A 57,671-nucleotide genomic window follows, 5' to 3' on the forward strand; every position below is an offset into this window, starting at 1 on the left:
TGGGGCGATTCACCACCCAGGAAGAGGTCGACTTTGCGATCGACCTGCTAGCCAAGCGGGTAGGCAAGCTGCGCGATATGTCGCCTTTGTGGGAAATGGCCCAGGAAGGGATTGATTTGAATACGGTTCAATGGGCCGCACACTAAAGTAAAGGACAGTAGGCACTATGGCTTATAGCGATAAAGTACTCGACCACTACGAGAATCCGCGCAATGTAGGTACGTTTGACAAGTCGGATACGACGGTAGGCACCGGGATGGTCGGGGCACCGGCCTGTGGCGACGTGATGAAGTTGCAGATCAAGGTGAACGAATCGGGTATCATCGAAGATGCACGCTTCAAAACCTATGGATGCGGTTCTGCCATTGCTTCAAGTTCACTCGTCACCGAGTGGGTCAAGGGCAAGACGCTCGACCAGGCAATGGATATCCGCAACACACAGATCGCCGAAGAACTCGCGCTGCCGCCAGTCAAGATCCACTGTTCCATTCTGGCCGAGGATGCCATCAAGGCGGCAGTCCAGAATTACAAGGAAAAGCACCAGGACTAATCATGGGAATTACGCTTACACAACAAGCGGCTGACCATATCAGCCGCTATATCGAGAAACGCGGCAAAGGCCTGGGCTTGCGCCTGGGTGTGCGTACGACAGGTTGCTCGGGCATGGCATACAAGCTCGAGTACGTCGACGAGCCTAATCCTGAAGACCAAATTTTCGAACAGTTGGGAGTCAAAGTTTTCATTGATCCTAAAAGTCTTCCCTATCTCGAAGGCACGCATCTGGATTATGCCCGTGAAGGGCTGAACGAAGGATTCAAATTCTCGAACCCCAACGAAAAGGCTACTTGCGGTTGCGGCGAGTCTTTCACGGTGTAATGTGGCGGGCGAAGATTATTTTGAACTGTTCGGACTGCCCCGGCAGTACTCGCTGGATCACTCATCGCTAGAAAGCACTTGGCGGCTTCTTGCTGCCAAGGTCCATCCCGACCGCTACGTCAATTCCCAGCCTGCCGAGAAACGCGTCGTCATGCAATGGGCTTCTACGATCAACGAAGCCTATCGCGTTCTTAAATCGCCGTTAATCCGCGCGCAATATTTATGCGAACTGGCAGGTTGCGATTTACAAACCGAAAGCAACACTCGCATGGACGCCGGCTTTTTGATGCGGCAAATTCATTGGCGCGAACAGCTGGACGATGCACGTGACGCTAACTCTTTAGTAATGATGGCGCAGATCGAAGCCGATATTGTCGCTGCCCAATCTATGTACACACAGAAAATGGCGGTGCTGATCGACGAGCAGCGCGATTACGAACAGGCTGCAGCACAGGTGCGGGAGTGGATGTTTATCGACAAACTCACTCGCGAAGTCCAAAGCGTGCGCCACGAACTTTCCGACCGTCAAAGTTAAATATGGCTTTACTCCAAATTTCCGAACCGGGCGAGTCACCGGTTCCTCACCAACGTAAGCTCGCTGTCGGTATCGACTTGGGCACGACGCATTCGCTTGTGGCCGCAGTGCGTAACAGCATTCCTCAAGTCCTGTGCGACGAGGCAGGCCGCATTCTGCTGCCGTCGGTGGTTCGCTATCTCGCAGCCGGCGACATAGCGGTCGGACACGACGCCATAACGCATCAGTCCAGCGACTCGGTGAATACTATCGCTTCGGTGAAACGGCTGATGGGCCGATCGCTGGACGAGGCAACGCGTGAAGGCGTGTCGTATGATTTTTCTTCCGAGCCTGGCATGGTCAGGTTGGAAACCGTGCAAGGTGCATTCAGCCCGGTAGAAGTGTCCAGCCAGATTCTAAAAGCACTGCGGTCCCGTGCCGAGCAGGCGCTTGGCGGCGAGCTCGTTGGCGTTGTGCTTACGGTGCCGGCGTATTTCGACGATGCCCAACGCCAGGCGACTCGCGATGCGGCGCGTCTGGCGGGCCTCAATGTACTGCGCTTGCTGAACGAGCCCACCGCAGCCGCAATAGCCTATGGTCTTGATCATGGCGCCGAAGGTATTTACGCCGTATATGATCTTGGCGGAGGGACCTTTGATGTTTCTATATTGCGTTTAAGCCAAGGGGTATTTGAAGTCATCTCAACAGGCGGAGACACCAATCTAGGAGGCGATGATTTTGACGCCATTATCGTGTCACGGATGCTTCAAGTCTCCGGCCTCGCTCCAAAAGGAAAAAGCAGCCAGCGCGCGTTGTTGGTAGCCGCTCGTCAAGCGCGTGAAGCCTTGACGCAACACCAACAAGCTCGTTTCCAGGTGCAGCTGCCAGAACTTGGCAGCATCGACATTGTCGTTACACGGACAGAGTTCGAAGGCTGGGTCGAACCACTGATCAAACGCAGCCTGGAAAGGGCGCGAAGCGCCATGCGCGATGCGGGTCTTGAATTCTCTCAGGTAAACGGCGTCGTCCTGGTGGGTGGAGCCACACGAATGCCCGTCGTTCAAAATGCGGTGGCGGCTTTGTTTGGTTCGGTGCCGCTTATCGATCTGGATCCGGATCAGGTCGTAGCGTTGGGCGCTGCATCGCAGGCCAATTTGCTTGTGGGTAACCGGCAGGCGGGTGACGACTGGCTATTGCTCGACGTCACTCCATTATCCTTAGGCCTGGAAACCATGGGTGGCATCGTTGAGCGCGTAATTCCGCGCAATAGCACCATACCGGTAGCGCGCGCGCAAGAATTTACGACCTTCAAAGATGGCCAATCGGCCATGAGCATACATGTCGTGCAGGGCGAACGAGAGCTTGTGTCCGACTGCCGATCGCTTGCCCGTTTCGAATTGCGCGGCATTCCTCCCATGGTGGCTGGCGCGGCGCGCATAAAAGTTACCTTTCAGGTTGATGCGGATGGGCTGCTCAATGTGTCAGCTCGCGAGGAAAGCACGGGTATCGAGTCGGCGATATCGGTCAAGCCTTCGTACGGGCTAACAGATGACGAAGTCGCGCAGATGCTGACCGACGGCATGAGTAACGCTGATAGCGACGCGAAGGCTCGCGCCATGCGCGAAGAGGAGGTCTCGATGACCCAATTGTCCGATTCGGTTCAGGCTGCGCTGGCGGCGGATGCGGATTTGCTCTCGGAGCATGAGTTGGCTGTCATCACCCAATGCCTGACCGATGCAGCCGAAGCCAGCTCGTGTGGCGATATCGATATCTTGCGCAGGTCAGTCCACAACTTGAGCAAGGCAACCGAGTCCTTTGCCGCCCGTCGTATGGATCGCAGCATACGCGCCGCACTAGCGGGACGGTCGGTAAACGAAATATAGCCATCATTGCTGTATGGCGGACCGGCCATCCAACGTTGCCGGCGCCAAATAGCCTTTTAAGAATTCTGAAACAGATCATGCCAAAAATAATTGTATTGCCGCATCCGGACGTATGTCCGCAGGGTGTGGTTATTGAAGACGCGCCGGTTGGTATATCGATTTGCCGGGTACTGCTTGATAACGATATCGGAATTGAGCACGCTTGCGAGCTATCGTGCGCCTGCACAACTTGCCATGTCATTATTCGCGATGGCTTCGAGGCGCTGGAAGAGGCCAGCGATAACGAAGAAGACTATCTCGATAGGGCTTGGGGCCTGGCGCCCACTTCGCGCCTCTCGTGTCAGGCGATGGTCGCTGAAGCGGATCTGACCATCGAAATTCCAAAATACACCTTAAACCACGCGAAGGAAGGCCACTAAGGCTTTCGCGGATGAAATGCTCGGGTATAGTTAGTGATCCTTGGATTCTTTCTGTAACGAGCATGATTGAACATACTTTACGTTTTGGCTTGGCCGCGAATCGTCTGCATCACGAAACCTACGGAGCGGCGGTATTCAAATGGCTTGAACAATCAGCCGCCGGCATACGCGAACTGGGTGTCGAACTACATACGGTGGGGCGCACTTACGACGCGATCGAGCGCTCCGGATTGCTCGAGGGCCACAATGGACTGGTGCGTTATCCCTATGGCAGGGAAGGCGGTCTCATGAAGCTGGTCGCCCGTGTTACCCAGGGGCGCGACGGCACCGCCCCATTTGATGGCGCCATCTATCTTATCGATCCGGTCGATCCCTCGTCGATTTTTCCTGAAGCGTTGGCGTTGAAACGGCAATGTATTACCCATGGCAGACCCTTTATTTCGACGCTCATGGGCGCTATCGAGTGGATCGAGGTAGAACGTGCCGCTGCGGGATTGCAAGCTGATCGGGCTTTGGATCATATTTTTGATTTTTCAAAGCAGACCCTGGCGCTCATTGCGCACGATGCCCTTAAAGACGAAATGGTGCAGTTTGCCGCGGCGCATTTCGATTTGCTTTCGCGTTTTTCCGAACGGATAGGAACCGGCACAACCAGCGGCCGCTTGAACGAACTGGCCTGGTCACGCGGCTGGCCAAAAGATGAGCCATGGGTGCAGGCGTATTTGAGCGGGCCGCTAGGTGGCGACGCGCAAATTGCGGAACGAGTTCTTGAACAACGCTGCCAACGGGTGATTTTCTTCGAAGATCCCCATGTTGCGCGCCAGCACGAAGCCGATATTCAATTGCTTGAAAGGGCAGTGCGTGTGGTTTCGGATAAGGCGTGTTGCATAGCATCGCCTGCGGTCGCGCATAAGTGGGCGACCGCAGTTGCGGGTTTAGCGTAGGGCTTACTAATCTTCGCGGCGCAGATGAGGAAACAGGATCACATCGCGAATACTGGCGCTGTCGGTCAGGAGCATCACCAAACGGTCGATCCCGATGCCGCAGCCGCCAGTCGGAGGCATGCCATATTCCAGGGCGCGAATATAGTCGGCGTCGTAGAACATGGCTTCTTCGTCGCCCGCATCTTTTGCTTCAACCTGAGCAAGAAAGCGCGCTGCCTGGTCTTCCGGATCGTTCAATTCCGAGAACCCGTTGGCAATTTCGCGGCCTGTCATGAAAAGCTCGAAGCGCTCGGTGACGCCTTCCTGGGTATCGGACGCGCGCGCCAGGGGTGAAACCTCAATCGGATAGTCGACAATATAGGTTGGGTGCCACAGTTTGGCTTCGGCGGTCTCTTCGAACAGCGCCAGTTGTAGGCCTCCGATACCGGCACGAGACAATACCGCGCCGTTGATATCGGCTCCGAGGCGTTTGAGCTCCGAGCGCAGGAAGCTGTCGTCGCATAACTTTTCCTCGGTGTAGCCCGTTGCGTACTTCAAGATCGCCTCGACGATGGTCAGGCGATCAAATGGCTGGCTCAGGTCCAGCGTCTTTTCCTGATAGGTCAATACCGCGCTACCTGTAGAGGCGATTGCTGCTTCGCGGATCAGGGCCTCCGTAAAATCCATGAGCCAGCGGTAATCGGTGTAGGCCGCGTAGAACTCCATCATGGTGAATTCGGGGTTATGACGCGGACTTACCCCTTCATTACGAAAATTGCGGTTCACTTCGAATACACGATCGAATCCGCCCACGACCAAACGCTTGAGGTACAGTTCAGGCGCAATGCGCAGAAACATTTCCATGTCCAGGGCATTGTGGTGAGTGACGAACGGCTTTGCGGCCGCACCCCCCGGTATCGGGTGCAGCATGGGGGTTTCGACTTCCAGGAAGCCGGCGTTCAGCATGAACTGACGAATACTGCCGACGGCCTTGCTGCGAGCCACAAAGGTGCGGCGCGTCTCTTCTGTCATGATGAGATCGACGTACCGCTGGCGGTAGCGCAATTCTTGATCGGCCACGCCGTGAAATTTATCAGGCAATGGACGCAGCGATTTCGTCAGCAAACGCGCGGTAGTCGCATGCACCGAAAGTTCGCCCTTATTGGTTTTAAATACCGTGCCTTCGACCCCAATGATATCGCCGATATCCCAGGTTTTGAACTGCGCGTAGAGGTCTTCGCCTACGTTGTTTTTATCGAGAAAAATTTGAATGCGGCCGGTGCTGTCCTGCATTGTGGCGAAGCTGGCCTTGCCCATGACGCGCTTAAGCATCATGCGTCCTGCAATTTTGACGTGCTTGGCAACTTCTGCCAATGCCTCTTTGTCGAGATCGTCGTAATCGTTATGAAGTTCGGCAGCGGCGCTGTCGGGGCGGAAATCGTTCGGGTAAGCTACGCCGGTGTCGCGCAGTTTGTCCAGTTTGCCTCGGCGTTCGGCAATCAGATGATTCTCGTCGAGGGCAACGATGGAGGGCGTAGGTTCGTTCATGGTATTTCGTTTTAAGCGTAATTTCGAATGTCGTCGAGCACAGTAGCGCCGAAGTCGTCTTGTGAGATGTAGCGCAGTATTTTCGCAGCGACAGCCGTCGGGGAAGACAGTTGACTGTGCTCATGCATGGCTGCGAAGCGTTCTACATCGGGAAAATTGCTGGCGTCGCTGCGGCGGATCAGTTCTTGCATACCTGTGTCGATAACGCCGGGAGCGAGCGATGCAACGCGTACGCCGTGATTCTCGGCGTTCAGCACCTGAGTATAGTGATCCAGCGCCGCTTTCGTGGCACAGTACACGCCCCAACCAGGGGTCGGATTGCGGCCCGCGCCCGAAGATATGTTAAGAATTCGGCGGTCTGTGACGCCGTGAGTAGCACGTAAAAAAGCGGCAGTCAGTGTTATGACGCTGGTGACATTCAGATTGAATGCACGAGCAGTGGCGGCTGCATCAATAAGATCGACCGCCTGGTTGATGGGCTCAACGGTACCTGCATTATTGATCAGCAGATATCGCTTAGCCGAAGGCGGCAGGCTGGCGCTAATTTGGTCGGCGGCCATCTGTGCGGCATCAGGGTCGGAAAGATCAGCCTGTATCTGATGCAGCGGGCAGCCCGATTCCTTGGCTTGTGCAGCCAGCCCAGTATCGTGGCTGCGAGCCACCGTGATCAATTGCGTGTCTTGCCGCAAAAGCTCCAGAGCCAAGGCATGACCCAAGCCGCGGGACGCGCCTGTCACAATAGCAACGTTCGATACTTCCATTTTAAACCCCTTGCTTCAGACTGGCCTGTATGAATGGGTCCAGGTCTCCGTCCAACACTTTCTGAGTGTTCGAGATTTCCACATTAGTACGCAGATCTTTGATGCGGCTTTGATCGAGCACATAGGAGCGGATTTGATGACCCCAGCCCACATCGGTCTTGGAGTCTTCCATTTTTTGCTGCTCTGCCATGCGATTGCGCATTTCGAGTTCGTACAGGCGTGACTTGAGCATCTGCATGGCTTCGGCCCGATTGCGGTGCTGCGAGCGGTCATTTTGACATTGCACCACAATACCGGTTGGAATGTGCGTCAAGCGCACGGCCGAATCGGTTTTGTTGATGTGCTGCCCGCCGGCTCCGCTGGCGCGGTAGGTATCGACACGCAGGTCGGCAGGATTCACGTCGATTTCTATCGAATCGTCGATTTCAGGGTAGACAAAAACACTGGCAAACGACGTGTGGCGGCCATTGGCTGAATCGAAAGGGCTTTTACGTACCAGCCGATGGACCCCAGTTTCGGTGCGCAGAAAGCCGAAGGCATAATCGCCTTGAATCTTGATGGTTGCAGATTTGATCCCCGCAACTTCACCATCGGATTCTTCAAGCACTTCGGCTTTGAAATCTTTGCGTTCGCAATAGCGTAAATACTGACGCAACAAGATGGACGCCCAGTCTTGCGCTTCGGTGCCGCCAGCGCCTGCCTGGATGTCCATGAAGCAATTGAGTGGGTCCGCGGGGTTCGAGAACATGCGCCGAAATTCAAGATCTTCCAGTCGCTTTCCTATGGCTTCGAGGTCGTGTTCGATGGCGAGCAAGGTATCGTCATCGTCGTCATCGGCGGCCAATTCGAAAAGCTCCTGGGCCTCGCTCACACCTTTTGCTATCTCGCTAAGGGTTTGGACAGTGGTTTCAAGGCTTTTTTTCTCGCGGCCCAATTCCTGTGCGTGTTTCGGGTCGTTCCAGACCTCTGCGCTTTCCAGTTCGGCGTTTACGACTTGCAGGCGTTCAAACTTGGCATCGTAGTCAAAGATACCTCCGTAGTGCCAACTGCCGTTCGGCGTAGTCTTCAAGGCACGCGGCGAGCAGGTTTTGACGTTCGGCTTCCATAAATATTCCTGAATAGGTTGGGCACGGATGTGCCGCGATTCTTAATCTAACCGAATATTTTACCCTGTACGAGTCAGGGGAAGCCGTCGAGCTTATTCTTTCACCGCGCCTGTCATTCCGGAGACGTAATATTCCACAAAAAACGAATAGACAATGGCGACCGGAAGCGAACCCACCAGTGCCCCCGCCATCAGCGCGCCCCAGTGGTAGACGTCGCCTTCAATCAGTTCCGTAACGATGCCCACGGGCACGGTTTTGGCTTCGGTAGACGAAATGAAGGTGAGGGCGTAAATAAATTCGTTCCAGGAAAGAGTGAAGGCAAAAATGCCAGCCGAAATAAGCCCTGGCACTGAAAGGGGCAGGATTATCTTTATAAGGATTTCCCAGCGCGTTGCTCCGTCAATCAGGGCGCATTCCTCGAGCTCGTAAGGTATAGACCGAAAGTAGCCCATTAAAAGCCACGTGCTGAAAGGTATTAGAAAAGTGGGGTACGTAAGAATCAGTGCCGTACGTGTGTCGAATAAGCCCAACTGGAATACGATTGCGGCCAGCGGAATGAACAAGATGGACGGGGGTACCAGATAGGCGAAAAATATTCCTAGTCCGACTTGTTTGGACCCCTGAAAGCGCAGCCGTTCAATAGCATAGGCAGCGAAAACACTTGCGGCCAGTGAGATGAAGGTGGCCACCGTAGATATCAGTACAGAGTTCCAGAGCCATCCAGGAAAAGGCGTATCAAAAAACAATTTCTTGAAGTGCTTAAGCGTAGGGCCGAGCACCCAGAACGGATTCCCTGAACTGAGAACCATTTCTTCATCGGGCTTGAATGCCGTAATGGCCATCCAGTAGAACGGGAATAATAATACGAACACGAAGATTGCCAGCGGAATGTAGACCGTCACCCACCGCTGGGGGATGGACTGGAGGTATTCCATCCCGTGTTTTTCATGCTTTTGGTCGTCCTTCATTTGTCGCCTCCTTGTTGCCATGCTCGGCGTTGAAGGCCGAAATACGAAAACATGATGGCGGCCAACAAAAATGGCACCATCATTATGGCCAGTGCGGCGCCCTCGCCCAATGAGCCGCCCGGAATGGCGCGTTGGAACGACAGGGTGGTCATTAGATGGGTGGCGTTAAGCGGACCGCCTCGAGTGAGCACGTAAATAAGTTGGAAATCGGTGAACGTAAACAGGACGGAAAACGTCATGACTACCGCGATGATGGGCGTCAACAAGGGCAGGGTGACATATCGGAACTGTTGCCACGGCGTAACCCCATCGATCGATGCCGCCTCGTACAGCGCAGGAGAAATTGTCTGCAGGCCGGCAAGGAGCGTGATGGCAACAAAGGGTATGCCGCGCCAGATATTGGCGAAAACGGTCGAGAACCTGGCCAACCAAGGATCGCCGAGAAAATCGATATAGGTATCTATCACACCCCACTTGACCAGCACCCAGCTGATAATTGAAAACTGAGCGTCGTATATCCACCAGAAGGCAAGTGCGGACAGGGCGGTGGGCACGATCCAGGGCAACAGGACGACAGAGCGGAAAAACGACTTGAATGGAAGATTCTTGTTCAATAAAAGGGCCAGCCATAGGCCTAGTGCAAATTTAAAAATGCTGGCAACTGCCGTGTAGAAAATGGTGTTGAACAAGGCTAGTCGAGCAACGGAATCGCCGGACAGATATATATAGTTCTCCAATCCGACCCACGCGCCTTCGCGGCCTATCTTGGCATCGGTGAAGCCGAGCCATACCCCCAGCCCCAAGGGGTAGGTTAAGAACACCAGCAGCAAGATGGCGGTGGGCAGCATGAACATCAGCCCCAACCAGTTTCTGTTATTCAATAAACGGGAGAGCATAATCATCCTTGACAAGATTCTTTGTGGCGATGGCCTGAGAAGCGGTCCATCGCCACAGCAAGAAGCCCATGGCATGCTGCAAGAAAGCTTTAGGTCTTGTAATACCGCTTGGCGCGTTCGGCAGCTTGGGCGGCAGCTTCTTTGGGCGTTTTCGAGCCGCTTGCCGCAGCAGCTATCATGTCCAGCACAACATAGTCGGCCATGACTGCCGCCGAAGCGGTTCCCAAAGGTCCTGCATGGCCGTTGTCCAGCATCAGGGATGCCGCATCGCGATACACGGTATGTTTAGGATCTTCCGTCCAGATCGGGTTGGCCTCGTAAGCCTTCAACGACTGACTGACATAGCCAATGGCGGCTTGCATCCAGGGGTTGTACTGGTCGGCCTCCATCATGAATTGCAGATATGCCTTGGCAGCATTCGGGTATTTGGAATGCCGGAACAGCATCATCTGCGTAATCTGCATCAGTTCGGTGGGTTTGCCGATGGGGCCTATCGGCAAATGCGCGTGCTGTATGTCTTTTGCCATGGCCTGCCATTTGGGGTCGGTCGAGTTCTTGGCAGAGTAGTACACCGAAATGCCATTGGCTGTCATGCTGATCTGGCCGTCAAGGAAAGCCTTGTTATTCGAGGGGTCCTGCCATGACAAGGTGCCGGGCACAAAGGTCTTGTATAGTTCCTGGGCGTATTCAAGCGCAGCCCAGGTCTCCGGCGAATTGATGATGACATTCCCCTTTTCATCGGCCATCATTCCGCCATGCGACCAAAGCAGCCAATGAGCCCAGTTGTTGCCGTCGCCGACCGCCTTGCCCAACGCAAATCCCACGGGCGTGCCTTTCGCTTTCAATGCCTGGCATAGCTTCAGGAAACCGGCAGTGTCCTTGGGAACGGAGTCAAAGCCAGCGGCTTTTACCTGGCTCTCCCGATATACCAGGGCATTGCCGACAACTCCCAACGGCAGGGCTATCCATTTGTCGCCGCGCATGCCGTATTTCTTGCAGACGTCGTACCAGCCACCATATTTCTTATCAAGGTAATTGGCGAGTTCGGACAGGTCGACCAGCTTATCGGGGTACTGGTGGGGATCATCGAACCAACCGATGATAATGTCGGGTCCACTGCCAATATTGGCAGCGACGGCTGCTTTGGGTCGAACATCTTCCCAACCCTCCGAGTCGACTCTTACTTCTATACCGGTTTTCTCGGTAAATTTTTTAGTGTTGGCGTTCCATAGATCTTCGTCGCCCTGGACAAACCGTTTCCATCGTAGAACGCGCAGCTTTGCGCCTTCCTCGGGTTTGTAGACCAGGTCCGCTGGGGTAGCCGCTACTGCTTTTCCCCCCATGGCCGATGCAGCGGCAATGCTTGCCGTAGACACCAGGAAATCGCGTCTTGTCAGTTTTGTCATGTCATCCACTCCTTTGGTTATTGGGAGAATGTCCCGTGCAGCTACCTCTACATTGTCCAGCCCCCTTTCTTGGTATTACGCATGGGTCAGCGCCTTGCCGGACTGCGCGTCAAACAAATGGGTGCGGTCCGGATTCGGGACCAAACTTAGTATGTCGCCTGCGGCAAAATCGTGGCGCTCGCGAAAGATCGAGATAATGTCGATGTTGGAGAAACGGGAATGGACCTCGGTATTGGCTCCGGTGGGCTCGACCACCGTGACAACCGATCGCAGTCCGGGTTCTCCCGTGCTGATGGTGAGGTGTTCCGGCCGCACACCATATACGACCTTAAGGCCATCAGCCTGTGCCGCGGTGGCGCTTCTGGGGACTGGCAGGCATGTGCCGTCGGCGAATTCGATCTGGGCGCCGTCAGGATGGTTTCGATATGTTCCCGGAATGAAGTTCATGGCTGGCGATCCGATGAATCCCGCAACAAACAAATTAGCCGGGTGGTCGTAGATGGCCAGCGGTTTGCCATGTTGCTCGACGATACCGTCATGCATCACGACTATCTGGTCAGCCATGGTCATGGCTTCGATCTGATCATGTGTTACGTAAACCGAGGTGGTACGTAGCCGCTGGTGCAGCTCTTTGATTTCCGCACGCATCTGGACTCTGAGCTTTGCGTCAAGATTAGACAGCGGCTCGTCGAAGAGGAAAACCTGCGGATCGCGCACAATGGCGCGTCCCATGGCGACGCGCTGCCGCTGACCACCTGAAAGCTGGCGCGGATATCTTTGGAGCAGGGAACCGAGGCCGAGCACTTCGGACGCCTTGTCGACTCGCTGTTTGATGAGCACTTTGTCGGACTTGGCCAATATCAGAGAAAAGGCCATATTGTCATAGACGGTCATATGGGGATACAGAGCGTAGTTCTGGAATACCATTGCGATATCACGCTCTTTGGGCTGTACATCGTTGACGACCCTGCCGCCGATCAGTACCTGTCCCTCTGTGATTTGCTCCAGGCCGGCGATCATGCGTAGCAAGGTTGATTTGCCACATCCCGATGGGCCAACCAGCACCGCAAATTCGCCATCCTCGATATCGATGTTGACCCCCCGGATGACCTGGGTACTTCCAAAGTATTTCTGTACGTCACGAATCTGCACTGATGCCATGCTTCATCCTTTGATTGCTTTATAGTTATCGGTCTTCGATTTGCTGCCTTCCTTCAACCACGACATAAGTTGGAACACCACGATTGGCCCAGTGGATCAAGTTTTGTGCAGCTTTACGCCTTAGCTCTTTTTGCGCGACGGTCGAATAAAATGCGGCGTGGGGCGATAGCAGTACCTGGGGATGCTGCACCACGCGCGATTGCGCAGAAGGGGGCTCGTCGGGTAGCACGTCGAGGGCCGCAGCATCAAGGTGACCGTCGTTCAGAGTGTCAGGCAAGGCTTCGATGTCGACTACGGGGCCACGTGACGTATTGACTAGCACGCTGCCCGGTTTCTTCAGACTTGGCATTTTTTTGTTGGTAATGCTTGCTCTTTCTGGATGTAGGGAGGAATGCAGCGAGATGGCGTCGGCCTGTTTGAAGAGTTCGTGAAGGTTGACGCGTTCGACATCGGCGGGGAAGACGCTTGCGTACTGCAACAGCAAGGCTTGACAGCCTGCAGAGGTGGCAATACCTTCATTTGAATTGCGGCACTGCACCGTAGCGACTTCGACTTCCGCATCGCGATACAGGGGTTTTTCCTGCTCGCTGTCCTGGAAATCATAATGCGTGATCAGGATTTTCATGACATTACGTTTAGTGGTTGTCTTTTGGGACAGCAGCGCCGCTTTTGCCGACTAGGAAGTCGAGGTCGGCTCCCAAATTCGCCTGCTGGACATGGTCGAAATAGAGCTTCACCCAACCGCGTGTCATGGGGGATTCGGGCGGTTGCCATGCGGACCTTCGTTCGGCGAGTTCTGTTTCGTCAACATGCAGATGGAGTCTGCGCTGTTGGACATCAAGTTCGATGATGTCGCCGTCTTGCACCAAAGCCAACGGGCCGCCCGCCGCGGCTTCGGGGGCTATGTGCAATACCACCGTACCGTAGGCGGTTCCGCTCATGCGCGCATCCGAAATTCGCACCATATCGGTAATTCCTTTACGTAATACCTTGGGCGGCAACGGCATATTGCCGGCTTCGGCCATGCCTGGATAGCCTTTTGGGCCACAGTTTTTCAGCACGAGAATGCAGTTTTCATCGACGTCCAGGGCTTCATCATCAAGTCGTCGATGCATATGTTCGCTGTCTTCGAAAACAACGGCGCGCCCTTTGTGCTTGAGTAGGGCAGGCGTTGCCGCAGACGGCTTTATCACGGCGCCGTCCGGGCACAGATTGCCTCGTAATACCGCGATACCGGCGTTCGCCTTGAAGGGTATGGAGTAGGCGTGTATGACTTCACGGTTCCAGTTCGGAGCGTCTTTATTGTTTTCCCACAGCGTTTTTCCATTGACGGTCAGCGCACTGGGGTCGATCACTGCCTGGAGTTCGCGGATGACAGCGGGCAGCCCGCCCGCGTAGTAAAAATCCTCCATTAAATGTTTGCCCGACGGCTGCAAGTTGAGCAGGCAGGGTAAATCGTGGCCTAGTGCGTCCCAGTCTTCGAGTGAAAGTTTGACGCCGATGCGGCCGGCAACGGCCAGCAGGTGGATTACCGCATTGGTCGATCCCCCAATGGCGGCGTTGACGCGAATGGCGTTTTCGAAAGCGGCCCGTGTCAGTACTTTTGACATGATCAGATCTTCCTTGACCATATCGACGATGCGTCGGCCCGATGCCCGGGCTAGCACATTGCGACGCGCATCGACGGCCGGTATGGCGGCATTACCCGGCAGGCTCATGCCCAGAGCTTCCACCATGCTGGCCATGGTGGAAGCCGTGCCCATTGTCATGCAGTGTCCGTGCGAACGATGCATGCAACTCTCGGCTTCGAAAAAATCTTCTTGCGTCATTTGACCCGCACGCACTTCTTCGGACATTTTCCATACGTCGGTACCAGAGCCAAGTTCGCCTCCGCGGAACTTGCCGCTAAGCATAGGACCGCCCGATACACCTATCGTCGGAAGATCGCATGAGGCGGCCCCCATTAGCAAAGAAGGGGTGGTTTTATCGCAGCCCATAAGCAATACGACGCCATCTATAGGGTTGCCGCGTATCGATTCCTCGACATCCATGCTGGCCAGATTACGAAACAGCATGGCTGTCGGGCGCAAGAGCGTTTCCCCCAACGACATGACGGGGAATTCAAGGGGAAAGCCGCCGGACTCCCACACGCCTATTTTGACTTGTTCGGCCAGGGTTCGGAAGTGCGAATTACAAGGTGTGAGTTCAGAAAAGGTGTTGCAGATGCCGATAACTGGGCGGCCATCGAACTGGTCGTGTGGAATCCCCCTGTTCTTCAACCATGATCGGTAAATGAACCCGTCGCGATCGTGTCGCCCGAACCAGGCCTGACTACGACGGACGGTGTGTTTTTTGTCGCTCATTTCCTCTCCTTTGGGTATTGTCATTCGTATTTTTTTGTTTGTGCTACATCTTTGGTCCTGGAATCCATGAACGAAAAAGATTCAGTGGGCGGATGAATGGGGTGCACATCGGTGCAAAAGGCATAGCCCCGTTCAAAAGCGTCCATCGCAAGGTTATGCAAATGGAGGTGATCCGTGGGGGCATTATCTGGAGTGAAAACCCGATGAACTGGCTATAGAGGCGTGCGGGAGCGCCAGTCGGGATAGCGGGGTTAGCGATTTTATGGCCGGCAGGAATAGCTGCGCACGAGACAATGCATTGAAAGGAAGGGGATGTTCCGGCCCTAATTTCACGCACGTAGATGAGGAGGTCGTCGTAGGGGTTAAGGCGCAGCGCAGCAGCAGAGGGATGGCGCTTGCCAATGGGTTCGATCGCTATCGGAAGTTCTTGCGCCACCTTTCCCCCCTGATCATTGGTCTTGCGGGTTTCGGTCTATGGGCAGTCTAGTTCACGTCTAAAAATAGGTAAAGTGGTATTAGCACTGAAAATTCTAAGGATCTGCCTTAGCGTTAATCAGGGGCGGAAGAACTAGCGACGTACGGGTCGGGATCTGTGGTAGCGGAGGCCGGAATCCGTGTTGACAAGGATTGGCGGCTATGGAAATCTACATGCACGGGTCAGGCCAATTTACCAAAGCTGCCCGGCAAACTGATGGGACGCTATATTCAAAAATCCATCTATCGTTGATCCGGCATTAGCCACGAATTAGCACCCGTAAATCAAAAAGAAGAAACCACTTCGAGGAGAGAGCTGGTGGCGGAACATAATCATTACGACTTTTCGGGACGACATGCCGTGGTAACCGGAGGCGCCGCGGGTATCGGTTTGGCCATTGCGCATCGGTTGACTGAGGGCGGAGCCAAGGTCAGCCTGTGGGACCGCAATGCAGCAATGCTAGAGGAATCCGCAAAATACTTCGACGCGAACATGCTGCAGTCCTTGGTTGTCGATGTGAGTCAAGAGGCTTCGGTTGCCGCGGCGACCGAAGCTACCATACGAACATTCGGCGCCATCGACGTACTGGTAACCAGTGCCGGAATTACGGGACCTAATACTACCGTGTGGGAATATCCCGTTTCCGAATGGGACCAGGTAATGAGCATCAATCTGCGCGGCCCATTCCTGTGTTGCCGGGCAATTGTTCCACAGATGCGGGAAAAAGGTTACGGCCGGATCGTCAATATTGCATCGATTGCCGGTAAAGAAGGCAATCCTAACGCGTCGGCCTATAGCGCTTCGAAAGCCGGGGTTATCGCACTAACCAAATCCTTGGGAAAAGAACTCTCACAAACGGGCATTAATGTAAATTGCGTCACACCCGCTGCGGTGCGCACCGGCATGTTCGCGCAAATGACGCAACAGCATATTGACTTCATGCTGTCAAAAATTCCGATGGGCCGTTTTGGCACACCACAGGAAATTGCTGCGATGGTGGCCTGGCTTTGTTCCGAGGAGTGCTCCTTCTCGACCGGCGCCGTATTCGATATTTCCGGCGGGCGGGCAAGCTACTAAAGACCAACGCCGACAAGGGTGTGGTCCGATGGTCTCTTTACGAGCCAGATGGGGCACGGGGAAGCCGTCGGCGGTAGGCGGGCGCCGCGGGCTTCCGAAGGGAGGGCGGGGGGCTGTCGGTGGGCGCTGTCTGACCGGAGACCTGCGTAGCAGGACGCAGGGAGTTTGCCCACCGCCCGCCTGGACGAGGAAGGCGCGGAAACAAGCCCGCCGTGCCGACTGCTTCCCCGTGCCCCCTCTGGCGCCTTAAATACCGATGGACTTCGGTAAGTGGCACCTTATCCTAATGAAACGCCGGCTGGAAATCATGCAGGCCCGCGTCGTTCCTGGACCGGGCTTCGCCGACTTGCATATGGACCGTTTCATTATTAACAATACGCAGGGTGAAGCGCTCCAGGCTTGCAGTAAGTTCGTCGGCCTGATCTTGCTGCATAAGCGTGGCTTTCGTGGCCTCTTGGACTTGGGCCAGGTTTTGCTGGGTTATGGTGTCCAAATGGCTGACAGCCAAAGTAACCTGCTCGATTCCACTGGCCTGTTGGCGAGAAGCGTCAGCAATTTTATTCATGATCCCTTGAACTTGCTGCACGGACTGTACGATTTCGCTGATCGCACTGCCCGTCATATCAACGAGCTTGGCTCCCGTATCCATTTGCGATACCGAGCGCGTGATCAGCCCCTCAATTTCTTTTGAAGCTTCAGCCGAACGCAAAGCCAGACCGCGTACTTCCGCTGCTACGACCGCAAATCCTTTACCTTCAGCACCGGCACGAGCGGCCTCTACCGCAGCGTTGAGGGCAAGGATATTCGTCTGGAACGCAATGGAATTGATCAGGGCCGTGATGTCCGCGACTTTGCGCGAGCTCTGCCGGATTTCGTTCATGGTATCCATGGCATTCTTAACCGTGGCACTCCCGCGGGTGGCGCATTCGGCGGCGTTTACCACCAGCTGCTTTGCGTGCTCGGCGTTGCCGGCGTTTTCCCTGACGGTGCTGCTTAGTTCTCCCATGGCTGCTGCGGTCTCTTGGAGGTTGGCAGCCTGCTCGTCGCTACGATCCGATAGGTGTAAATTTGCAGCAGATATATGATGGGCTGCTGCTGCGATATGCAAGGCGCGATCGCGGACGTTGCCCACCGTTTTGTGTAAGCCGACGCCGATGCCATTCAACGCCTCTAACAGCTTTCCTAATTCATCACGCCGTATAACGGGTACTGAGGCGCTAAGGTCCCCAGCGGCAAGGCGTTGAGCAAGGTGGACACTTTGATCCAGGGGGCGCTTGATGGTTTTGTACAGCGCCCACAGGGCCAGGGCACTGCATATCAATAGTAGGATGATGGCCGATATTGCTATGCGGTACCCCATTTTACTGGCCACACCCGCTTCGCGGATCGCTTGCGCAAAGCGGTTGGCCTGCATGGTGTTGAATTCGTCTATGCTGCTGGCAATACCATTTGCCGCGGCCGTGTATTGCTGACCGAAAATCATGACTTTGGCCATTAATGCATTGGGCAAAGCGACCTTCACGCCGCCATGCCCATCGTCAAACTGGCCACTCGCCGTGCTGATCGCCTCTATTTCGGTCTTTCCCAATTCGATGCTCTGTGCATGAGCCGACTCCAATTTTGCCATCTCGTCGACTGTGAAACCAAGCCGCCTGAAACGTTCTACCATAGGCTCTTGGATGCCGTGTTCGTCCGTGGCCCGACCGTGCAGGATCGCGGCTCGGTGCAGATACGCTTCCTGGAACTCAGGCTGTTCCGTCGACACGAAAGCCATGACATCTCGCATCATCGCCTGAATAAGGTTTTTGTATTCTGTTGCCAATGCTGTAGCCGCATAGCGCCGCGTTTCGATTTCTTTTAAATTATTCGTGCTGCGGTTAAGGTTGTAGAGGGCAGTAAGAACCAGTATCGAAAGCAGGCTTAGCGTCAGCAGGAAAAAAATGAAGTTTTTTTTCAATGTAAAGAAATTCGTCATGAACTGCCTGTCAAAATCATGTTGTTGCTTATTGTGCCGGGGCGTGGCAAGGAGGTGCCAGGCCGGTCACTATCCTGCGACGCCGATTATTGCATTGCATCATTGCACGTATATGACAGCCATTCGTGCAGAGCTACCTGACATGATCGGGTAAGCTTCACACTGCCAATACGCCGCGAAACTAGCCGGAATCTCGTCACCCTTCGCGACAGATACATAAGGAATACCACGTGAAATTTATCCATACGGCGGATATCCACCTTGATAGCCCGCTTACGGGCCTGAGCGCCTATGCCGACGCTCCGGTGGAAATGCTTCGTACCGCCACTCGCGACGCGTTCAGCAATCTGATCGGCCTGGCTATTGATGAAGAAGTCGACTTTATGGTGATAGCCGGCGATCTCTATGATGGCAACTGGAAAGATCACAACACGGGCCTTTATTTTGCAAAAGAAATGGGGCGCATGAAAAAGGCTGGGATTCCGGTGTATCTGCTGTATGGCAATCACGATGCGCAGAGCGAGATGACTAAGAAGTTGCTCCTGCCCGATAACGTTTACTTGTTCGACAGCCGCTCTCCTACGACGTTTCGCCTGAATCATCTGGGTGTCGCATTGCATGGCCGTAGCTTCAAGGATGCTGCCACCGTCGAAAATCTTGCTGCGGCATATCCTGACCCGGTTCCCGGCATGGTAAACATAGGGGTGTTACATACCGCCCTTGAAGGCAACGCGGCACATGCCAACTATGCGCCCTGCAGTCTTGCTGAATTGCACGCCAAGGGATATCAATACTGGGCCTTAGGTCATGTTCACGAGTATCAGATGTGGCGGGGCGATTCTGTTGTGGTATTTCCAGGTAATCTGCAGGGCCGCCACATACGTGAAACGGGGCCCCGGGGCGCAGTACTGGTCACATACAATGCCGCCGGCGAAATGGAGGTAGAGCGCATCTATGTCGACGTTCTGCGTTGGCACCGTCTCGAGGTGGACGTCTCTGCCTGCCGCAGCTTTGTCGAGGCGGCCAGGACCATCGGCGCTGCGCTGGAACGTTTGCTGGTCACTGAAAAAACCACCATACCGTTGGCGGTCAGGGTGGTTGTCAATGGCAAAACGCCGGCGCATGGCGAACTTTTTGGCATGGAGGCGCAGTTGCGCCTTGAAGTCCTGGCATCGATTGCGGCACTGGGCAACGAAAGACTATGGCTAGAAAAGGTCAGGTTGCACACGACGCCTGTTGAAGATGGACAAGCGCTACGCCTGCGGGCCGACGCGCTGGCTGATTTATACGAGCTACTTCAGGGCGCCGAAAACGACCTGGACTTCACCGAAAGTTTACGCAACGAGCTTGCGGGGCTTGTTGGCAAGGCGCCGCCTGAGCTCAAGTCCCAGGTAGCGTTTTTTGACGATATAAAGGACGGCAATCTTACAGAGTTACTGCGAGCAATCCGGCCGTCCTTGATTGCCCATTTGGCTAAGGCAGAGTAACGGCATGCGATTTAATCGATTGGACCTGGTTCGTTATGGCAAGTTTACTGACCGTCGTATCGAGTTTCCGGACGCCCGCTGCGATTTTCACATGGTCGTCGGCCCAAACGAAGCGGGAAAATCCACCTTGCGGCAGGCTTTTTTTGATTTGCTGTTTGGTTTTCATGCCCGTACACCGCTAGATTTTCTTCACGCAAAAAGCGAGCTCAGGATCGCGGCTGCGATCAAGCATGACGCCGGTACCCTAGAGTTCCAGCGCGTCAAGGGAAACAAGAATACGTTGCGCGCGGCGGACGACACACCCTTACCCGACACCTTGCTTGAGAACATTTTAGGCACTACCAGCAGTGAGTTTTTCGACAAAATGTTTGGCCTGGACCATCCCCGCCTGGTACAAGGCGGGAACGATATGCTCAAGGCACAGGACGATGTCGGCCAGGTGTTATTTCAAGCCGCTGCAGGGGTGGCTGGCTTGGGTAAGGTCTATGAAGCCTTGCAAGCCGAAGCATCGTCTCTCTGGGCCCCAAAAAAATCGCGGGATCGTCTTTGGTATTCAGCCCAAGCGCAGCTCGACGAGGCTAATGCCGCTTTGAAAGCCGCTACTGTCCGTACCCGCGAATGGTCTGAAGCGAATGAACGGGTGCAGGACTTGCAAGACGCAGCCCACGCAGAGCGCGAACGGCACCAGACTCTACTTATTCGGCGAACGCAACTCGAAAGGGTGCGCCGTCTGGCGCCCAGCCTGACCTCGCTCATCGAATACGAGCGGGCGTTGAATGAGCTCGGCGCGGTCATTGAGCTTCCCGCGGACGCGGGTGCCATTCTTGCGTCGGCCGAACTCGAGCTGGCCAAAACAGAGCAAAGGTTGGCGACGCATGGGGTGGAAGCCGCGCGGCTCGACAATGTGCTGGCGGGAATAAGCTTCGATCGAGCGATACTTGATGCACGCTCGGAAATCGAAAACCTTGAAGTGCTGCGGCATCGGTATGGCGCACATGCCCAGAATATCCAACGTTATGAAGGCGAGGTAGAGGCGCTGTGGAAAGATGCGGTTGATGCCGCAACGCAGTTGGGCTGGCCGTCTGATCTGGTCGGCCTGCAGGAGCGCCTTCCGTCGGCGCCTTGTCGCAGGCATGTCGAACAGCTGCTACATGAACACAGCAGTGTGGTGCAGGCTTTGGAATCTTCCCAAAGAGCCGTGCAGGCCAGGCAAGCAGAGATCGACACGCTAAGCGCCCGGCTGGCGAACCTTTCCGTATTGGACATTACGCCAGCATTGCGTGCGGCGCTGCACGACGCCATGACGCTCGGCGAGCCCGAAGCGGCCATTCGAAAGGCGGACGAGAACGTCTCTGCGGCACAAGAGGAGCTGGACCGAGCCATGCAAGCAATGGGTAGCGGGTTTACAGACCTGTCCCATCTCGCTGCTGTGCAAGCCCCGAGTTCCCAGACCGTGGCTGGGCTTGTCAGTCAGCGTCTTGAACTGCTATCGGACTTGAAAACGGCCAATGCCCGGTATGTGGAAATCGAAAATATCGTGCAAGAACGTGAACTGGCGATACGTCAGTATCGCCAAATGCATCATCCGATTACCAAGGAAGATGTATGGCTGGCTCGACAACAACGCAACGACTCCTGGCAGGCTCTACGTAATGGTGATGTGGCGCTGGCGGTGGGCGGCCCACCGTTCCAACAACACATGCAGTACGCTGATGAGGTGGCCGATGCGCGGCTCGATAACGTCCAAGAGGCAGCCGAGCTGCAGAGTCGGCAGCATCAGCTTGAAAGTGAATTGCTCAAGCGCGAGCATGCCGAGAAGCAATGCCAGGCTCTCAATGCCAAATTGCGAAGGTTCGATGAAAACTGGTCTGGAACCTGCCGGGATTTGGGGCTTCCTGAAATGCCGGTGAACCAACTCGCTGACTGGCTGACCCAAAAGGATAGCGCACTGGATGCCGCTTATAGGCTGACGGCGGCAAGTCAAGAACTGGAAACGGTTCTGGCAAGGCAGTCAGAGATTCGGACCTCGCTGCGTGGGGCACTGATGGCCACCGGCTTATCGGTAGGGGAGGCCAGCAGTATCTCTGTCTTGCGCATCCAGGCAAACGATTACGTAGGTGCATCGGAAACCGGTAAGGCGCGCCGCGACGCCTTAACCGATCAATTGGCCGAAGCACGGTCGATGTTGCTTAACCTGCAGCAAACTACGAACGCCGCGCTCTCCAATATGGAACAGTGGCAGCAAGACTGGTCGACGGCACTGCGTAAAGCGGGCCTGCCTGACGATAGTCAGGTAGCCTCGGCGGAAAGTGCGTTGTCGCTAATGGAGCTTATTTCTGTCAAGCTACAGCAAATACGACAGCGACGTGTCGAGCATATCGATGTCATGCGAAATGAGCTAAGTGTCTTCGCCGATTCGGCAGAGAGGCTGGCGTCGTTGCTCGCTGCAACAGAACGGGGCGGTGATCCGGTTCAAATCAGTCGTAATCTGAATGCGCGCCTGACAGCGGCGCGCCAAGCGCAAGAGTATGCGGCAAGTGTCGGGCAGGAGCTGGACCATATCCGTCAACAGATACGTGAGGCACAAGACGCGATTCTGCTTGCCGGGGCAAGCGTAAGACCATTGTTGGAGCAGTCGGGATCGCCCGATAAGGAAAGCTTGCGTAAAGCCATAAGCCGCTCCGACCGCTACCGCAGCCTTGTTGAAATAATATCGGCCACCGTAGCCAGATTGCTCGAGTTGGGTGATGGCTACACACGTGAACAGATCCAGGCTGAAATTGAAGCGACCGATTTAACGCAGCTTGCCGCCGAAATGGAAACGCTGAATGCCGATATTACGCTTGCCGCGAGCGAGCAGACGCGATTAGCCGTTGAACTCGCAGCGGCTGTTCGGGATTTCGACGCAATCAGCGGCACCGACGTGGCAGCAAGAGCCGAGGCCAAGCGCCAGGAAGCATTGGCTCAAATGGCGAATGCGGCCGAACGATATATCAAAGTGTACACAGCGGCGCGTTTGTTACGCTGGTCGATCGATCGCTATCGCGAGCAGAAACAGGGCCCCATGCTGTCCCGCGCCGGTGAGATTTTTTCCCAACTTACCGAGGGATCGTTCGAGCGGCTGGCGGTGGACTTCGACCGCGAACCCATGGTGCTGGAGGGCGTGCGCAGCAATGGTTCTCGCGTCGCAATTGCAGGCCTGAGCGATGGTACGCGAGATCAATTGTATTTGGCGTTACGCCTCGCCGCGCTCGACTTGCACCTACAGAAGGCAAAGCCCTTGCCGTTTATTGCAGACGACTTATTCATTAATTATGACGATGCGAGGGCCAGGGCTGGTCTGCAGGCTTTAGCAACGCTTTCACAACATACGCAGGTGATTTTCTTGAGTCATCATGATCATTTGGTCGACACCGCAAAAAGCGTCTTTGGCAAGGATATGAATATTGTCTTGCTGTGATGTCGCGCATGGATCAAATGGTTATGGCGATCCACAAAGCGTAGCTTACCCCTTGGTCTGGTCCAAACTCGTGTCGCCAATACCGCGCCGTTTGCGCATCGATAAACCTATTTGAGTAATGGCAGCGTCGCCGAGTAGGCGCTGTGCCATAGGAATAAGCTCTTCTTCCTCGATCTTCATGTGACGTTCGTACAGACTGACGAAGGCTTCAAGCGTGTCGGCAGGCAGGCTCGCCGGGTTGCCCCGGGCGAGCTCGACTAAGGTGCCTCGTAGCTGGGTCCACATAGCTTCTAATCGCCGGTGGTCGGCAATCAACCCATTGGTGAGTTCGCGTATGCAGATGGCGTCTGAGCCTGCCATGGATTCGATGAGGGCGGGGAAAAGGTCTTGTTCTTCATCGGCGTGGTGCTGGATAGCGGCGGTGTCAAAATACCGCATTATCTGGGCGGCGGCGAGACTGGCTTGGGCATCCACACCGTGGTCCGATAAATGGCCAGCGAGCCGTCTTAAGGTGCTGCATTGCCGCTCGATCCGAATGTGGCACGCGGCGAGCATCTCGAGGGGAACTTCGGTACTGGCAGCCGGACCGCCAAAGCCGGGAAACGCAGTGCTCATGTTGGGAGCCTTAGGTAGCTGTGTATTTGCGGCGCGAGCCATTATGATCCATTATTGGCCAAAGGCCATTCCGACGCAATTGCGGTTTAGCCATAACCAAAACCTACAGGAAGCCGTTATGCCGCAACCAGATCATATCTCTGCCCTGGGCACATCGCACGTCGCCGAACTGGATGACGACCTTCGCGAAGTATTCCAGAAATGTGTCGAAAAGCTGGGGTTTATTCCTAACGTGCTGGCCGCCTATAGCCTTAGGCCAAATAAGCTGCGTAATTTCATGGCCATGTATAACGAGCTCATGCTTGCGCCATCGGGACTTAGCAAACTAGAACGCGAAATGGTTGCGGTCGTGGTTTCGAGCGCCAATCACTGCTATTACTGTCTGGTCGCCCATGGGCAGGCGGTACGAAAATTGTCCGGTGATCCCGAACTTGGCGAAATGCTGGTTATGAATTATCGGGTTGCACACCTCGATGCACGACAGCGAGGCATGTTGGATTTTGCCTGGAAGCTGACCACCAGCCCCGAGCTTGTCATCGAAGAAGACCGCACATTCCTGCGCGGGCTTGGATTAACGAATGAAGATATCTTCGATCTGGCCGAGACGGTGGCGTTTTTCAATATGTCCAACCGCATGGCCATCGGCGTCGATATTATCCCCAATCATGAATATCACGCGATGAGCCGGCCCGCGCCCATCGAGCTCTCGCCATAGCCGCCGAAGCTTAGGGCGCACTTACCACGAATACCTATTCTTCCGCCGCCGGATCGCAGGTGCGCATCCCTTGAGAGTCAGCTTGGGTTACATGACCACCAGGTGGGACGTCGTCTATCAGCCAAACGTTGCCGCCTACCGTGCAACCCTGACCCAGTGTGACCCTGCCTAGAATGGTGGCTCCGGCGTAAATAACGACATCGTCTTCAACGATCGGATGACGTGGCAGGCCTTTCTCGAGTTTTCCATTGGAGTCAGTCGGAAAGCGTTTAGCGCCCAGGGTGACCGCCTGGTAAATACGCACGCGTTCGCCAATGATTGAGGTTTCGCCGATGACTACGCCCGTACCATGATCGATAAAGAAACTTGCCCCGATTTGGGCCCCCGGGTGAATGTCGATGCCGGTTTGTGAGTGGGCCAGTTCTGAGGACATGCGCGCAAGCAAGGGCAAGTCCTGAATATAAAACTGGTGCGCAATTCGATGGTGGATCATGGCGAGCACCCCGGGGTAGCACAGCAGCACCTCGTCGACGCTGCGTGCAGCCGGGTCGCCCTGGTACGCTGCCAATACATCGGTGTCCAGTAGCCGGCGAATGTCGGGAAGCGCCGAAGCAAATGCCTGCACTACGGCGATCGCCCTGATTTCGAGTTCTTCGCCGTCATGCGGCTGATGGCGCTTTTGGTACTGAAGCTCCAGGCGTACTTGATGCAGCAGGGCGTGCAGGGCTGAGTCCAGCGTATGCCCGATATAGAAATCCTCGCTTTCCTGGCGCAAGTCCAGAGGCCCGAGCCGCATCGGGAAGAGTACACCCTTGAGATCGTCGAGTATCTTCGTAATGGCTTGCGGCGACGGGAATTCGCGGCCGCCTGGCTCACGTGAACGCCGTTGAGAACGCCGCCATTCCTGTCGGACGGCGTTAAGCGAATTGACTATGGGGTTGATATCGAAGACTGCCATGGAAATACTTTTCTCCGCGCGGGACCAGGTGTTTTCGAACAGATGAAGTTCAAAACGTTAAGATCCTAGCAAGCGCAATATGTCGGGTGGACAAATATGATACCAATCTATTGGCTAAAATCGGAATCGCAAGCGGAAGTCATTGGGGCGATTGCTTCAGCCAACGTTGTCACTACATGAATCAAAAACTCACCCCTTCGACCGCCTTGCTGCTCGTGATTCCACCGTTTTTGTGGGCGAGCAACGCTGTTGTGGGACGGCTCATGAGCGACCTGGTCCCGCCGATTACCTTGAACTTTCTGCGGTGGGCGATTGCGTTCTGCCTATTATTGCCGCTGGGGTTCTCGATATTTCGTAGCGGCAGCGGCCTATGGGCTAATCGAAAGCGTTATGCCTGCCTGGGCCTATTGGGAGTAGGGGTTTATAACGCGTTGCAGTACATGGCACTGCATACCTCGTCGCCTATAAATGTCACTTTGGTCGGGGCCAGCATGCCGGTCTGGATGTTGCTTACGGGGTTTCTTTTCTTCGATGCAGCGGTGACCCGTAAACAAATTCTGGGTGCCGTACTCTCCATACTCGGCGTATTGGTTGTTCTGAGCCATGGCGATTTGCGGCAGCTTCAAGCGTTGCGTTTTGTCGCCGGTGATCTATTGATGGTAGTGGCCACGATTGTCTGGGCCTTCTATAGTTGGGTGCTCAGTAGGCCTGCCGATCCCGAGTCAATCCGCGGCAATTGGGCTGCCTTTTTGCTCGCCCAGATATCATTTGGCGTCGTCTGGTCAGGCGTCTTTGCCGTGGGTGAATGGACCTTTGCCGACAGCCGGATCATTTGGGGCTGGCCCCTGCTAGCCGGCCTTATATATGTGGCCATTGGTCCTGCAATTATTGCCTTTCGTTGCTGGGGGATGGGAGTGCAGCGCGCAGGCCCAGCGACGGCAGGATTTTTCAATAATCTTACGCCTTTGTTTGCTGCTTTGATGTCATCCGCCTTTTTAGGCGAGATCCCCGATCTTTATCACGGTGCGGCGTTCGGATTGATCGTGATCGGCATTGTGATGTCATCTGGACGCTAAGTGCGCGCTAACGCTCCTTCGGGCAGAGTAAAAAGGCTCAGGAATCTCGTGAGTAGTATTTTGTTTCCGGCGAAACTGAATTCACGATCTTGAAGCGCCTGTTCTATATCGCCTTTGCCATAGGCGAGTTTGACCAGTGTGCCGCTATCAACCTGTATTGCAGCATCGACTTGCCCGTTGCCTGTGCGGGCTAGCGTAATCCTGGAGTCGGCGACAGCGGCATCGAATTGGTCATCCGGGAGCTCAATTCGGATCGTCGCGGCAAACCCGTGCGCCTTGTGTGGGTCAAAGAACGTTCGAAGCGATAGCATCATTGCGTCGGCCCCCAAACCAGCAGGGGGCGTAAAAAGCACCGATCGAACACCCCAATGCGCCAGCCTCAGAATTATCGGTTCAAGCTCTCGACCCCATTCGGTTAATTCATATACCCAGGCGCTGGCTGGCAAGGGCAGCTTTCGGCGTTGCACCACAAATGCTGCTTCTAATTCATTTAGCCGCTGCGTGAGCACATTGGGACTTATGCCTGCTAGACCTGCCTGCAGGTGAGTGAACCTTTTAGGGCCGAGCAATAATTCCCGCACAATAAGCAAGGCCCAGCGCTCTCCTATCAGATCAAGCGCGTGCGCGGCTGCGCATCCATCGTAGTAGCTTCGTTTTATTGCCATTCGTAAAAGTCTGCTAATGCGTTATTTAATTAGGATTATACACTTGTTATTTAGGAGTAAATAGTGCTAAGTTAACAACTGATGGGCTCCCGTCACATAGCCAAAGCACCGTGCCGGACGGTTTCATCACTTTGTCAAAAGGAGAGCGACTATGGATACAGCAAGCGTGAAAAACACGGCGGTCCAAAGCGAAATTCGGACCAAATTGGATAATTGGTGTAAAGCGGTAAAGTCTCGTGATGTGAAATCTATCATGTCCCATTACGCGCCGAACGTAGTGGCGTTCGACGCAGTTCAGCAATTGAAGTTCAATGGGGTAGAGGCCTACGGGAAACATTGGGCGGCGTGCCTTGCCATGTGCCCAGGTCCGATGGTATTTGACCTGGGCGACGTAGATATCTCTGCGGAAAACGACCTGGCATTCAGCTTTTGCCTGATCAATTGCGGAGCCACCGACGAGAACGGTGTGCAGAAAACCTCCTGGATGCGCATGACTTCCGGCTTCCGCAAGCTCGATGGTCAATGGAAGGTTGTTCATGAACACTTTTCCGCACCGTTCGATATGCAGACGGGCAAGGCATTGTTCGATCTTCAGCCTGACGGCTCCACGAAGTTAAGCGCCATCCCGCAAGGTATGAATACGATTACGCCGCATCTTATATGTGCCGGTGCAGCCGAGGCTATTGAGTTTTATAAAAAAGCTTTTAACGCCACGGAACTGGGTCGACTGGCGGGCCCCGACGGCAAGCTTATGCACGGGGCCGTGCGTATCGGAGACTCGGTGGTGATGCTGATGGATGAATTCCCCCAATGCGGAGCTATGAGCCCGAGAACCCTTAAGGGAACTCCGGTATCAGTACACCTTTATGTGGATAATGCCGATACATCGTTCGAACGTGCGGTTGCCGCCGGCGCCAAGGTAATCATGCCGCTCGCCGACATGTTCTGGGGAGATCGATATGGGGTTATAGAGGATCCGTTCGGCCACCATTGGTCAATTGCGACCCATATACGCGACCTTAGCCATGAAGAAATACAGACTGCGGCCCAGCAGGCCTGCGCGCAAGGAGCCGATGCGCTGAATAATGCAAAATAGATGCAAGTAGCGCATCAAGGTCATAAGGGGTGCGACGTATAGCCGAACCCCTTATTTATATGCAGCTGCAAGTGGTGCGACTTTACTTGGATGCTGCTGCCTGCATTGCCACTGCAGGCGTTTCGTCGGCGTCATCGTTCTTGAAGCGCTGGAACAGCGTCGCGACCAGAGGGCCGGATATGTTGTGCCAGACGCTGAAGATCGCGCTTGGTACGGCTGCAAGCGGCGAGAAGTGCGCCGTCGCAAGTGCGACACCCAAGCCAGAGTTTTGCATGCCGACCTCAATCGATAAGGTCTTGCGTTGTGCAACGCTTAGGCCCGCGATCTTGGCAAGCCAATAACCCAACAACAAGCCCAGGCCATTATGCAGTACAACGACTGCAAAGATTATCAAACCGCTGGTCGCAATCCTTTGCTGATTGCCGGCGACGACCGCTGCGACAATGGCAACGATGGCAACCACTGAAACCAGGGGAAGAACATCGACGCAGGCTTTTACTTTCTCGCGCAATAGTGATTGAGCCACGAGGCCAAGGGCGATTGGCAGAATAACGACTTGCACAATGGACCAGAACATGGCCGAAGCACTGACTTCCAGCCATTGGCTGGCCAGCAGATAAATCAGGGCAGGGGTCACGACCGGAGCGAGCAAGGTGGTCACCGATGTAACGGCCACAGACAGCGCAACGTCGCCACGGGCCAGGAAGGTCATGACGTTGGACGCAGTACCTCCGGGGCAGCAGCCGACCAGAATTACACCGACAGCAATTTCTGGTGGCAGTTGCAGCGCTGTACTAAGCAGCCATGCGAGGCCGGGCATAATAATGAATTGGCCTAACACGCCAATCAAGACAGTACCGGGGCGTTTGAAGACTTCAGCGAAGTCGTTCTTGGACAGCGTCAGACCCATACCGAACATAATGATGCCCAGGAGCGGAACAATAAACGGACCAATCCAGCGAAACTGCTCAGGGGCGAAAAAGGCGAGTACTGCAAATAGCAATACCCAGATTGCAAATGTCTTGCCAACGAATTGGCTCAGGCGAGCGATGGCCTGCATGGTAAACGTCCTTGAAGGTAAGCGACAGCCGCGCTCCGGCGGCAGGCATGGTGCAGCGAGCGAGACAAGCGCGACGGCCAGTCAAATAGTAAGTAGAGTTGGGAACCGCTTACGATGGCGAGCGAACGCGGGGTGTGCGTGGGCTGGCGACAGTTTCGTGCAGATCATGCACAAAAAATACCCACCGGATTAGTGAGCCAGTGGTCTAGCGGTAAACCCTAATTGTACTACTAGAGTCTCACCGAATAATTGGCAGATGCTGGGCATGGCCAGTCGGGCAACGTACGGATGCTGTACGACTGGCCGCCATAACCACTTAACGGGCGAGCTGTTCAGCAAGCTTCACCGGCTGCCCGCTTCGCAGGCGTATTCAATGATCAACTGCGCCGAGATAACGCCGTTCCACACGTTTTGATCCAGCCGGTAGGCCACATCCGCGAATTCCGGCAGCATATCGGAATGATTGAACCAGATTGCATCGAATCGTTGGTGTCCGCGCTCCAGGTTCAGCTTCAGGTGCTTTTCCTTTAGCAGTCGTTGCTGGCGTACATGAAACGTGTCACGGAATATGGGCGCTGGGAAACCGGCTCCCCAAACTTGCTGCTGCAGCAAGCCCGCGACATCGGCATTGGCGTAGCCGCTTTCCAAGGAACCATCGGTTTCAATCACGGGATCAAAGCTGGTTCGGCCGCTAAGCTCGATAACCGCCGCGTCAAATCCGTTGATAAAGACGTCATAGGCATCTTCCCTGAGGGTTAGGCCGGCAGCCATGGCGTGGCCGCCGAACTTCAGGATGATTCCGGGGTACCGTTTGGAAACCAAGTCCAGTACGTCGCGCAGATGGACATCGGGGATAGACCGGCCCGAACCGCGCAATTCACCGGTGTCTGAACGGGCGAAGGCCAGGGTAGGGCGCCAATAAGTTTCCTTCAGGCGCGATGCGACCAATCCTACTACGCCTTGATGCCAATCAGGGTTATACACGCAAACGGTTGCGCCTATGATGGGGCTGGAGGCTTCGATGGCTGCTAACGCTTCTTCGCGCATGGTCGTCTCGATGCCGCGACGCTCCTGGTTCATGGCGTCAAGTTGACGCGCCAAGTCCAGGGCGTGAGCTTCGTCGTCGGTGATCAGACAGTTAATGCCTATGCTCATATCGGCAAGGCGTCCGGCGGCATTAATGCGCGGGCCCAGGGCGAACCCCAGATCGAAGCCGCTCGCTTGGCGCGGCTCACGTCCCGCTACCGCAAACAGCGCGCGGATGCCAGGCTGCATACGGCCGTTACGCATTTTCTGCAAACCTTGGGTCACCAGGAGGCGATTGTTCGCGTCCAGCTTGACTACGTCGGCAACGGTGCCCAGGGCGACCAGATCGGCCAGCATGTCAAGGCGTGGGCCGCCGTCCGGAGGATAGACCCCGCGCTCGCGCAGTTCGGCCCGCAATGCAAGCATAAGATAGAAAATAACTCCCACTCCGGCCAAGTTCTTGGACGGGAATCCACATCCGGGCTGATTCGGATTTACAATGGCAAGCGCTTGGGGGAGCGTGTCTCCTGGCAGGTGATGGTCGGTAATCACTACATCGATTCCCGCTGCCGTTGCGGCCTCGACGCCATCCACGCTGGCAATGCCATTGTCGACAGTGATCAAAATGTCGGGCTTGCCTGCATGGTGCTTGAGGGCAAGCTCGACAACAGCAGGCGACAGGCCGTAACCCGTCTCGAAACGGTTAGGCACCAGGAAGTCCACAACCGCGTTCATACTGCGCAACGCACGAATGCCTACCGCGCACGCGGTAGCGCCGTCACAATCGTAGTCCGCAATAATCAACAGACGCTTTCGGGCCGTTATGGCGTCGGCCAGTATGGTGGCTGCCAACTGTATATGCGTCAATTTGCCCGGGGGGATCAGGGCGCTCCAGATTAATAGGGTTTCGCTAGACTGGTTTACACCACGTGCTGCCCATAGCCGGGCCAACAACGGGTGCACGCCGGCCGCTTCGAGTGCCTGCGTTGCCAGGTCGTTGCCCAGACGATTACTTAATTTTGGGGTGACCACCATTTTCTCCATGCTTGTCGGTTGCCCGGCAGCCATCTAACCCATCGAGCCAGGGCAGCCGGCTTAACTTCTATTATTCGGTCGCTTCCGGTAAGCACCAGCTCAGGCGACGCGCCAGTTGCCAAAGGCAAAAATACCGTGGCCTCCAATTGCTTCAGTGCTAGAAGCCAGCCATTCCAATCCTGGCTTAGGCTGGGCCCAAGTAGCTGGTCGTAGGTACGCACCGCCGTGGCGGGGTCCGCCGGAGTCAACTGAGCGGTGCTGGCCCCGCCGAAGAGCCAGAGGCTATTGATCGGAACGAGACTTTGCCTATACCGTTCTTGATTGACCGGGTGCTCGAACCATAGCATCTGAAGCTCATTCAGCAGGCGGCGCCAGGGTCGGGAAGAAATATCCTGAGGCCACCACTCGTTTACCGAGCTTATGCTAACCAACGACGGACTGGCGCAACGCGGGGCAAAGCCTGCAGGCAGTCCGATACGCCAGTGCTCTGTACTGTAAGAATGCAACGTAAAGTCAGTGTCGGTGAACAGGCTTTGCGCTGAATCGAACAAGGCTACACTCTGCTCTGGCGTAATGTCGAGCTCGCGCGCTGGCAGTAATGCTGCGCCGTCCCGGGAAGGCGATACATGAACGAGCTCTGCCAGCCATAGCGGTTCACTGCTTTTTGCGGCGGTGGCGGCCCACAATGGCGCCAGGCCTGCGCTAAGATTCTGTCCGGATTTCGGCTTGAATCCGCGTGCGGCCAGTTGCCACTGTTCGTAGGGCGTGCAACCGGCCTGGGCCGGATCAGCGTGTATCGTTGTGGCGCGGCCTTCTTCAAGCCACCTTAGCAAGGTTGGCGCGGCATCTTGCAGGTAAGAAGTAAGTTCGCGCGCCTCGCGAGCTGCGGGTAAAGCGCCAGGTAGTACGATTTGCATTCCTGGATTGTAGTGTTAATGGAAAACGGTGACCTGAACGATGTCTTATGAATTTTGGATAGGCGCGCGCTACGCGGGTCTGGCGCGGTCCAAGCGCCGGGCGGGTCGCGGCGACCGCTTTGTATCTTTTATCGCAGCCAGCTCGATGGCAGGGATCGCCCTGGGCGTTGCGGCCTTGATTATCGTGTTGTCGGTAATGAACGGATTCCAGACCCAAGTCAGGGATCGGATGCTTTCGGTTTTGCCGCATATCGAATTGTATGTTCCTCGCATGGATCCAGAACAGGTGCTGGCCCAGTGGCCCGAAATAGCTGCAATAGCTGAAAAGAATTCGAATGTTGCCGGGACGGCGCCGTTTGTTGCGGCGCAAGGGATGATTGTCCGTGGCGAAGCCTTGAGTGGGGTCCAGATTCGCGGCATCGACCCGCAAAGGGAAAGTTCGGTATCAGACGTGGCCGGTCAAATGATAGCCGGCGATATTGCCGCCTTGAAGCCGGGAAGCTTTTCTGTTGTGCTGGGCAACCAGATTGCCAACACCCTGGGCGTAGGTCCGGGAGACACCGTAATGGTGCTGGCGCCTCAGGGGTCGATATCTCCGGCTGGATTCGCTCCCCGGATGCGGCAGTTTACCGTTAGCGGCATATTTTCGTCCGGCTACTATGAATATGACGCCACGTTGGCTTTTGTCAATTACCAGGACGCCGCCAAGGTATTCCGCGACAGCGGAACCAGTGGCGTCCGGCTGCGCATCAACGATATGCAGCAAGCCCCTCTGGTCGCCCGCGAGCTTGTCAAAACCTTGCCGCCGTTCGTCAGAGCCCAAGACTGGACTTTGAATAACCGCACGTGGTTTGCTGCCGTGCAAACGGAAAAACGCATGATGTTCTTGATTCTCGCGTTGATCGTTGCGGTGGCTGCATTCAACTTGTTGTCGTCTCTGGTCATGGCGGTCAAGGATAAGCGTTCAGATATCGCGATATTGCGCACGCTAGGAGCCAGCCCGCGCGAAATTGCAAAAATATTCCTTGTGCAAGGATCATTGATAGGAATTGTCGGCACGTTGCTTGGCGTGGTCTTTGGCATGCTGGTGGCCTACAACATCGATGTCATCGTGCCATTCATCGAGCGACTGTTCGGCGTGCAATTCTTGCCCCAGCAAATCTACTTCATCAGCGAATTGCCATCCAACCCGCAACTGACCGACATTACTATCGTGGCAGTCACGTCGCTGGTTCTATCGTTACTGGCTACCTTATATCCCAGCTGGCGCGCGTCCAGTCTACAACCCGCCGAGGTCCTGCGCCATGACTAATGCTCCCGTTGTTCACGCCATAAACGCTCGTAATCTTGTCAAAACCTATTACGAAGGCGGGCAGGCGATTGAAGTGTTGCGCGATGTCAGCCTGCATGTCGACCAGGGCGAGATGGTGGCCATTGTCGGTGCGTCCGGCTCGGGAAAGAGTACTTTGCTGCACACCTTGGGTTTGCTCGACCTCCCGACTTCAGGATCAGTATTCGTAAACGGGACGTCGGCCAGCGGGCTGAGCGAGGCCCAGCGCAGCCACTTACGCAACCGGAATCTGGGTTTCGTATACCAGTTTCATCACCTGTTGCCTGAATTTTCCGCGCTCGACAATGTTGCCATGCCGCTGATTGTGCGACGCGAAAATCGGAATAAATCTCGCGAGCAGGCCCAGATCGTATTGGAACAGGTCGGGCTGGGGGCGCGCGTCGATCATTATCCCGGCCAGTTATCAGGCGGTGAGCGACAGCGCGTTGCCTTGGCGCGCGCTTTGGTAACCAAGCCAGCCTGCGTGCTGGCCGACGAGCCCACTGGCAATCTGGATCGCAATACTGCCGAAAGCATGTTCGACCTGCTCGTGCGAATGAACCGTGAATTCGGTACGGCGTTTGCGATTGTCACGCATGATTCTGCACTGGCATCGCTCGCGCATCGGCAATTGTCGATGGACAAAGGTCGGCTGGTTGATCCGGAAGTGCCACCTTTGAATATCTAAAGTTTGCTCGCCGGCACGGTTTGAGGCCGTGACCGGCATCGCTACGGGACACGTACTTAGCCAGGACGCCGCAGGAGATGTACGAATGTTGATCGATACTCACTGTCATCTTGACGCAAGGGAATTCGATGCCGATCGGGATGCGGTCATCGAGCGTGCCCGCAAACAAGCTGTTCACGCGATAGTGATTCCAGCCGTGGCACGTTCCAATTTTGAGGCCGTACGCGCGCTGGCTTGTTCCTTTCAGGGCGGCAGCTATGCTCTCGGTATCCACCCAATTAGCGTTCCCGATGCCAAAGAGTCGGATCTTGTGGAGCTGGAACGCCGAATAGAGCGCTCGCTTAGCGACCACAGGTTTGTCGCGATTGGAGAAATAGGGCTGGATTTCTTTATTCCCGCATTGAAAGAAACTGGAATGCGCGTAAAGCAAGAGGCCTTTTATGTTGCCCAGCTGGATCTAGCGCTACGCTACGATTTACCGGTGCTGCTGCATGTGCGCCGGTCGCAGGATCTTCTTCTGAAGCATCTACGCCGGCGACCGAAAATAGGAGGCATCGCGCATGCTTTCAATGGCAGCTTTCAACAAGCCGGGCAGTTCATCGAGCAGGGATTCACGCTGGGTTTCGGCGGCGCCATGACCTTTACACGCGCCCTGCAGATACGGCGGCTTGCCGAACAGTTGCCACTGGACACGCTGGTGCTGGAGACCGATGCACCTGACATTCCCCCGGAATGGCTGGTCAAGCCGGGTGCAGCGGCGCCCAGGAATGAACCCTTCGAAGTCGCCCGAATCGCTGACGTTCTGGCCGGACTTCGACAAACCACGACAGAAGACATCACGGCAGCTACGGCGGCCAACGCCTTGCGCAGCCTGCCGCGCCTGGCCGATGCCTTGATCCGTTGATCTTGAAACTGGCTTTCCGAGTCACGCAGCGCGCCGGGCGTTGCGCAGCGTAATGAGCGGTTTGCTGCCACTCGCCGATATGCATAGGTAGTATCCGGCAGGATAATCCCGCACGTCTCAAGCGCTTTTACGCTGACGCCACCTTTATGCTTGGCCATTTGGGAGGCGATTAGGCGTGACGGGGCGCATTTGCTTGCTGGCCTTCGTAGCCGCGACGGGGGCCGTACATTGTTTTCCCTTTTTGCCCAATCACGCCGTGAAGGCCGGGGTGCTGGCCGCTGCGGGGATGGCATCCACCTTGGCATATTGGCTGGCACCTCAATATCGGTGGCGTACGCTCTTGCCCTTATGGGCGGCATTGGCGGGGCTGCTGCTGACGATTGCACGGGCAGAACATCGTTTGGCCGATGCTCTGGATGCCAGCAATGAAAATAAGGTATCCAGGGTCGTGCTGCGCGTTGCGGCGCTACCTCGATTGGGTCCCGATAGTCGTCAGTTCGAAGCCGAAGTGTTGTCCTCAATACCTCAGGGGGTACCTTCGCGCATCCAGGTATCTTGGACGGCACCGAACTGGGCCGGTCCGTATGGCAGGCGAGATCGCGCGTCGTCCGACGACGCAAAGCCGTATTTTCCCGAGATTATTCCCGGTCAAGTATGGCGCATGTCGCTTACCTTGAAGAATCCGAACGGGAACAGGAATCCGCACGCCTTCGACTACGAATCTTATCTATTTGCGCATGGCATTCGCGCTACAGGAAGTGTCAGGGGTACACCCTTATATATGGGTGACGAACCCTGGGCAAGTTTGCCGGTAATTGCACAGCGGGCACGATACTATGTACGTGCAGCCATGCAGCCCTATCTGGAAGGCAAGCGGTACGGGGCCGTATTGCTGGCCTTGGCCATTGGGGACCAGGCGAGTGTCGATGCAGCCGACTGGCAGGTATTTAACCGCACAGGTATCACGCACCTGGTCTCAATCAGCGGTTCCCACATAACGATGATTGCGGCGCTGGCAGGATCACTGGTTTTCCTGCTATGGCGCCGCCTACGATTTCGCCATCACGCCTGGGCTGAACGTCTTCCTGCCCAAGTCGCGGGCGCTATGGCGGCTTTATTGCTTGCATGGTTGTATTGCCTGCTGGCCGGATGGGGCGTCCCCGCACGACGGACTTTCCTGATGCTATTGGTGGTCGCGCTGGCTTATTTGCTCAAGTTGCCTCTGAATGCTTCCCGTCTTTTATCCTTGGTCGCTTTTGCGGTGGTCATATTGGACCCCTGGGCGCTTATGGCCAGTGGCTTCTGGCTGTCGTTCGGAGCCGTTTATGTGTTGATGGCGAGTGCCGGTTGGTGGGGCCATCCGGTAGGCAAAAGGCCAGTTTCGCGTTGGCAGCGGTGTCGCGTTTTTATTGCTACTGCGACACGTTTGCAGCTGGCGATAACCGTAGGATTGATGCCGTTGCTGGCGCTCATCTTTTACGAAGTCTCTCTTGTTTCACCGCTTGCCAACGTCTACGCCATTCCGGTGATCAGTGTGGTCGTCACCCCTTTGTCGTTGTTGCTGGCCGGCGCTTCTTTGGTTCCGGGGTTTGATTATCTGGCCACATCTTTTGCGTGGCTGGGCCATGCCGCACTTGAATTCACTATGGTGCCGACAGTCTGGTTGGCTGATTTCCGCGCCGCCAATTTCAACGTCGCTGCGGCACCCCTGTGGCTGACTCTTATTGCAATGCTCGGGCTATTGCTTGCCGTTATGCCATATGGAATTCCTTATCGCAATATGGCCTGGCTATTCATGCTGCCGGCGTTATTGTGGTCTCCGCCACGCCCGCCACAGGGCGGTTGGAATCTGTATGCGCTGGATGTCGGCCAGGCAAGTGCAATAGTCGTACAAACGGCGCGTCATTCCTTGCTGTTTGATACTGGCCTTCGCAGCAGCGCTACCTCCGATGACGGCGCGCGCACCATCTGGCCTTTTTTGCGATCAAAAGGCATTAAGAAGCTGAACGTTCTGGTGGTTTCGCACGCCGATATCGACCACGCCGGTGGTGTGCGAAGTTTACTGCAGGCCATGCCGGTAGAGCAGTCCTATAGCTCGTTCAGTTTGTCGGATTACCTCGAGCGAGAAGCAGGCTTGCTGGGTGCGCCGGGGCACGTGCCGCCATTGCCACTGGCCATGTCTGCCTGCGAGTACGGGATGACCTGGCACATAGATGGTGTGGCCTTCGAATTTTTGTGGCCGCTTAAGCCGCCTGCAACAGGCCGTGCAGTACGGCGAAGACAACGCAACGATTATGGTTGCGTGCTTAGAATTCGCGGACAACACCATTCCGTGCTGCTTCCAGGAGACATCGGTACCTTGCAGGAGGCAAGCTTACTGGACAGGGGGCTGGGTCACATAGACGTCGTGCTAGCCGCTCATCATGGTTCAAAAAACTCATCCAGTGATCAATTTGTCAGTGCCGTAGGGGCGAGTCATGTCATAGCGCAAGCGGGCTTATGGAATCGCTATGGGCATCCCAGCCCTTTGGTCGAGCGACGCTGGCAGGACTATGGCGCGGCATTCTGGCGTACCGACCAGCACGGGGCGATCACCATGCGGTCGCGGGCCGCGGGCTTGCTGGCGTACAGCGAACGGCAGTTCTCGCCGCGTTATTGGCAGACCCGATAGCCTCCGGAATTTCCCTGTATGGCAATGCTTGCGAATTGGAAATTTATGGGCGATGATGGAATCAACCGTCCACAAGATGGCATATAAAAACCAGTAGCGTTTCAAAAATTCCACAAGACATTTTCTGAAGCAAGCATGAGACAACACATTCCGTTACGGCTCCATGTGCCCGAGCCTCCTGGGCGACCCGGCCACGCCACTGATTTTTCCTATCTTCGTCTGGCTCCGGCCGGTTTGGTCCGCAAGCCGCCCTTGGACACATCGGCGATCGATACCACCGACCTTGCCTACACGCTGGTGCGTGTTCTGGACGACGACGGAATCGCCAAAGGGCCGTGGGCGCAGCCGATTGACGTTCAGGTATTGCGCAAGGGTCTTCAATCGATGATGAAGACGCGCATCTATGACGCACGCATGCTGATCGCTCAGCGCCAGAAAAAAATGTCCTTCTACATGCAAAGCCTGGGCGAGGAAGCCATAGGTACAGCGCAGATCATGGCGCTTTCCAAGGGCGACATGTGTTTTCCGTCATATCGTCAACAAAACTTGCTGATCACACAAGACGTGCCGTTGTTCGACATGATGTGCCAGCTGTTTTCCAACGACCGAGACCATTTAAAGGGTCGGCAACTGCCCGTTATGTATTCGGTGCCCGACGCCGGGTTTTTTTCCATCTCGGGAAATCTTGCCACGCAGTTTGTGCAGGCGGTAGGTTGGGCCATGGCTTCTGCGATCAAAGGCGATACAAAAATTGCGTCAGCCTGGATAGGCGATGGCGCGACTGCTGCGGCTGATTTCCAGACAGCGCTCACCTTCGCCCATGTGTATCAAGCCCCTGTCATCCTTAATGTCATCAATAATCAATGGGCAATATCGTCATTCCAGGCGCTGGCGGGCGGCGAAAGTACGACTTTTGCAGCACGCGGCGTGGGCAGTGGCATCGCCTCTTTGCGCGTCGATGGGAACGACTTCCTGGCCGTCTATGCCGTTTCGCAGTGGGCGGTCGAGCGCGCGCGAAGCAATCTTGGGCCGACGCTTATTGAATGGGTTACTTATCGCGCTGGCCCGCATTCCACTTCCGATGATCCCTCCAAGTACCGTCCGGCCGATGATTGGGCGCGATTTCCGCTGGGCGACCCAATTGATCGCTTGAAGCAGCACCTTATCGGTATTGGTGCCTGGTCAGACGACGAGCATCAGCAAACTCAGAAACAGTTCGAAGCGGAAGTCGTCGCGGCGCAAAAGCAGGCGGAAAGCCACGGCACGCTTGCCACGGGTCAAGCTTCAAGCGTCGCCACCATGTTCGAAGATGTCTATAAAGACATGCCATGGCATCTGCGCCGTCAACGTCAGCAAGCGGGAGTGTGAGCATGGACGATACTTCCATTAAGCAGAAATCGACCCGCATGACAATGATTCAGGCCTTAAGGTCTGCCATGGATATCATGCTCGAGCGCGATGATAATGTTGTCATATTCGGGCAGGACGTCGGCTACTTCGGTGGTGTGTTTCGCTGTACCGAAGGCCTTCAGGCCAAATACGGCCACGATCGCGTTTTTGATGCTCCCATATCCGAGGGGGGAATTGTGGGCGCCGCGGTAGGCATGGGTGCTTATGGTTTACGCCCGGTGGTCGAGATTCAGTTTGCTGATTATTTCTATCCTGCTACTGATCAGATTGTTTCTGAAGCCGCACGTTTGCGATATCGGTCGGCCGGTGATTTTATCGCTCCGCTGACCATACGGATGCCATGCGGTGGAGGCATCTACGGAGGACAAACCCATAGCCAGAGCCCCGAGGCTCTGTTCACCCATGTCAGTGGTCTGCGAACGGTCATGCCGTCGAATCCCTACGATGCCAAAGGCCTGCTGATCGCATCGATCGAGTGCGATGATCCAGTTATTTTTCTCGAGCCGAAACGTTTATATAACGGGCCCTTCGATGGGCATCACGATCAGCCGGTCGTACCGTGGTCCAAGCATCCCTTGGGCAACGTCCCGAATGGTTATTACACCGTGCCTCTCGAGTCCGCCTCGGTTTTTCGCAAGGGAAACGCGCTTACCGTATTAGCTTATGGCACGATGGTTTTTGTGGCCACCGTAGCGGCCGAGGAATCCGGGGTCGATGCCGAAATTATCGACCTGCGCAGTTTATGGCCGCTCGACCTGGAAACGATTGTGAACTCGGTCCGCAAAACTGGCCGCTGCGTTGTCTTGCACGAGGCCACACAAACGGGCGGTTTCGGCGCGGAATTGATTGCGCTTATCCAGGAACACTGTTTTTACCATCTCGAGGCCCCTATCGAACGGATTGCCGGTTGGGATACGCCATACCCACACGCCCATGAATGGGCATACTTTCCAAGTCCCAAGCGCGTGGCAGACGCCTACCGACGCGTGATGGAGGCGTAACGATGGGAATTCACATTATAAAAATGCCCGATATCGGCGAAGGAATTGCCGAGGTCGAACTGGTGGAGTGGCATGTTCAACCTGGCGACACCGTAGTCGAAGACCAACTGTTGGCCGACGTGATGACCGATAAAGCGACGGTGCAAGTGCCATCGCCGGTCCACGGAAAGATAGTGTCGCTGGGCGGAAAAGTTGGTCAAGTCATGGCAGTCGGCTCCGAACTGATTCGGCTCGAGGTCGAAGGTAGCGGCAATGTCGCCGCCTCGGCTCGTCCCGATATCCAGTCTGCACCCTTAGCGGCGGCGAAGCAGCCTGATACCGCCGAAGAACCCGCTAGCCCGGAAATTTCGTCGCTGTGGGTAAGCGGTGACCGGGAAGCTGCAGTCGTACCTAGCACTGCATCCAACGCTGCCGCGCTGAAAGATAAAGCGCCGCAGCACGCAGGCTTAGGCGCCGCGCGGCCGGACGGCGGCAAACCACTGGCGTCGCCCGCAGTACGTCAAAGAGCCTGGGATTTGGGCATCGAACTGCAATATGTCGCTGGCAGCGGGCCGTCGGGTCGAATTACCCATCATGACCTTGATACCTATCTCGATCATGGCAAATCAGCTGGGACTGTGGCGGTGCGCAGCACCTCGTTTGCTGTCCGCGACGACGAGGAGCAGGTTCCTGTCATCGGGCTAAGGCGCAAAATCGCCCAGAAGATGCAGGAATCCAAGCGTCGTATTCCGCACTTTACCTATGTCGAGGAGGTCGACGTTACCGAGCTCGAGATTCTGCGATTGCGTTTGAATCAGCAGTGGGGAGACACCCGCGGCAAACTTACTATTTTGCCTTTTTTGGTTCGATCCATGGTCCTTGCATTAGGCGAATTTCCCCAGATCAACGCCCGCTTCGATGATGAGAACGGCGTGGTCACGCGTTACGGTGCCGTTCATATGGGGATTGCCGCGCAGACACCCGCCGGCCTGATGGTGCCGGTCATGCGCCATTCGGAATCCCGCGACCTATGGTCATGCGCGGCTGAGATCAAGCGCCTTGCCGAGGCGGCCCGCGATGGCCACGTGGCGCGGGATGAGCTTTCCGGTTCTACCATCACCCTTACCAGCTTAGGGCCATTGGGCGGTATTGTTTCGACTCCGGTGGTTAATTATCCAGAAGTCGCAATCGTCGGCGTCAACCGTATTGTCGAACGTCCTGTCATCCTCGCGGGGGCCGTGGTCGCGCGCAAGATCATGAACTTGTCATCATCGTTCGATCATCGGGTGGTAGACGGACTTCATGCTGCCGAATTTATTCAGCGTATAAGGGGCTATCTTGAATGTCCTGCCCTGTTATTCGTCGAGTAGGAAGAAGCCATGCCCACCAGCACCTTATTGATTATTGGCGCCGGACCCGGGGGCTATGTGGCCGCCATACGGGCTGCCCAGCTCGGCATCTCGACTACGCTGGTGGAAGGGCAAGCGGTGGGTGGAACTTGTCTTAATATTGGCTGCATTCCGTCTAAAGCGCTCATACACGCTGCCGAAGAGTTCTACAAATTAGCGCAGTATCGCGCCCGTTCGCCGCTCGGCATAACGGTAGGTTCGGCTGATATCGACGTTTCCAAAACCATTTCCTGGAAGGATGGCATCGTCGACCGGCTAACCGGCGGAGTAAAAACGCTACTAAAGAAAAACGGAGTCAAGGTGATCACCGGGTGGGCGCGGATTATCGACGGGAAAACGGTCGAAGTTGCTCAATCGGGTAGCGAGGGTGGCACGCCCTTGCTTATTACCTGCGAACACTTGTTGCTGGCTACCGGTTCGCTACCTGTAGAACTACCGTTTATGCCATTCGGAGGGCCGGTGATTTCGTCAACGCAAGCGCTGTCTCCCGCAACACTTCCGCCGACCCTGGCGGTCGTCGGAGCAGGGTATATCGGTCTTGAGCTCGGTATGGCCTACAGCAAGCTGGGCGTCAAGGTAAGCATCATCGAAGCTCAGGACCGCATTCTTCCCGCCTACGATGCTGAACTTGCCAAACCGGTGTTGAACGCCTTAAAGAAATTGGACATTTCTGTCCATTTGTCCTGCACGGTGTTAGGTATGGACGAAGGGTATTCCAGGCTGCGCCTGAAAAGCACGGAAGGAGAAGAGTCCACGCTTGCAGTCGAGCAGGTGCTGGTGGCGGTCGGGCGGCGGCCCCGCACGGCGGATCTCGGACTGGAGTCGTTGATGCTTGATATGACGGGGTCGGCCGTACGGATCGATGATCAATGCCGTACCTCTATGCGTAATGTATGGGCGATCGGAGACATCACGGGCGAGCCCATGCTGGCGCATCGGGCGATGGCGCAGGGCGAGATGGTGGCCGAAATTATCGGCGGCAAGCGCCGTCGCTTCTCGCCCGCGTCGATTCCGGCGATATGTTTTACTGATCCTGAGATTGTCGTTTCAGGCCTCTCGCCACACGAGGCCGAGCAGGCGGGAATTGATTTCATCAGCGCGGTTTTTCCGTTTGCCGCGAATGGCCGCGCCATGACGCTTGAATCGACCGAGGGCTTTGTGCGGGTGGTGGCGCGCCGCGACGATCACCTAATCGTTGGTTGGCAAGCGGTCGGCCGCGGGGTTTCCGAGCTAAGCACCGCTTTTTCGCAGTCTCTCGAAATGGGATCGCGCCTCGAGGATGTCGGCGGAACCATTCATGCTCATCCCTCGCTGGGCGAAGCCGTGCAAGAAGCCGCACTTCGAGCATTGGGGCACGCTGTGCATGTTTAGCGCTAAGCTACAATCAACTTCCCTTTTGTAGTGAGTGCTCCATGACTAATTCCTACACGCCAGACGGCCAGCTTCAACCGCGACTCGACTATGTAATGTGTTGCAGTCCGGCAGGCGCGCACCGCATGGCCTACTGGGAATGGGGCGACCCACACAACGCACGGGTTCTGCTGTGCGTTCATGGCCTTACCCGTACTGGCCGTGATTTCGATCGTCTGGCACAGCGATTGGCCAAACACTATCGCGTGGTGTGCCCCGACGTGGTCGGACGCGGCAAATCTGACTGGCTTATCAATGCCGCCGGATACGTAGTGCCACAATATGTGGCTGATATGCTGACCCTTATCGCGCGTCTTAACCCCTCGCAGCTCGATTGGGTCGGGACTTCAATGGGCGGCTTGATAGGCATGGGGATGGCCGGCACCCTGGCAGTGTCGGCATTGCTCAGACCCCCTCGTGGTGAGTCTGGTCTGCGCGCGGACCAAACCCTGGTGTTGGGCAAAGTGGTGCTCAATGATATAGGCCCAAAGCTTAGTTTTTCCGGCTTGTCTCGCATTGCGGAATATGTGGGTGAGCCTATGAATTTCGATACCTTTGAACATGCTGTGAATTACGTGCGTTCAGTATCGTCGGGCTTTGGCACGCACGACCAGAAGGGGTGGGAAGAGCTAACGCGCTATGTGTTCAACCAGCAAGGTGATCAATGGGCTAAACACTACGACTTGCGCATTGCGGAGCCGTTTGCTGATCAATCGGAAGAGAAGGTGCAGGCTTCCGAGGCCATGTTGTGGGCCGCTTATGAAAGTATTGCGTCCCCCATTCTGGTTGTGCGGGGTGAAGAATCTGATTTGCTGACAGCCGAAGTTGCCGATGAAATGCTCGCCAGGAATCACAACGCCCGTTTGCATAAGGTGCCTCATGTCGGCCATGCGCCTACGTTTCGCAGCGACGATCAGATTGATCCCGTAGAGGCGTTTCTATTGGGTAGCCAAACGTCGTAAACTGAGTTTTTGTCGGTAGCGCATCTAGCCCTGCCCAGGGCTTACCAACCGGAGAACTCGCTTATCAAAGTCGATTTACATTCCCATTCCACGATTTCAGACGGCGTCCTGACCCCAGCACAACTAGCTGCGCGGGCGCACGCCAATGGGGTTAGCTTGTGGGCCTTGACCGATCATGATGAGGTCTCGGGGCTGGCACAAGCGCGCGCCGAGGCCGAATCGCTTGGCATGGCTTTTGTCTCCGGGGTGGAAATCTCGGTGACTTGGGCGAAGCAAAGCGTCCACGTGTTGGGACTAGGCATTGATGAGTTCGATTCCGGCCTGCTTGCCGGGTTGGCGGGCATACGTGAAGGGCGCTCGATACGTGCTCGCGAGATGGCGGACCGATTGACGTCAATGGGCGTCCCCGACAGTTACGAGGGCGCGTTGGCCTTTGCCGCGAACCCCTCATTGGTCAGTCGGACGCATTTTGCCCGTTTCCTGGTAGAGCGGGGGTATTGCAAGAACATGCAGGCGGTTTTCGATAAATACCTGGGTGAAAACAAGCCGGCCAACGTGCGGGTGCAATGGTCGACGCTGGCAGAAGCGGTAAGTTGGATTATTGGCGCCGGAGGCCGTGCAGCCATCGCCCATCCTGGTCGGTACAGTTTTTCACCGCTGCAAGCCGACGCCTTGTTTGAACAATTCAAGGAACTTGGCGGCACGGGTATTGAAGTCATCACAGGCAGCCATACGCCTGATCAATATGTTGAATATGCAAAAGTGGCGCAGCATTACGGTTTCATGGCTTCTTGCGGTTCAGACTTCCACAGCCCCAAAGAAGCACGGCTGGACCTGGGCGACCTGCCGTCGCTGCCGTCTGGCGTGAAGCCCATTTGGCATGATTGGATCTGATATGAATAAAGCCTTTGTAAAAGAGTCCGATAACGACGATGATGAAGATTTGGGTCCCGAGGACATCAAGCTTCCCGCCGGCACCAAGAACTACATCACCGTTCAAGGCTATCAAAATTTGCGTGACGAGCTCGCGCAATTAATGACAGTGGAACGCCCGTCCGTTGTTCAAATTGTGTCATGGGCGGCATCCAATGGTGACCGCTCCGAGAATGGCGATTATCTGTACGGGAAGAAGCGCCTGCGCGAGATCGACCGGCGCATGCGCTTTCTGACCAAGCGGCTGGAAATCGCAGAAGTGGTCGATCCTGCTGCTCAGCCGAACAGGGAGCAGATTTTCTTTGGTGCAACCGTCGTCTATTCCGACAAAGCCGGACAAGAATTTCGTATTACGATTGTGGGTGTGGATGAGGCTGAACCCTTGCAGGGCAAGATCAGTTGGATTTCACCGGTTGCCCGGGCGCTGACCAAAGCACGCGAAGGCGATACGGTCACCTTACGCACTCCCGCGGGTATCGACGAACTGGATATTCTGGAAGTCATCTATCCTTAGGTGCTGATATCCTCGCAGCGCGCGCCGGGCAAATCCGCCTTGGCGCACAAGCAGGTAAAATGAGTCGTTTTCCTCCTTTTGCCTGCGTCGTATCGTGAATTCTATCCAGCATCTACTTGGTTCGTCGGTCTTGTCATCGTTTCGCCGTGAGCGATTGTTGCAACGGTTTGCCGAACTCGATCTTCCTGTCGCCGACATTAACGGCCGTTTCGAACACTATGTATGGTCCGACGCACAGCTAAGCTCTGCCGATCAAACGCGCCTCGAGCAGCTTCTTGACTACGGTTCCATGGTGCCAGCTGAAAAGGAAGGTAAAAACTCACTGGTACTGCGTGTCTTCCCCCGGCTCGGCACCGTTTCGCCCTGGGCAAGCAAGGCAAGTGATATTGCCCACAATTGCGGCCTGCCTGCAGTACGGCGCATTGAACGCGGTATACGCTACACCTTGACGCCAACCCGCGGTTTGTTGGGATCCAAACCAATCGATGCAGCACAATTGGCAAAAATTGCAGATTGCCTGCACGATCGCATGACCGAAACCGTAATGGACGCCTCGTTTGACGGGGCCGCGCTGTTCGCATCATTGCCCGGCAAGCCGATTCAAACCATCGACGTTATAGGCCAGGGGCAGGCGGCTCTGGAGCAAGCCAACCGCACGCTGGGCCTTGCCTTGTCGGAGGACGAGGTGGAATACCTGGAAGCCGCTTTCACGCAATTGGGACGCAATCCTAGCGACGTCGAACTTATGATGTTTGCGCAGGCCAATAGCGAACACTGCCGGCACAAGATATTCAACGCCGAGTGGGTTATCGACGGTGAAAAACAATCGAATACGCTGTTTGGCATGATTCGGGAAACGCACGCCGCCCAGCCTGAAGGCACGGTGGTGGCGTACTCCGACAATTCTGCAATTATGACGGGCGGGCAGGCAACCCTGTTTCATGCTGGCCGGACAAATTCCACCGCGAGCTACGAACACCATCAGGCGCTCGTCCATACGCTAATGAAGGTAGAGACGCATAATCATCCTACCGCGATAGCGCCATTCCAGGGAGCGGCAACGGGCGCCGGCGGCGAGATCCGCGATGAGGGCGCCACAGGCCGTGGTTCCAAGCCCAAGGCGGGCCTGACAGGATTTACCGTTTCAAATCTACGTTTCAAAGATGCTCTCGAGCCCTGGGAAAGCGATGCGCACGGTTCGCCCGACCGCATAGCAAGCCCGCTGGACATCATGATCGAAGGGCCTATCGGAGGCGCGGCATTCAATAATGAATTCGGCCGTCCCAACTTGCTTGGCTATTTTCGTACGTTTGAACAGACGGCCGGCGATGTCCGCTGGGGCTATCACAAGCCCATTATGATTGCCGGCGGGCTGGGTTCTATTGACGATCGTCTTACACATAAAGATCCTATTCCTCCCGGCGCCTTGCTGATTCAACTAGGCGGCCCTGGCATGCGGATCGGTATGGGTGGCAGCGCGGCATCCAGCATGAGTGCCGGCACGAATAGCGCGGAACTGGATTTCGATTCGGTGCAGCGCGGCAATCCCGAGCTCGAGCGACGGGCCCAGGAAGTCATTGATCGGTGCTGGCAGCAGGGCGAGAACAACCCGATTCTGGCAATCCACGACGTCGGCGCAGGTGGCCTGTCTAACGCGTTTCCGGAACTGGTTAACGATGCAGGGCGCGGCGCGATCTTCGAATTGCAGCAAGTTCATCTCGAAGAGTCGGGTTTATCGGCTGCCGAGATATGGAGCAACGAGTCGCAGGAACGCTATGTTCTGGCCATCATGCCGGAAGACCTTCCGCGATTCGACCTGCTAGCCAAGCGCGAACGCTGCCCGTACGCCGTCGTTGGAGTAGCCACTGAAGAGCGTCAACTGCGTGTCACCTACGGCGAGGGACTGCCCGGCGTGGCAGAGGCTCCTGATGCCAGCCTGCGTACTGACCTACGGCCTGTCGACGTGCCGGTCGATGTCATACTAGGTAAGCCACCGCGCATGACACGAGACGTTCAGCGTGTCGCTGGCGTTGGGGGCGAGCTGGATCTTACCGGGATTGAACTTGACGAGGCCATATCGCGTGTCTTGCGGCATCCGACGGTAGCTAACAAGAATTTCCTGATTACCATTGGCGATCGCTCCGTGGGCGGGCTTAGCAGCCGTGATCAAATGGTCGGTCCATGGCAAATTCCAGTTGCCGACTGCGCGGTTACTCTGGCCGATTTCGAAGGCGTGCGCGGCGAAGCGATGGCGATGGGCGAGCGTACTCCCATTGCCATGATCGATGCACCAGCTTCGGGGCGTATGGCGATTGCCGAAGCACTTACCAACCTGGTGGCAAGCGATGTGCAGTCGCTGAAAGATATTAAATTGTCCGCCAACTGGATGGCCGCCTGCGGTGCGGCAGGCCAGGACGCTGCCTTATACGATACGGTCTCGGCCATCAGCCAGTGGTGTCAGCAACTAGGCTTGTCCATCCCGGTAGGCAAAGACTCGCTTTCCATGCGCACCGCATGGTCACAGGACGGCGAGGCACGTGAAGTATTGGCTCCCGTGTCGTTGATCGTGACAGCGTTCGCCCCAGTGGCCGATGTTCGGGCCACGCTGACCCCTCAATTGCGCACTGATGCCGGCGAGACCGCGCTGATTCTTATTGATTTGGGGTTCGGGCAGCAACGCCTGGGAGCGTCGGTCTTTGCACAGGCTTTCAATCAGGTCGGAACCGCGGTTCCCGATATGACCGATGCTGCCGCCTTGGCCACTTTTTTCACCGTCCTGCGACAGTTGGCAGCCGACGGCCGGATTCTGGCCTATCACGACCGCTCTGACGGCGGCTTGTTAGCGACGGTATGCGAAATGGCTTTTGCCGGTCATGTCGGCGTGTCCATCAATCTGGATATGCTCACGATCGATCCCGTGGCTGCCGATTGGGGTGATTACAAAATACGGCCCGAACAAATAGCGGTCCAACGTGACGAAATCACGCTGAAAGCCCTGTTCGCTGAAGAGGCCGGGGCGGTTATCCAGGTGCCTTTGGCGCAACGCGATGGCGTATTGCAACAGTTGCGCGCGGTTGGATTGTCTGCCCATTCGCATGTCGTAGGTAGTCTGAACAAAGAAGATGAGATCCAGATATTCCGCGACGGCAAGTGCATCTACCAGAAGTCACGAGCCGAGCTGGGTCAGCAATGGAGCGAAGTAACGCGCAGGATCATGGCGCTGCGCGACAATCCTGAATGTGCTCAAGCCGAATTCGATATTTGGCTGGACAAGTCGGACCGGGGCCTGAGTCCTGTCGTTTCCTTTGATCCGCAAGAGGATATCGCCGCTCCATTTATCAACATGGGCAAACGCCCCAAAGTGGCTATTCTGCGCGAACAGGGTTGTAACAGCCAGGTTGAAATGGCCTGGGCTTTCGATAAGGCCGGCTTCGAGGCGCTCGACGTGCACATGACCGATCTCTTGTCCGGCCGGGCCCGTTTGGACGATGTGCAAGGTTTAGTCGCGGTGGGCGGGTTCAGTTACGGCGACGTGCTCGGTGCGGGCGAGGGCTGGGCAAGAACCATTCGCTTCAACAATCAACTGGCTGACCAGTTTGCCTCTTATTTCGCTCGTTCCGATACGTTTGCGCTGGGTGTCTGCAACGGTTGCCAAATGATGGCGGCGTTATCCAGCATGATTCCGGGCGCCGAACATTGGCCGCGCTTCACCCGTAATCAGTCTGAAAAATACGAGGCTCGGCTGTCGATGGTGGAAATCGCCGATTCTCCATCGTTATTCTTGCAAGGCATGGCCGGTACACGGGTCCCGGTGGCGGTAGCGCACGGCGAAGGTTATGCGAACTTCGCTACCCAGGGTTCATTGGCTCACGTCAGAAATGCCTTGAACTTCGTTGATAATCAGGGCAAGGCAACCGAGCAATATCCCTACAACCCGAACGGCAGTCCTCAGGGCCTGACCGGTGTGACCACTGATGATGGCCGCTTCACCGTGTTGATGCCTCATCCCGAGCGCGTTACGCGCAACGTCATGATGTCGTGGGCACCGGATGCCTGGGGCTCCGAAGATAAGGGCGCCGCTGGCGCTGCGCATGGCGGGTACAGTCCATGGATGCGCATGTTTCAGAATGCACGCGTGTGGTTGAAATAGTTCGACCGGGATCATGGCGCCATAGGGCGCCGGATCCCCCAGTACTGGCGCGATAGGTAAAGACCCTAAGTTCGCGTATAATCTTGCTTTGCACGGAGCTGTTTTATGCGTCTAATCAAGAAAGCGCTCACCTTCGACGATGTGTTGTTGGTTCCTGCGTATTCCGAAATACTGCCTCGCGATGTTTCTTTAGCGACTCGCTTTACCCGCGACATCACGCTGAATATTCCGCTGGTCTCTGCCGCCATGGATACCGTGACCGAATCCCGCCTGGCAATCGCCATGGCTCAGGAAGGCGGTATTGGTATCGTACACAAGAATCTCACCGCTAATGAACAGGCTCGCGAGGTTGCGCGCGTCAAGCGTCATGAGTTCGGAATTGTTATCGATCCGGTGACGGTTACCCCCACCATGAAAGTTCGCGATGCCATCGCATTGCAGCGTCAGCACGGTTTTTCCGGCTTGCCTGTGGTGGAAGCGGGCAAACTGGTCGGCATTGTCACCAATCGCGATCTTCGCTTTGAAGACCGTCTTGATCTGCCATTGCGCGACATCATGACGCCGCAAGAACGGCTCATCACGATGAAGGAAGGCGCCACGCTTAATGAAGCGCAGGCACTTATGCACCAGCATCGGCTCGAGCGCGTGCTTATCGTCAACGACAAGTTCGAGTTGCGCGGCCTGGCAACCGTCAAGGACATCGTCAAAAACACCGAACATCCCAGTGCATCGAAAGATAGTCAGGGGCAGTTGCGAGTGGGCGCGGCGGTCGGCGTGGGCGAAGGCACCGAAGAACGTGTAGAAAAACTGGCAAATGCCGGAGTGGATGTCATCGTCGTCGATACGGCGCATGGCCATTCAGCGGGCGTCATCGAGCGCGTACGCTGGGTAAAAAAGAATTATCCAAAGATTCAGGTTATTGGTGGCAATATTGCCACGGCGGCGGCTGCCAGGGCGTTGGTTGAGGCGGGAGCCGATTGCGTCAAAGTGGGTATCGGCCCGGGTTCGATCTGCACCACGCGTATTGTCGCCGGTGTCGGTGTGCCTCAAATTACCGCTATCGCCGACGTTTCGAAAGCGCTCGAAGGAACCGGCGTGCCGTTAATTGCCGATGGCGGCATTCGTTATTCGGGCGACGTTTCCAAAGCCCTTGCGGCAGGCGCATCGGCATGCATGATGGGCGGTATGTTCGCGGGAACCGAAGAGGCGCCGGGCGAAGTTGTGTTATTCCAGGGCCGTTCATACAAATCCTATCGCGGCATGGGTAGCCTCGGTGCCATGGCCGACGGCTCGGCAGACCGTTATTTCCAGGATCCCACCAACAATGTCGACAAGCTCGTGCCAGAAGGCATCGAAGGGCGGGTTCCTTACAAGGGAAGCGTCATAGCTATTATTTATCAGTTGATAGGCGGTATTCGCGCTTCAATGGGATATTGCGGTTGTGCCTCGATCGAAGAAATGCGCACCAAGGCTGAATTCGTCGAAATTACGTCGGCAGGCATCCGCGAATCGCATGTGCATGACGTGCAAATTACCAAAGAAGCGCCGAACTATCGGGCTGAATAGGTATACGCAAGGTTCGGGGCTGCGGTCCCGAATTCGTTGCTCTGCTAAAAAGGCGCTACGGCGCCTTTTTTAATAGCAGTCCACTGCTAAAGATTAGCCCGGCAGCGGCCAATATCAGGGCAAAAGTTAGATCGGCTGCAAAATACGTGTGAGTCAAACTAAAAAATATTGGCCCGGCAAGTTGTCCGGCAGCAAATGACGCCGTCAGTGCGCCCATCAGCCTGCGTGCGCCGGTAGGTCCGGCGACGGCTTGTGCTTCTTGCATGCCTAGCATCGTTATCACCATAAATGTGCCCCCGATACCTATGGCAGCCAGCGCGATGGCGGACAGGCTGGGCCAAACCACGGGAAGCAGCACGCCCGCCGCCATAACGATCTGAGCACCTGCCCACACATGGCGGCGCGGGAAGCGAGTCGTCAAACTCCCGACGGCCACAGTGGACGCGGCTGCAGCGAGACCGAAAATGGGCCAAGCAAGGCCGAAAAGGACAGGGTCATCGACCAGTAGCCGGGCCTGCGCGGGAAGAAAGGTGGCCGGCAAAATATAGCCGAATCCAAACAATCCATAGCAGCAGATCAATATCCAGCGGGTACTGGCTGAGGTGGCTGTGGAGCCGTCGGGTGCAGCCGCCATTGCGGGAGAGGGTGGCGACGTTGGGTCAGCCCATAGACGGCGCGCACATAGTGTTCCGAGCAAAGCCATGATGCCCAGCAGCAGCCACGCATAGGAAGACGGCACTGCGGCTACGCTCATCGCCATGCAAAGCAATCCGGCAGCGGCAATGCCGCAGCCGACACCGGAAAATACCAGCCCCGCACGCTGCGGATGCCCTAGTGCCGCCAGCCGCGACAGGCACAGCGACGAGGTGCTGACCAAGACCCAAGCGCTGCTTACTCCGGCAATAAATCGCCAGATCAACCAGCTCGACCAGCTTTCTGTGATGCCCATCAGCGCTGTCGTCGAGACGACCAAGATTAATCCGGCGCGCAGCGGTATGGAGGCCGGCCATGGCAATCGCGCCGCCATCAAGGCGCCGACCAGGTAACCCACGTAATTGGCGCTGGCCAGCCAACCGCCTTGTGCCAGATCCAGGCCTGAGTCGGCTTGCATCAGCGGCAGCATGGGCGTGAAAGCGAAACGGCCTACGCCCATGGCGACCGCCAACGCGATAAAACCAGAGAATGAAAGTGCGACAGCCAGCTGCCTGGATTGCATGTAGGTTCCTTGTTACACGAAACTGTAGCCGTAATGGGCCATAACTGCCAGCGTAACAGGGCTCAATACGTTACATTAATGCCTTGCTTTCTTTTTCCTGTTTCTGCCATGCATCAGCGCATTCTTATTCTCGATTACGGTTCACAAGTCACTCAACTTATTGCCCGGCGCGTTCGCGAAGCCGGTGTCTATTGCGAAATCCATCCGGGTGACGTTGATAACGCCTTCATCGAGGGCTTCGAGGGCTTGAAGGGCATTATTCTGTCTGGCAGTCATGCCTCCGCCTACCACGAGGAATCGCTCAAGGTCCCGGCGAGGGTGTTCGAAGCTGGTGTGCCGGTGCTGGGCATATGCTACGGCATGCAGTCAATGGCAATTCAGTTGGGCGGCAAGGTCGAATGGTCCGATCATCGCGAATTCGGTTATGCCGAAGTGCGCGCGCACGGGCATACAAAATTGCTGGACGGCCTCGAGGACTTCACTACGGTCGAGGGTCACGGAATGCTGAAAGTATGGATGAGTCACGGTGACAAGGTTACTGCGCTTCCTCCGGGATTCAAGCTCATGGCCTCTACACCATCGTGTCCGGTCGCAGGCATGGCCGATGAAAAGCGTGGATTTTACGGGGTGCAGTTCCATCCCGAAGTGACCCATACGGCGCAGGGCGAAGCCATATTGGCTCGCTTTGTCACTGAAATCTGCGGCTGCAATCGCGATTGGAACATGCCCGACTACGTGGCCGAGGCGGTTGCACATATCCAGGCTCAGGTTGGTAGCGACGAGGTCATTTTGGGCTTGTCCGGCGGGGTGGACTCGTCAGTGGCTGCCGCGCTGATTCACAAAGCAATCGGCGACCAGCTTACCTGCGTCTTTGTGGACCATGGCTTGTTGCGTTTGAATGAAGCCAAGCAAGTCATGGAAACGTTCGCCGATCATTTTGGCATCAAGGTCATTCATGTCGACGCCACCGACCAGTTCTTTGGCAAACTGCAAGGTGTCAGCGATCCGGAAGCCAAGCGTAAGGTCATAGGGAAAGAATTCGTCGAGGTGTTCCAGTCTGAAGCGGGCAAGCTTGCCAATGCGCGCTGGCTAGCACAGGGCACCATCTACCCCGATGTCATCGAATCGGCGGGCGCAAAAACCGGGAAAGCTGTGGCGATCAAGTCGCACCATAACGTTGGCGGACTTCCCGATACGCTGAATCTGAAGTTACTCGAACCGTTGCGCGAACTGTTCAAAGACGAGGTCCGCAAGCTGGGTATTGCTCTGGGCCTTCCGCCTGCGATGGTGTATCGCCATCCTTTCCCGGGTCCAGGCTTGGGCGTGCGGATTCTGGGCGAAGTCAAACACGAATTTGCCGACCTCTTGCGTAAAGCCGATGCTATCTTCATCGAAGAGTTGCGCAAAACCATAGACACAGTCAGCGGCAAAAGCTGGTACGACCTGACGTCGCAGGCATTCGCTGTGTTCCTGCCGGTAAAATCGGTAGGGGTAATGGGCGACGGCCGCACCTATGACTACGTGGTCGCCTTGCGGGCGGTGCAAACGTCCGACTTCATGACCGCCGATTGGGCGGAACTTCCTTATGCGCTGCTTAAGAAAGTGTCATCGCGCATCATTAATGAAGTCCGCGGGATCAACCGGGTGACGTACGACGTCTCCAGCAAACCTCCAGCGACGATTGAGTGGGAATGATTTTCTGCCTGGCATCATAAGGCGGTAACAGGCATTAAAACGACGGAGAGCCAGAATTTGTGTGGTTCTCCGTTTTTTTGTCTGGCGTTGTCAGGCAGTATTAGGCAGCCTCAAGCACGTATTCGGGATGGTATTAATGATGGCATTGGCGGTGCGCTAATGGCGACGAGTGGGGCTTAAGCGACCAGAGCTTTGCGTAGATCTTGCGTTGCTGGCTATCGGCGCGGCAATCGTCCCCAACTTACTCGCCAAGCGGAACTCGGGTGCTGCGAATCTCGTGGGACAACATCTGCGATGATTGCGCATCGATCGAGAACTTGGCATTACGCGACGTCCGTGGCCACTGACGTCGACTCGAACGACTCGCAGGCATATACGCGCCGCCATTCGCCCGGCGTCATACCCACGAACTGCCGAAACAAGCGCGTGAGATGAGACTGATCGCACATTCCGCAATCAAGCGCGATTTGGCTGAGGGAATGGTTGGTCGTCAGCATCATCTGCTGTGCGCGCTCGATGCGCAGTTTGGCGATATAGGCGAACGGAGCCTGGCCGAATGTTTCTTTAAAAGTTCGAAAGAAATGTCCGGTACTCAATCCGGTGATAGCAATGAGATCAGGACTCCTGATAGGCTGTTCGAGATTCTCCTCGATGAAAGTTGTCAAGCGTTTGGCCTGCCAACGCGGCAGTCCGCCGCGGAATGTGCTCTCGGCCTTCGGTCCGACGTTTCGTTCCAGACTGGCCTCCAGCAATGCTGTCGCACGGGACAAGCATGCTTGTGCAGCCTTACGATCGACTTCAACTTTGGATTGCGCAATGGTGAGCAACTCCAGCAAAGTCGATGTCAACGCAACCCCACTTTGGTTGCTCTGTTGACTAGCCTTGGTGGCCAACACTGCACAATTGTTCATAGGATTTTCTCCGCTTGTGATCGTTTATGGATCTCGATCCACGTAACGAAGATGATCGGACAGATACGCCAAAATGCTAAGTAAAGTGTGGAAAAATCCTGTAAAGCAGGTCGGCTCTATCGCGCTGACTTCGCGCCTCTACGCTGAGCTGCGCAGCGACGCATCGAAAGGAGAGGTGCCCGAGCGATCTCGCAAAATGATCAACTGCACGATCTTGTCTTCCGCGAGAGTGAAATAGAGCAGGACTTCCAGCGGATCCGGCAATCCACGCTTATCGAAATTTCCGTCGGCGTGGGCGGCGACAACGCAGTGGCCGTAATGCCGGATGCAATGAGTGGGGCGAAGCGACAGCTGCTGCCCGATAACGTCGCGCGCGGCCCATTTGCTCAGTTCAGCCAGCCCGCGCCATTGCTGTAATTGATCGTTGACAATCGAATCCGCCGCGAAGATTTCAAGAAGACGGGATAGATCACCGGCATTCGTTGCCTCTATGAACTGTGCGACTCTATGAGGAAGAATCGATCCGCTTGAGTGACTGGCCATGCGAACACCCCCTACGGGGCGTATGTACGCCCTGGAATTATCTACTACTATTCTCCGAGGTCGTAGGGCGGAGCGCTCGTAAAGTGGTGTAAAGCCATGTAAACTACGAGGTCAATCAGAGGCCTGCTTTTCCCACGCGGCCGGATGCCAGGCTTCAATCAACTGTCTGGCTGTTCTGAGGTCGCGTGTTTCGTATCCTTCCGTAAAGCGGTCGTAAACCTCCGCCAGGATTGCGTAGGCCTCCTCAGTCCGCTCCTGGCTTGCGAGCAGTTCACCTAAAGCCATAGCGGAGCGCAATTCCAAGCTGAGTGCGCCTTGAATATTTGCAAGCTCAATCGAATGTCGCAACATTGCCTTGGCCGCGTGCGGATCCAAGCAACCGGAAACAACTCCGATTTGTGCACGCGTACGCAATAGCTCAGGCCTGTCGAATGATTCATGCCCGGCCTCGGCTCGTTCTAGAGCCGCAGAGATCATTGCTTCCGCCTCCAGGATCTCACCGCATTCGAACAGTGCTTCGGACATCGATCGGCTCAAGATCATCGTGAGTAAGAGACGGCCCTCCCCATGCAAGATACCTAGCGCCTCGCGAAACTTATTTGCCGCCGTCTGAAATTCCCTCCGGAGTAAAGCCACTTCGGCTGAGAGTGCGATGCCAAAGGCCACATGTGGACCAAAGGAGTAACGACTAACGTATTGAACGAGGCGGCTTGCCAGCGCTTCAGATTCCTCCACATCTCCCCTCCACAGAAAAACCGTCGAGGCGTACAGCAATTCGGCGACGAACACGTTCATCGGTTGCTCGTTCTGCTTAACCTCCTCGACGGCCTGACGTGCAACTTGAGCAGCGCGGTCGGCGGCGCCGCTTAACCAAAGCGCGCGTGCGAGGACGATCAGGGCACGGGTCCGATGTCCGTAACCATACATATCGACCTTCGTCACACCACGCGCCGCAGCTTGCTTGAAGCCCTCTTCGATGTGGCGTAGCGCACCCGCCTGATCACCGGCCAAGAAATACGCACACCCGAGCATCCACTCAGACATGACGATCCCCGCAGGAGAGTCGACACTGCGTGCCAGCTCGATACTGCGTCGGCTCACCTCGACCGCCGCATGGGAGTGACCGACTTCGATCATAAAGATATGCAGTCCCGAGAGTAGTCCAAGTTCGCGTTCGTGATCGTTCAAGGTCCGAGCAAGACGCAGCGCGCGCTCAATCGAATCGCGGACTTCATCTCCATTGCTGCGAGTCAATAGTGCGGAGATCGCCAGCGCTTCTTGCAAGATGAGATGTATCGCGGAGCCCTCGTGGGGACCCAGTAGCAACAGCGCAGCTTGACACCAGCGATGACACTCGTCTAGCAGCGACAATTCTAGAAGATGCGGTGCGGCGAGCGCTGCCAGACGAACACCTAGCTCGCTTTCGCCTGCATCGGAGAACGCCCATGCAAGCGCAGTGCGCATGTTGCAGACCCGTTCACCTTCACCTGCCTCGGAGAACGCCCACACTAGCGCAGGGCGCATGTTGTAGTCCCCCATCACATCCCGGTCCGTGGCCTGCGACTCATTCTCACGCTCATTACTTCGGCTGAGTTGCGCAATGAGATACTCGGCGAGCTTGCGGGAGACGGCGTTGAGCTCGCCCGACTCCGCCAGTTTTGCCAAAGTGTAGGTGCGCGTCGAATCCAGGAGGCGAAGATGCCCCAATCCGTTCAACATCGATGGCGACAACAGTGACTTGTCGGTGAGGCTTGCGGTTGCTGCTGCCACTTGGGCCTGCGTGAGGACTGCGTCCGTCGCGACCCACTGCGCCGCCGCCAGATGAAACGGAGTCACGAACACTGACAACCGGAACAGCACGCGGCGTTCGTTTTCTGACAGCAGGTTGTAACTCCAATCAAGCATTGCCTGGAGCGTC

Annotated in this window: 47 protein-coding genes and 1 pseudogene (2 of these 48 cut by a window edge); 28 read left to right on the forward strand and 20 right to left on the reverse strand. The window is 55.9% G+C overall.

What is annotated here, in order from left to right:
* The 7 genes from EKL30_RS01945 to EKL30_RS01975 all read left to right on the forward strand — a co-directional run.
* Positions 1-146, forward strand: the 3' end of a protein-coding gene (locus tag EKL30_RS01945; protein WP_126705497.1) for an IscS subfamily cysteine desulfurase. The gene continues 1,066 nt to the left of window position 1, outside the view; only the last 146 of its 1,212 coding nucleotides appear in the window; its start codon lies off the left edge, out of view; the stop codon is at positions 144-146.
* Between the two features lie 20 nt (positions 147-166).
* A complete protein-coding gene (gene iscU / locus EKL30_RS01950) occupies positions 167-550 on the forward strand; it encodes a Fe-S cluster assembly scaffold IscU (protein WP_126705498.1) in 384 nt (127 codons plus the stop codon).
* Between the two features lie 2 nt (positions 551-552).
* Positions 553-876, forward strand: a complete 324-nt coding sequence (gene iscA, locus EKL30_RS01955) for an iron-sulfur cluster assembly protein IscA (protein WP_126705499.1) — start codon at positions 553-555, stop codon at positions 874-876.
* 1 nt (position 877) lies between these two features.
* Positions 878-1,411, forward strand: a complete 534-nt coding sequence (hscB, locus tag EKL30_RS01960; RefSeq protein ID WP_126705500.1) for a Fe-S protein assembly co-chaperone HscB — start codon at positions 878-880, stop codon at positions 1,409-1,411.
* Positions 1,412-1,413: 2 nt separating this feature from the next.
* Complete coding sequence (gene hscA / locus EKL30_RS01965; protein ID WP_126705501.1) at positions 1,414-3,273, forward strand: Fe-S protein assembly chaperone HscA; 1,860 nt, start codon at positions 1,414-1,416, stop codon at positions 3,271-3,273.
* Positions 3,274-3,350: 77 nt separating this feature from the next.
* On the forward strand, positions 3,351-3,692 hold the full coding sequence (gene fdx, locus EKL30_RS01970) for an ISC system 2Fe-2S type ferredoxin (protein WP_126705502.1): 342 nt from the start codon (positions 3,351-3,353) through the stop codon (positions 3,690-3,692).
* 62 nt (positions 3,693-3,754) lie between these two features.
* On the forward strand, positions 3,755-4,636 hold the full coding sequence (locus EKL30_RS01975; protein ID WP_126705503.1) for a methylglyoxal synthase: 882 nt from the start codon (positions 3,755-3,757) through the stop codon (positions 4,634-4,636).
* A 6-nt stretch (positions 4,637-4,642) separates the two neighbouring features.
* Here EKL30_RS01975 and lysS read toward each other — a convergent pair whose 3' ends face one another.
* From lysS to EKL30_RS02020, 9 genes are all read right to left on the reverse strand, one after another.
* On the reverse strand, positions 4,643-6,163 hold the full coding sequence (lysS, locus tag EKL30_RS01980) for a lysine--tRNA ligase (protein WP_126705504.1): 1,521 nt from the start codon (positions 6,161-6,163) through the stop codon (positions 4,643-4,645).
* A gap of 11 nt (positions 6,164-6,174) precedes the next feature.
* Positions 6,175-6,924: an SDR family oxidoreductase gene (locus tag EKL30_RS01985; protein WP_126705505.1), complete on the reverse strand. Its 750-nt coding sequence runs from the start codon at positions 6,922-6,924 to the stop codon at positions 6,175-6,177.
* 1 nt (position 6,925) lies between these two features.
* Positions 6,926-8,030 (reverse strand): peptide chain release factor 2 gene (gene prfB / locus EKL30_RS01990; RefSeq protein ID WP_126705506.1). Its coding sequence is split into 2 segments (ribosomal slippage): positions 6,926-7,948 and positions 7,950-8,030, totalling 1,104 coding nucleotides; the frame shifts between segments, so codons are not numbered across the junction.
* 92 nt (positions 8,031-8,122) lie between these two features.
* Positions 8,123-8,998: a carbohydrate ABC transporter permease gene (locus EKL30_RS01995; protein WP_126705507.1), complete on the reverse strand. Its 876-nt coding sequence runs from the start codon at positions 8,996-8,998 to the stop codon at positions 8,123-8,125.
* A complete protein-coding gene (locus EKL30_RS02000) occupies positions 8,995-9,894 on the reverse strand; it encodes a carbohydrate ABC transporter permease (RefSeq protein WP_126705508.1) in 900 nt (299 codons plus the stop codon). Before EKL30_RS02000 ends, EKL30_RS01995 begins: the two co-directional genes overlap by 4 nt.
* 89 nt (positions 9,895-9,983) lie before the next feature.
* The gene (locus EKL30_RS02005) at positions 9,984-11,300 is read right to left on the reverse strand and encodes an ABC transporter substrate-binding protein (RefSeq protein WP_126705509.1); all 1,317 of its coding nucleotides are present in this window, start codon (positions 11,298-11,300) and stop codon (positions 9,984-9,986) included.
* Positions 11,301-11,375: 75 nt separating this feature from the next.
* Entirely contained in the window at positions 11,376-12,461 is a 1,086-nt protein-coding gene (locus EKL30_RS02010) for an ABC transporter ATP-binding protein (protein WP_126705510.1), read from the reverse strand.
* Between the two features lie 25 nt (positions 12,462-12,486).
* Complete coding sequence (locus EKL30_RS02015) at positions 12,487-13,086, reverse strand: NAD(P)-dependent oxidoreductase (protein WP_126705511.1); 600 nt, start codon at positions 13,084-13,086, stop codon at positions 12,487-12,489.
* A gap of 10 nt (positions 13,087-13,096) precedes the next feature.
* On the reverse strand, positions 13,097-14,824 hold the full coding sequence (locus EKL30_RS02020) for an IlvD/Edd family dehydratase (RefSeq protein WP_126705512.1): 1,728 nt from the start codon (positions 14,822-14,824) through the stop codon (positions 13,097-13,099).
* A gap of 790 nt (positions 14,825-15,614) precedes the next feature.
* Here EKL30_RS02020 and EKL30_RS02025 point away from each other — a divergent pair.
* Positions 15,615-16,376 carry an SDR family NAD(P)-dependent oxidoreductase gene (locus tag EKL30_RS02025; protein ID WP_370246217.1) on the forward strand — a complete coding sequence of 254 codons (762 nt, stop codon included), beginning with the start codon at positions 15,615-15,617 and terminating at the stop codon, positions 16,374-16,376.
* A 283-nt stretch (positions 16,377-16,659) separates the two neighbouring features.
* On the opposite strand, the gene EKL30_RS02030 is transcribed toward EKL30_RS02025, so the two are convergent.
* A complete protein-coding gene (locus tag EKL30_RS02030) occupies positions 16,660-18,351 on the reverse strand; it encodes a methyl-accepting chemotaxis protein (protein ID WP_126705514.1) in 1,692 nt (563 codons plus the stop codon).
* Between the two features lie 230 nt (positions 18,352-18,581).
* Between EKL30_RS02030 and EKL30_RS02035 the strand changes: the two genes are divergently transcribed.
* The gene (locus tag EKL30_RS02035; protein ID WP_126705515.1) at positions 18,582-19,838 is read left to right on the forward strand and encodes a DNA repair exonuclease; all 1,257 of its coding nucleotides are present in this window, start codon (positions 18,582-18,584) and stop codon (positions 19,836-19,838) included.
* A gap of 4 nt (positions 19,839-19,842) precedes the next feature.
* Positions 19,843-23,298 carry a YhaN family protein gene (locus tag EKL30_RS02040; RefSeq protein ID WP_126705516.1) on the forward strand — a complete coding sequence of 1,152 codons (3,456 nt, stop codon included), beginning with the start codon at positions 19,843-19,845 and terminating at the stop codon, positions 23,296-23,298.
* Between the two features lie 45 nt (positions 23,299-23,343).
* Here the strand turns inward: EKL30_RS02040 and EKL30_RS02045 are convergent, their stop codons facing one another.
* Positions 23,344-23,913, reverse strand: coding sequence for a hemerythrin domain-containing protein (locus EKL30_RS02045; protein WP_126705517.1), 570 nt, complete (start codon positions 23,911-23,913; stop codon positions 23,344-23,346).
* Between the two features lie 118 nt (positions 23,914-24,031).
* On the opposite strand from EKL30_RS02045, the gene EKL30_RS02050 reads away from it, so the two are divergent.
* Entirely contained in the window at positions 24,032-24,628 is a 597-nt protein-coding gene (locus EKL30_RS02050) for a peroxidase-related enzyme (RefSeq protein ID WP_126705518.1), read from the forward strand.
* Between the two features lie 34 nt (positions 24,629-24,662).
* On the opposite strand, the gene epsC is transcribed toward EKL30_RS02050, so the two are convergent.
* Entirely contained in the window at positions 24,663-25,586 is a 924-nt protein-coding gene (gene epsC, locus EKL30_RS02055; RefSeq protein ID WP_126705519.1) for a serine O-acetyltransferase EpsC, read from the reverse strand.
* A 176-nt stretch (positions 25,587-25,762) separates the two neighbouring features.
* Between epsC and EKL30_RS02060 the strand changes: the two genes are divergently transcribed.
* A complete protein-coding gene (locus tag EKL30_RS02060) occupies positions 25,763-26,662 on the forward strand; it encodes a DMT family transporter (protein WP_126705520.1) in 900 nt (299 codons plus the stop codon).
* Here the strand turns inward: EKL30_RS02060 and EKL30_RS02065 are convergent.
* Positions 26,659-27,327, reverse strand: coding sequence for a winged helix-turn-helix transcriptional regulator (locus EKL30_RS02065; protein ID WP_126705521.1), 669 nt, complete (start codon positions 27,325-27,327; stop codon positions 26,659-26,661). The genes EKL30_RS02060 and EKL30_RS02065 overlap by 4 nt on opposite strands.
* Positions 27,328-27,478: 151 nt before the next feature.
* On the opposite strand from EKL30_RS02065, the pseudogene EKL30_RS18925 reads away from it, so the two are divergent.
* Both EKL30_RS18925 and EKL30_RS18930 read left to right on the forward strand, forming a co-directional pair.
* A pseudogene (locus tag EKL30_RS18925) lies at positions 27,479-27,874 on the forward strand (nuclear transport factor 2 family protein); the annotation flags it as partial.
* An 87-nt stretch (positions 27,875-27,961) separates the two neighbouring features.
* Complete coding sequence (locus tag EKL30_RS18930; protein ID WP_199748477.1) at positions 27,962-28,423, forward strand: VOC family protein; 462 nt, start codon at positions 27,962-27,964, stop codon at positions 28,421-28,423.
* Positions 28,424-28,505: 82 nt separating this feature from the next.
* Here the strand turns inward: EKL30_RS18930 and EKL30_RS02075 are convergent, their stop codons facing one another.
* The 3 genes from EKL30_RS02075 to EKL30_RS02085 form a co-directional block, all read right to left on the reverse strand.
* Positions 28,506-29,483, reverse strand: coding sequence for a bile acid:sodium symporter family protein (locus tag EKL30_RS02075; protein WP_126705523.1), 978 nt, complete (start codon positions 29,481-29,483; stop codon positions 28,506-28,508).
* Positions 29,484-29,825: 342 nt separating this feature from the next.
* A complete protein-coding gene (gene recJ / locus EKL30_RS02080) occupies positions 29,826-31,541 on the reverse strand; it encodes a single-stranded-DNA-specific exonuclease RecJ (protein ID WP_126705990.1) in 1,716 nt (571 codons plus the stop codon).
* Positions 31,523-32,461: a hypothetical protein gene (locus EKL30_RS02085; RefSeq protein ID WP_126705524.1), complete on the reverse strand. Its 939-nt coding sequence runs from the start codon at positions 32,459-32,461 to the stop codon at positions 31,523-31,525. Before EKL30_RS02085 ends, recJ begins: the two co-directional genes overlap by 19 nt.
* A 40-nt stretch (positions 32,462-32,501) precedes the next feature.
* On the opposite strand from EKL30_RS02085, the gene EKL30_RS02090 reads away from it, so the two are divergent.
* The 13 genes from EKL30_RS02090 to guaB all read left to right on the forward strand — a co-directional run bounded on the left by EKL30_RS02090 (position 32,502) and on the right by guaB (position 51,388).
* Positions 32,502-33,773 carry a lipoprotein-releasing ABC transporter permease subunit gene (locus tag EKL30_RS02090; RefSeq protein WP_126705525.1) on the forward strand — a complete coding sequence of 424 codons (1,272 nt, stop codon included), beginning with the start codon at positions 32,502-32,504 and terminating at the stop codon, positions 33,771-33,773.
* Entirely contained in the window at positions 33,766-34,479 is a 714-nt protein-coding gene (lolD, locus tag EKL30_RS02095) for a lipoprotein-releasing ABC transporter ATP-binding protein LolD (protein WP_126705526.1), read from the forward strand. The genes EKL30_RS02090 and lolD overlap by 8 nt, the downstream gene beginning before the upstream one ends.
* Before the next feature lie 85 nt (positions 34,480-34,564).
* A complete protein-coding gene (locus EKL30_RS02100; protein WP_126705527.1) occupies positions 34,565-35,383 on the forward strand; it encodes a TatD family hydrolase in 819 nt (272 codons plus the stop codon).
* Positions 35,384-35,558: 175 nt separating this feature from the next.
* Positions 35,559-38,054 (forward strand): DNA internalization-related competence protein ComEC/Rec2, encoded by a 2,496-nt coding sequence (locus tag EKL30_RS02105; RefSeq protein ID WP_126705528.1) that lies wholly within the window; start codon positions 35,559-35,561, stop codon positions 38,052-38,054.
* A gap of 135 nt (positions 38,055-38,189) precedes the next feature.
* On the forward strand, positions 38,190-39,422 hold the full coding sequence (locus EKL30_RS02110) for a 3-methyl-2-oxobutanoate dehydrogenase (2-methylpropanoyl-transferring) subunit alpha (RefSeq protein WP_126705529.1): 1,233 nt from the start codon (positions 38,190-38,192) through the stop codon (positions 39,420-39,422).
* Positions 39,423-39,424: 2 nt separating this feature from the next.
* Entirely contained in the window at positions 39,425-40,465 is a 1,041-nt protein-coding gene (locus tag EKL30_RS02115) for an alpha-ketoacid dehydrogenase subunit beta (protein WP_126705530.1), read from the forward strand.
* A gap of 2 nt (positions 40,466-40,467) precedes the next feature.
* On the forward strand, positions 40,468-41,814 hold the full coding sequence (locus EKL30_RS02120) for a dihydrolipoamide acetyltransferase family protein (RefSeq protein WP_126705531.1): 1,347 nt from the start codon (positions 40,468-40,470) through the stop codon (positions 41,812-41,814).
* A 9-nt stretch (positions 41,815-41,823) separates the two neighbouring features.
* Positions 41,824-43,224: a dihydrolipoyl dehydrogenase gene (gene lpdA, locus EKL30_RS02125; RefSeq protein ID WP_126705532.1), complete on the forward strand. Its 1,401-nt coding sequence runs from the start codon at positions 41,824-41,826 to the stop codon at positions 43,222-43,224.
* A gap of 41 nt (positions 43,225-43,265) precedes the next feature.
* Positions 43,266-44,225 (forward strand): alpha/beta fold hydrolase, encoded by a 960-nt coding sequence (locus EKL30_RS02130; RefSeq protein ID WP_233582670.1) that lies wholly within the window; start codon positions 43,266-43,268, stop codon positions 44,223-44,225.
* 9 nt (positions 44,226-44,234) lie between these two features.
* Positions 44,235-45,119 (forward strand): 3',5'-nucleoside bisphosphate phosphatase, encoded by an 885-nt coding sequence (locus EKL30_RS02135; RefSeq protein ID WP_370246204.1) that lies wholly within the window; start codon positions 44,235-44,237, stop codon positions 45,117-45,119.
* A 1-nt stretch (position 45,120) separates the two neighbouring features.
* Positions 45,121-45,672, forward strand: a complete 552-nt coding sequence (gene greB / locus EKL30_RS02140) for a transcription elongation factor GreB (RefSeq protein WP_126705533.1) — start codon at positions 45,121-45,123, stop codon at positions 45,670-45,672.
* A gap of 94 nt (positions 45,673-45,766) precedes the next feature.
* Complete coding sequence (gene purL / locus EKL30_RS02145; protein ID WP_126705534.1) at positions 45,767-49,822, forward strand: phosphoribosylformylglycinamidine synthase; 4,056 nt, start codon at positions 45,767-45,769, stop codon at positions 49,820-49,822.
* Positions 49,823-49,927: 105 nt separating this feature from the next.
* Positions 49,928-51,388: an IMP dehydrogenase gene (gene guaB / locus EKL30_RS02150; RefSeq protein WP_126705535.1), complete on the forward strand. Its 1,461-nt coding sequence runs from the start codon at positions 49,928-49,930 to the stop codon at positions 51,386-51,388.
* 55 nt (positions 51,389-51,443) lie between these two features.
* Here guaB and EKL30_RS02155 read toward each other — a convergent pair whose 3' ends face one another.
* Positions 51,444-52,604, reverse strand: coding sequence for a YbfB/YjiJ family MFS transporter (locus tag EKL30_RS02155; protein WP_126705536.1), 1,161 nt, complete (start codon positions 52,602-52,604; stop codon positions 51,444-51,446).
* Positions 52,605-52,712: 108 nt separating this feature from the next.
* On the opposite strand from EKL30_RS02155, the gene guaA reads away from it, so the two are divergent.
* On the forward strand, positions 52,713-54,299 hold the full coding sequence (gene guaA, locus EKL30_RS02160; RefSeq protein ID WP_126705993.1) for a glutamine-hydrolyzing GMP synthase: 1,587 nt from the start codon (positions 52,713-52,715) through the stop codon (positions 54,297-54,299).
* A 323-nt stretch (positions 54,300-54,622) separates the two neighbouring features.
* Here the strand turns inward: guaA and EKL30_RS02165 are convergent, their stop codons facing one another.
* The 3 genes from EKL30_RS02165 to EKL30_RS02175 form a co-directional block, all read right to left on the reverse strand.
* Positions 54,623-55,210, reverse strand: a complete 588-nt coding sequence (locus EKL30_RS02165; RefSeq protein ID WP_126705537.1) for a helix-turn-helix domain-containing protein — start codon at positions 55,208-55,210, stop codon at positions 54,623-54,625.
* A 138-nt stretch (positions 55,211-55,348) separates the two neighbouring features.
* A complete protein-coding gene (locus EKL30_RS02170) occupies positions 55,349-55,753 on the reverse strand; it encodes a nuclear transport factor 2 family protein (RefSeq protein WP_126705538.1) in 405 nt (134 codons plus the stop codon).
* Between the two features lie 111 nt (positions 55,754-55,864).
* Positions 55,865-57,671, reverse strand: partial view of a winged helix-turn-helix domain-containing protein gene (locus tag EKL30_RS02175; RefSeq protein ID WP_126705539.1) — the 3' portion only. It continues 1,082 nt past the right edge of the window; 1,807 of the gene's 2,889 nt are visible here — the last part of the coding sequence; its start codon lies beyond the right edge, outside the window — the gene reads right to left on this strand; it ends in the stop codon at positions 55,865-55,867.

Origin of the sequence: Candidimonas sp. SYP-B2681, assembly GCF_003971065.1 — a bacterium.
In the GTDB taxonomy this organism is placed as follows: domain Bacteria; phylum Pseudomonadota; class Gammaproteobacteria; order Burkholderiales; family Burkholderiaceae_B; genus Pollutimonas.

Coding starts and splice junctions, on each gene's coding strand:
- EKL30_RS02090 (WP_126705525.1), top strand. CDS start 32,502: ATGTCTTATGAATTTTGGATAGGCGCGCGCTACGCGGGTCTGGCGCGG.
- EKL30_RS02075 (WP_126705523.1), bottom strand. CDS start 29,483: ATGCAGGCCATCGCTCGCCTGAGCCAATTCGTTGGCAAGACATTTGCA.
- EKL30_RS02010 (WP_126705510.1), bottom strand. CDS start 12,461: ATGGCATCAGTGCAGATTCGTGACGTACAGAAATACTTTGGAAGTACC.
- guaA (WP_126705993.1), top strand. CDS start 52,713: ATGCATCAGCGCATTCTTATTCTCGATTACGGTTCACAAGTCACTCAA.
- EKL30_RS02065 (WP_126705521.1), bottom strand. CDS start 27,327: ATGGCAATAAAACGAAGCTACTACGATGGATGCGCAGCCGCGCACGCG.
- EKL30_RS01975 (WP_126705503.1), top strand. CDS start 3,755: ATGATTGAACATACTTTACGTTTTGGCTTGGCCGCGAATCGTCTGCAT.
- EKL30_RS02120 (WP_126705531.1), top strand. CDS start 40,468: ATGGGAATTCACATTATAAAAATGCCCGATATCGGCGAAGGAATTGCC.
- EKL30_RS02040 (WP_126705516.1), top strand. CDS start 19,843: ATGCGATTTAATCGATTGGACCTGGTTCGTTATGGCAAGTTTACTGAC.
- lysS (WP_126705504.1), bottom strand. CDS start 6,163: ATGAACGAACCTACGCCCTCCATCGTTGCCCTCGACGAGAATCATCTG.
- epsC (WP_126705519.1), bottom strand. CDS start 25,586: ATGGCAGTCTTCGATATCAACCCCATAGTCAATTCGCTTAACGCCGTC.
- EKL30_RS01995 (WP_126705507.1), bottom strand. CDS start 8,998: ATGAAGGACGACCAAAAGCATGAAAAACACGGGATGGAATACCTCCAG.
- EKL30_RS18930 (WP_199748477.1), top strand. CDS start 27,962: ATGAATACGATTACGCCGCATCTTATATGTGCCGGTGCAGCCGAGGCT.
- EKL30_RS01985 (WP_126705505.1), bottom strand. CDS start 6,924: ATGGAAGTATCGAACGTTGCTATTGTGACAGGCGCGTCCCGCGGCTTG.
- EKL30_RS02050 (WP_126705518.1), top strand. CDS start 24,032: ATGCCGCAACCAGATCATATCTCTGCCCTGGGCACATCGCACGTCGCC.
- EKL30_RS02030 (WP_126705514.1), bottom strand. CDS start 18,351: ATGACGAATTTCTTTACATTGAAAAAAAACTTCATTTTTTTCCTGCTG.
- EKL30_RS02115 (WP_126705530.1), top strand. CDS start 39,425: ATGGACGATACTTCCATTAAGCAGAAATCGACCCGCATGACAATGATT.
- lpdA (WP_126705532.1), top strand. CDS start 41,824: ATGCCCACCAGCACCTTATTGATTATTGGCGCCGGACCCGGGGGCTAT.
- EKL30_RS02005 (WP_126705509.1), bottom strand. CDS start 11,300: ATGACAAAACTGACAAGACGCGATTTCCTGGTGTCTACGGCAAGCATT.
- EKL30_RS02110 (WP_126705529.1), top strand. CDS start 38,190: ATGAGACAACACATTCCGTTACGGCTCCATGTGCCCGAGCCTCCTGGG.
- EKL30_RS02170 (WP_126705538.1), bottom strand. CDS start 55,753: ATGGCCAGTCACTCAAGCGGATCGATTCTTCCTCATAGAGTCGCACAG.
- fdx (WP_126705502.1), top strand. CDS start 3,351: ATGCCAAAAATAATTGTATTGCCGCATCCGGACGTATGTCCGCAGGGT.
- EKL30_RS02000 (WP_126705508.1), bottom strand. CDS start 9,894: ATGCTCTCCCGTTTATTGAATAACAGAAACTGGTTGGGGCTGATGTTC.
- iscA (WP_126705499.1), top strand. CDS start 553: ATGGGAATTACGCTTACACAACAAGCGGCTGACCATATCAGCCGCTAT.
- EKL30_RS02100 (WP_126705527.1), top strand. CDS start 34,565: ATGTTGATCGATACTCACTGTCATCTTGACGCAAGGGAATTCGATGCC.
- iscU (WP_126705498.1), top strand. CDS start 167: ATGGCTTATAGCGATAAAGTACTCGACCACTACGAGAATCCGCGCAAT.
- EKL30_RS02045 (WP_126705517.1), bottom strand. CDS start 23,913: ATGAGCACTGCGTTTCCCGGCTTTGGCGGTCCGGCTGCCAGTACCGAA.
- EKL30_RS02060 (WP_126705520.1), top strand. CDS start 25,763: ATGAATCAAAAACTCACCCCTTCGACCGCCTTGCTGCTCGTGATTCCA.
- hscA (WP_126705501.1), top strand. CDS start 1,414: ATGGCTTTACTCCAAATTTCCGAACCGGGCGAGTCACCGGTTCCTCAC.
- EKL30_RS02020 (WP_126705512.1), bottom strand. CDS start 14,824: ATGAGCGACAAAAAACACACCGTCCGTCGTAGTCAGGCCTGGTTCGGG.
- EKL30_RS02130 (WP_233582670.1), top strand. CDS start 43,266: ATGACTAATTCCTACACGCCAGACGGCCAGCTTCAACCGCGACTCGAC.
- greB (WP_126705533.1), top strand. CDS start 45,121: ATGAATAAAGCCTTTGTAAAAGAGTCCGATAACGACGATGATGAAGAT.
- lolD (WP_126705526.1), top strand. CDS start 33,766: ATGACTAATGCTCCCGTTGTTCACGCCATAAACGCTCGTAATCTTGTC.
- EKL30_RS02155 (WP_126705536.1), bottom strand. CDS start 52,604: ATGCAATCCAGGCAGCTGGCTGTCGCACTTTCATTCTCTGGTTTTATC.
- EKL30_RS02015 (WP_126705511.1), bottom strand. CDS start 13,086: ATGAAAATCCTGATCACGCATTATGATTTCCAGGACAGCGAGCAGGAA.
- EKL30_RS02165 (WP_126705537.1), bottom strand. CDS start 55,210: ATGAACAATTGTGCAGTGTTGGCCACCAAGGCTAGTCAACAGAGCAAC.
- guaB (WP_126705535.1), top strand. CDS start 49,928: ATGCGTCTAATCAAGAAAGCGCTCACCTTCGACGATGTGTTGTTGGTT.
- EKL30_RS02085 (WP_126705524.1), bottom strand. CDS start 32,461: ATGCAAATCGTACTACCTGGCGCTTTACCCGCAGCTCGCGAGGCGCGC.